The following is a 54,990-nucleotide window of genomic DNA, read 5'->3' as shown; positions in this document are numbered from 1 at the left end:
TTGATAGGCCAGGTATGGACGCGGGGAATGCCCGTGGAGTTGACTGGTACTAATAGTCCGAAGGCTTACACTTTTCTGAGTATGTTTGTTTTGTTTGTTTGCGTCCACTGTATGGTTTTGAGATAACAACCCTGTTGGGTTTGTTATTGCTACCCCCTTGTGTGTGGGGTGGTGCATCGTAGGTTTACGGTGGTTATAGCGAGAGGGAAACACCCGGTTCCATCCCGAACCCGGAAGTTAAGGCTCTTTGCGCCGATGGTACTGCACTGGTGACGGTGTGGGAGAGTAGGTCACCGCCGGTTTTTATATTGGGATACAGGAAGGCCCTGGACAGATTGTCCAGGGCCTTTTTGTTTTAAGCATCAAAAATCCAATACCCACTTTATATACCCTATCGGGTGCAAGAGCTAAGCGCCCTGCACCAGCCCTCACCTAAACTAATCGTTTCCTGGGAAAGTAGTTTGAGGTTCGGTAGAAGGGCAGATATCCCCGTCAAATCGCGGTAGGCTTGAACCTATCAAGAACGCACGTACGAAAGTGAGGCACACCTGTGTCTAAGGGAAACCCCTCCACTGACGCCCGCGAGCGTGCCCGCCAGCTGGCGGCACAGCAGGCCAAGAAAACCTCGAAATCATCCACCCGTTGGATTCAGTTCACCGTCCTTGGCGTCATCGCCCTCATCGTAGCTATCGTTGCTGTCGTCATCATCAACGGCAACCGCAACCAGATTGCTGACGCTGGCCCGGTGCCGTCCTCAGCTAACCAGTACGGCGGCATCGTCCTGACCGCTAACGGTATCGAGCGGAACACCAGCACCGAAGCCAGCCGTGACAGCAACGACCTGGGCACCTCAGAAGCAACCTACACCGCAGCCGACGGCTCCGAAGCTAAAATGCCCCTGGGCGTTGCTCTGCCCGAAGAGGCAGACAATAATGGTGAGCCTGTCCGTCTGACCATCTTCCAGGACTACAACTGCATACACTGCGCAGCCTTCGAAACTGAAAATGCAGACACCATCGCAGCTCTCGTTGCTAGTGGCGACATCACCCTGGAGATCCGTAACCTGACCTTCCTGGATGCCTCCAGCCCCACCTTCTACTCAGCCCGCACCAACAACGTGGCCTACTCCGTAGCTAACCAGGTATCCACCGAGGACTTCCTGAACTTCCAGAAGGAAATCTTCACCCACCAGGGCACCGGCGGTCTCTCTAACGAAGAGCTCGTCGCTATCGCTGAGAAGTACGGTGCAGACGTAAAGGAGGACGTCGCTAACAACACCTGGCGTCCGTTCGTCCAGACCGTCACCCTCGAGTCAGCCTCCAACGGTATTAGCGGCACTCCCACCGTCTTCGCTGACGGCGAGGTCTTTAACTCAACTGACTTCAACGCCTGGATCACCGAAAAGATTGAAGCTAAGAAGAACGCCTAAGTTCACCCAGTAAACAGGCTGTAGAAGGCCTGGCCGCTGTGTACTAAACTGGTACACAACGTGTAGGGGCAGCTACACGCCTTTACCTGTGCTCACAGCAGGGTAAAGGTGGGTAGCTGCCCCTTTTTCTGTGCCCTACGCTGGGCACTCCAGCCTGCCCCTTGCCAGTAACTGACTACCTAGCACCGTAAAGATTTCATGACCCTGCACTTCTTCATCGACTGCGACCCCGGCATTGACGACGCCCTTGCCCTGACCTACGCTTTTGCCCACCCGCAGGTTGCTGTAGAGGGGATCGTGGCAACCGGCGGGAACGTGAGTACCGAGCAGGTAGGACGCAACGTCCGCGGTCTGCTGGAACTGCTTGGCGGGCAGGGTACCCCCTGGGCTCTAGGGGCTGAGAACCCGCTGGCCCAGCCGCTCACCACCACCGAAGAGACCCACGGCCCGCTGGGCACGGGTTACGGCCTGTTACCCGGCCAGAATGAGCCGACCGGGCGGACCCACGGTGAAGGCGCCGACCTATGGGTACAGACCGCCCGCCGCTTCCCCGGAAAGCTGCACGGGCTCGTCCTGGGGCCTTCAACTAATCTGGCGCTGGCCCTACGGCAGGATCCAGAGCTGCCCCGTTACCTAGCCAGCTTGACTATCATGGGTGGGGCCCTGAACCACCGGGGGAACACCATGCCTACCACCGAGTGGAACGTGCACTCTGACCCTGAATCCCTGCACGAGGTCTTAGCTGCCTATAGCCGCCCTGACCTCAACCTGCCCTATACGCCGCTGCTCTGCCCGCTGGATACCACTGAGAACGCCGTCATGACTCCTCAGCTACGCGAGCGTCTGCTGGCCGGTGGGGGAGAGCTCTTTACCGCCCTGGATGGGGCCCTGCAGTTTTACATGGAATTCCACGAGTGGGACAAGCTGGGGTTTATCGCCCACGTGCACGACCCCTTCGTCACCGCCCTGGCTGTGAACCGTGCCCTGGCCGCCGACGGCCGGGCTCACACCCAGCTGGGGGAGACCACCCCGGTGACGCTCGACGTTGAGCTTGCCGGGACCCTTACCCGCGGCCAGGTGGTTGCTGACTGGCTAGGACGCTGGGGGAGAGACCCCAACGCCCAGGCCCTGACCAGCGCCCGGGCCCCTGAATTTTTTGAGCACCTGGTCCAGACCGTCCGGGCTGTCTACGCCCCAAAGGGGACTGGCTAGAACCGCCTCAAAAAATAAAAAGAACAATTATTCTACAGAAAGGGGTGGGCATGGCCCCCTCATTACACACCACCGCAGAGCCCTCAACGTCTGGGCAGAGGACCTCGGTAGCTACCGGGCTCCTCGGTAAAAACCCAGAACACAATACACCGCTCACCACCTCCCAGAAGGTGCTCAACCTGCTCGCCGCCCTGGTGATCGCAGGAACCTACACCTGGGCCGTCCTCACCGCAGGCGGTGCCACCAACTACGCGGGCTACCTGGAAGGCACCAGCGATGCCCAAGCCGCTATCTCCCTGCCGCTCATGCTGGGCTATACCGCGGGCGTCCTACTGCTTCTGGCAGCTAATCTGAGCCGCCTTCCCCTTGCCACCATTGCCCTGATTCCTTTTGCGGCAGCTTTCAACATCATCGTGGGCCAGCTCATTGGCTTCTCGGGTATTCCCCTCTACCTTGACTCCGTTGCTACCGTGCTCATTGGTGTGCTGGCCGGCCCCGCCGCCGGAGCCATGACCGGTATTATCACCAACCTTGCCTGGGGCCTCACCATTAACCCCACCACCATTCCCTTTGCCGCCGGGGCCGCCCTCATCGGCTTCCTGGCCGGTTACGCTGGCCGCCTGGGCCTCTTCCGCAAACTCTGGGGAGCCCTGCTCGCGGGCTTTATCACCGGCGTCCTGGCCGGGTTCGTCGGCGCCCCCATCGCTGCCTTCGTCTTTGGTGGCGGCCAGGGTGTGGGTACCGGTTCCGTGGTTGCGGCCCTGCAGGCTGCTGGCCAGTCTCTGCTGGGTGCTACAACCCTGCAGTCCCTGCTCTCTGACCCGCTCGATAAGACCATTGCCTTCGCCCTGGTCTGGCTCATCATCAAGGGTCTGCCCGCCCGCGCCCGTCGTCAGTTCGGCCGCTAACCGGTGAGCGCCCCCGTCCTGAACCCCCGCACCTGGGTCACCCTGGGCTGCGCCGGGCTTCTGCTGGCCTTCGCCCCGCTGCCTACCACCTGGCAGGCGGGGCTGCTGCTTGTGCTCCTTGCCCTGCACATCGCGGGGCGGACGCTGGTGCCCTGGCTGCGTCTAGTCCTGGCAGGGCTGGCGCCGGTGGCTGCCATGGCTTTTATCATCCAGCTGGTATCGCGCGGGGGAGAAACTGTATGGGCAACCTGGGCGCCCGTGCCCTGGATGGTGTTTGACGTGACCGCCGAGGGCGCCCGAGCTGGCATGGCCCTAGCCCTACAGATTCTGGCCTTCGGGTCGGCCTGCGCCCTGCTGATTCTACCCACCGGGGCTGCTGGCCTGCGCTATGCCCTGACCGTCTGGGGACTGCCGCCTAGACTTGTCTACCTGCTGGTCGCTTCGCTCAACGCCCCGGCCCAGCTGGCCCACTACTCCCGGCTTGTGCAGCGGGCCGCCCGAGCCCGAGGTATGGCCGACGGGTCGCGAGGTGCCCGCGCCTGGTTGGGGGTGCGGACGGCGTCCGCCCTCTTCAACCTGCTGTTGCTCGACCACGAGGTGCGCGGGGCAACCCTGGCTGCGCGCGGGATTGACCGGGCCGGGCCCAGAATTTTCTGGCAGGACTACGCCGACAGCCGCACCCAGCGCTACCTTCGCTGGGTGCTCCTGCCGCTGGCCTGCCTGCTCGTGCTTGCTGCCTATACGGGGGTGCTGCTGTGATCTATATGCGGACGCTGGTCTTTGGGGCCCGGGGGACGGGAAAGTCTGCCCGGCTACAGGCCTGGGCCCAGGAACGGAACGGGCTCTTTATGCCCTCTAACCCCCATGCCCTGATGACGGGGTTGGTGCCCACCGTGGCTGAAGAAATTGCCCTGGGGGTAGAACAGATTGTGGGTAGCCGGGATCAGCTCCACCGGGCTGTACGGGCTGTTGCAGCTGGCCTTGGAATTACCGACCTACTGGCAGCCCACCCCCTACAACTTTCGGGTGGACAAACCCAGCTGGTAGCCCTGGCCGCCTACCTGGTGCTGGGGTGGGTGGACGGAAACCTCGACGGGACAGCTGTGCCAGCCCTAGCCCTCGACGAACCCCTGCTCGGCCTCGATGACGCTATGCGGGCCCGGGTGCTGAACGCTTTTGCCCGCTACCCGGCAGATCTGGCCTGGGCCTCAGCCAGGCCCCAGACCGATGAAAAGAGCCTTGCCGCTAGTGTCGAAAACCTAGGGGAAGGTGTCTCACCGTCTGCAGGGGCGCCGTCTCTGCCGCCTTTGCCCGCCCGAGCCGCGGCAGACGTCCTGGCCCGTGACCTCGCTATATCTCCAGTTGCCCCGGCCCGCCGCCGGTGGAAGAAACCGGTAGCTACCCCCGCTGCTACCGGTATTAACCTGGACCTTACCCCCGGCGACTGCCTGATCCTCACCGGCCCCAACGGCACCGGAAAATCCACCCTGCTGCGCACCATCGCGGGGCTCCTACCCCCAGCCGCCGGGCAGCTCACCATCGGCGGTCTGCAACCCCACCAGCAGGACGCCCCCACCCGCGCTGCCCTTGCCCAGCTGGTGGCGCAAACCCCCGCCCACCACTTCTTGGCCTCCACTGTAGATGCCGACATGCAACTAGGAAGCGGCAACCGGGTAGAACCGGCTCTCCGCACAGCCCTGCGCGATGCCGTCCTACCCGAGGGCTCCGGGCAGACCCACCCCCTCGACCTGCTCCCCACCGAACAGCACCTCCTTGCGCTGGCAGAAGCGCTCGCCGCCGGGGCGTCCTGCCTACTCCTCGACGAACCTACCGCAGGGCTAGACACCCCCGGCCTCGAGCAGGTCGCAGCACTCATCGCAGCCCACTGCACCGCAGGCGGCAGCGCTATCGTCGCCACCCACGACCAACAACTCACCCAAGCCCTCACAGCTCGCCTGCCCCTGCGCCATTACCGATTAGATGCCCGCAGATAACATGCACCAGCCCGCAATATCGGGTACACTTGAAAAGTCTTGCCTCCTTAGCTCAGCTGGCCAGAGCACCTGTCTTGTAAACAGGGGGTCACCGGTTCGAATCCGGTAGGGGGCTCTCTTTGCGCCCAAAAAACAGGGCAATACCCACTATCTAGATACGGGGCATCCGGGCTCGCGCTCGCTGCCGACCCTCTCGCCTGGTTCGCTTCGCTCACGAGGCGATTCACGCCAGCCCCGAGCCAGCAGCTTCGCTGCGAGCCCGATACCCCCACCTCACCGTTCGCACCTAGCTACCCAGCGTTTGCACAAATACGCAAGCAAAAGATAGTGTTATTCCTGGCTTAGGCTCACCTAAGCAGTTCTATAGATAGTCCTATAGAACGGAACACCCTTCCCAGGAGAACACAAGACCATGGTCGCCATCACTCGTAGCGCCTTCCTCAAGGCCACCGCAGCTACCGCCCTCACCGGCCTGCTCGCCGCCTGCACCACCGGCTCCAACGACACCTCAAGCAGCAGCACCAGCTCAGCAGCCTCAGGTGAGAGCTACACCGTCAAGCACGCCTTCGGCGAGACCACCTTCAGCGCGGTACCCCAGAAAATTGCTGTCGTGAACTTCTGGAAGAACCCCGACGTCCTCCTGGCCCTCGGTGTTGTACCCGCCGGTACCCCCGTCGTCACCTATGGCGCCAACGCCAAAGGCTCCACCGACTGGTTCGACGCCAAGCTGGCCGAACTCGGCGGCACCGCCCCCGTGACCTACGACGAAACCGATGGCCCCGACTACGAAGCCCTCGCTACCCTGGCTCCCGACGCTATCTTCTCTGTCTACGGCGACATGACCCAGGAAGTTTACGATAAGCTCACCGCCATCGCCCCCGTCGTTGCTATGCCCGAGGGTGTGGGCGCCTACGCCGCCTCCTGGGAGGACGTGGTCAATCAGGCCGCCGCTATGCTTCAGAAGGACGACGAGGGCGCCGCCCTCATCGAGGCCACCAACAAGACCATCGATGACGCTGCAGCCAAGTACTCCAACCTGGCAGGTAAGACCTTCGTTGCCGGCATGTTCGACCTCGAAGCCCAGACCCTCTCAGCCTACGTAGCGAGCGACTCCCGCTCCCAGTTCCTCACCTCACTGGGTATGAACATCGCCCCCTACATCGAGCAGAACGCCACCGAAGCCGACGCCTTCTTCATGACCATCTCAGGTGAGGTGCTGCCCGAAGTGCAGTCAGACCTGGTCTGGGCTTGGGGCACCAGCGACTCCGACGAAGAAGCCATCAAGAGCAACACCCTCTTCTCCCAGATGCCCGCCGTAGCCAACGGCGGCCTGGTTGTTGAAACCGATGCCGCTATCTCTCTGGCCCTTTCGGCAGCGTCCCCGCTCTCCCTGGACTGGGCTATCAACCAGACCGAAACCCTGGCCAAGCTCTCGGCCGCTATCGATGCAAGCCAGGCGTCCTAACCGGTGACCTCCGTGCCCGCCTGGCGCCCCTCTAGCCGCCGTGCTACCCCCACCGGGGGAGCGCGGCGGCTACTGGCGTTATCCCTCCTACTGGGCCTGCTCCTTGCGGGGGCAGCCCTTGCCAGCTTTGCCCTGGGAGCCCGCCCCATCAGCCCAGGCACCCTGCTGGACTACCTGGCCGGCGGGCAGGTTGCAGAAGCGGATGCGGCGGTGCTCACCCAGCGGGCGGTGCGGACGCTGACCGCCGGAGTCGTGGGGGCAGGCCTGGGGCTTGCCGGGGCAGGGCTCCAGGGCATCACCCGCAACCCCCTGGGGGACCCCGGGATCCTCGGTATCAATGCGGGGGCAGCCTGTGCGGTGGTAGCCGGTATCACCTTCTTTGCCGCCGACTCTACAGCGGCTTTTGCCCTCTGGGCTTTTATCGGCGCGGTCGTTTCAGCCCTTGCCGTCTACGCCCTGGCCTCACTTGGCGCCGGGGGAGCGACCCCCATCAAACTAGCCCTGATGGGGGCAGCCCTCACTGCCGGCTTAGGTGCGGTAACGAGCGCCCTGATCCTGACCAACCAGGCCACCCTCGATAACCTGCGCCGCTGGCAGATTGGAACCGTAGCCGGAGCCAGCCTCTCTGACCTGGCAGTAGCCGCCCCGCTACTGGCCCTCGGGGCTATCATCGTTCTCACCGGAGCGAAAACCATCAACAGCTTTGCCCTGGGCGATGACATGGCAGCCTCCCTGGGCGAAAAGGTTGCCGCCCGCCGCCTCATCATCACCGGCGGCATCACCCTGCTGGTCGGCACCACCCTCGCGCTCACCGGTCCCATCGCCTTCCTAGGCCTGCTCGCCCCGCACGCCATGCGCGCGCTCGCCGGCGCCGACTACCGGACCCTACTGCCCCTCTCCGCCCTGTTCGGGGCAGCCCTGCTTATCCTGGCGGATACCGCCGGACGCGTCATCGCCCCACCCCAGGAAATTCAGGTGGGCGTCATGATGGTAGCCCTGGGGGTACCCGTCTTTATCTACCTGGTCCGACGCGGTAAGGCGGTTAACCTCTAATGCCGACCCTACCTAGCACCCAGCTTCGGGGCGCTGCCCAAAGTGCCACCCAAATAGTGGCCAGCGTCCGCGCCCGTGCCCGCCGCCGCCCAGCCCTCGCTATCATCGGCCTTACTTTGACCCTGATTGCGGTGTGTGCGGTGCGCGTACTGTTGGGCTCCTACACCGTGACTATCCCCGATTTCTTCACCATCCTTGGCGGCGGAACTATCGAGAGCGCCAAGGGGGCTCGCTACATCGTCATGGAAGAAAAACTACCCCGCGCCGTCCTCGGTGCCCTGGCCGGGGCAGCCTTCGGCCTGGGCGGGGCTATCTTCCAGCTGCTCCTGCGCAACCCGATTGCCAGCCCCGACATCATCGGCGTATCTAACGGGGCTGCCCTGGGGGCCGTCATCGGTATTGTCTTTCTGGGCCTGGGCGGGCTGCCACTCACCCTGCTCGCTATCGCCGTTGCCCTGGCCGTCGTCCTAGTCATTATGGCCCTCTCAGCAGGGGACGGAAGCGCGGGCAACCGCTTTATCCTGGTAGGCCTGGGTATCTCAGCCCTGGGGTCAGCCTTCATCCAGTACCTGCTCTCTCGCACCTCAACCACCAGCGCCCAGACGCTCACCCACTGGCTGGCAGGTTCCCTGTCTACAGCCAACTGGGATCGAATCAGCCTCCTGGCTCTGCTCCTGCTACCCCTGCTGCTGCCTCTTATCCTTTTCCACCGGCCCCTGCACGCCACCACCGTCGGCGAAGAACTAGCTTTTGGCCTGGGGGTGCCCACCCGCGCCGTCCGCCCCGGCTTTATCGCCCTGGGCGTGCTCCTAGTAGCTGTCGCCACCGCTGCCACAGGCCCCCTGGCCTTTGTGGCCTTCATGGCCGGGCCTATCGCCCGGGCCCTGACCGGCGGACGCCACAACCTCACCGCCGCTGCCCTGACCGGGGCCAGCCTGGTCGTGCTCGCCGACTTTATCGGCTCCAACCTCATTCCCGGCGGTATCAACCTGCCCGCCGGCGTCCTCACCGGTGCCTTTGGCGCCCCCGCCCTCATCTGGCTGCTGACCCGCTCACCCGAAAGAAGCTAAGCTCGTGAAAACCGTAACGCCTCGCGACCTCACCGTCACCCACGTGCGCCTGGGCTATGGCGACCGCACCATCGTGCCAGACCTCTCACTGAGCATCCCCGCAGGAAAAATTACCGCCATCATCGGCCCCAACGGCTGCGGTAAATCCACCCTGCTGCGCGGTATCTCCCGCCTGCTCAAACCCAGCAGCGGCGAGATTACCCTGGACGGCAAACCGGTCGCCTCCTATGGCGGCAAGGAATTTGCCCGCATGGTCGGCCTGCTACCGCAGAGCCCCATCGCCCCCGAAGGCATCACCGTGGCTGATCTGGTTTCCCGCGGCCGCTACCCCTACCAGGGGCTCTTTCGGGGCAACAGCAAGGAAGACGACGCCGCGGTCGCCTGGGCCCTAGAAGCTACCAACACCCTAGAACTGGCCGAGCGGCAGGTCACTGAGCTCTCTGGCGGCCAGCGCCAGCGCGTCTGGATCGCCATGGCCCTGGCCCAAGACACCGATATTTTGCTTCTGGATGAACCCACCACCTACCTGGACCTCGCCCACCAGGTAGAACTTCTTGACCTTCTGGCCGACATCAATGAGCGCCGCGGCACCACCATGATCATGGTCTTGCACGAGCTCAATCTAGCTGCCCGCGTCGCCCACCACCTGGTCGCTATGAAGGGCGGAGAAATCGCCGCAGCCGGTACCGCAGCAGAGGTCATGACAGGGGAGAACCTGCACCGGATCTTCGGCCTACGGGCCTCGGTAGCCGACCCCCTCGGGGACGGCTCCACCGTCGTAGTGCCCCACGCCCGTGCCGCAAGCCACCCGGCAGAAAACCTAGAAAGCCAGAGCCTTGTCTAAGCCCCGCCCGTCCGCACCTCGCTCTTCTGCCCGCCGCGAGGTCAAGCGCTCCATCAACCAGTACGGGGTCTTCCCCGTCACCGTCTCGCGGGTTGAGCAGCTGACGGACTCCTTTGTACGGGTCTCCCTGACTGGCCGGTCCCTACTGCACGCTGCCGCCCCTATCTCTGACGGCACCGGGCAGGTCTATGACGCCTACATTAAACTCTTGATTCCCCTGGCGGGAGCCAGTGGGCCCACCATGATTGAGCTCGATACCTCCTGGCGCACCCGCTGGCTGTCCGCCCCCGAAAGCGAGCGGGGGCACATGCGCACCTACACCGTCAGCAACTCCCGGTTAGTGCCTTCGGTGGGGCTGGACGAAACACCCCTGCTGGGTATGCTCCCGGCAGCTGAAGCGGACCTTGAACCCCTGGCTCGTGACCTACCCGCCGGCCTGCAACCTGAAATCGATGTGGACTTCGTCCTCCACACTGACGCCCAGGGAATCAGCGGGCCCGGCTCAGGCTGGGCCGAACAAGCCAGGGTGGGGCAGCAGGTATCTATCCTGGCGCCCCTGCGCGGCTCTACCCTTTGGTCCTCCTACAATCCCGGGGCGGCGTCCTCCCTGCTCCTGCTCGGCGACGAAACCGCTGCCCCGGCCCTGCTCTCCATTCTGCGTTCCCTACCTACTGAAGCTACCGGAGCGGTGTTCCTTGAGGTGCCCGGCGCCGAGGACGCTCTCGACCGCCTCCCCGAGGTGCGGCAGGCAACCCAGCGGGTGCCGGGCGTCCGCCTGCACCTACTACCTCGGAGCCCCGGCCAACCACGCGGGCAGCAACTCACCCGTGCCCTGCGTACGACCTGCTCTCTTGAACCTGCTCCAGCCGTTGCTCCCTCCGACGACAGGGAGACGGACGGCATCCTCTGGCACCTGGCAGAAAACCCCACCGGCACCTACGTGCTAATCGCCGGTGAATCAACGGTGGTCAAAACCCTGCGCCGTATCTGCGTGAACGAAGCCGGGCTGCCCAAAGAAAGCATCTCTTTTATGGGGTACTGGAAGGCGGGGCAGACCGAGGGGTAGAGTGGCCTGGTACCCACCTACTAGAGAAAGGCCTAGTCCACATGATGTCGATTCTCGGAAAAGACGAATCTATCCGTTACGTCGCCCTGGGAGATTCCTTCAGCGAAGGGGTGGGGGACGACGCCCCCGACCGCCCCAACGGGGTGCGCGGCTGGACCGACAGGGTGGCCGAGCAGTTCATGCTGGCAGACCCCAAAGCCCAGTACGCCAACCTGGCGATCCGCGGGCGCCTGCTCGTGCCCATCATTGAAGAGCAGCTAGAACCCGCCCTGGAACTTAAGCCCAACCTGGTCTCGCTGGTTGGCGGTGGCAACGACTCCCTGCGCCCGGGCTTTGACGTTGACGCCCTGATGGTGCGCTATGACGCGGCCTTTAAGACCCTGCGTGATGAGGGTATTGAAGTCTTTACCATGACCGGTTTTGACCCCGGCCCCAAGGGTTTCTTTAGCGGTAACCGTGCCCGGGTGGCCCTCTTCAACGAGCTTCTGCGTGAGGTTGCCGATGACCGCGGCGTGACCGTGGTGGACTACTGGCGCATGCACGAGCTGCTTGACCTTCGATTTTGGGCCCCTGACCGTTTGCACATGAACGCAGCCGGGCACACCCTGACTGCCCGCCGGGTACTGGAAACTCTGAGCGCCGAGAACATCCGTATCGGGGACCCTGTCATCCCCGCGCCCCTGCACAAAACCCGGGTGCAAGAGGCCCTGGATAATGCTAAATGGGCCCGGGAATTTGTGGTCCCCTGGATCGGCCGCCGCCTGCGCGGCACCAGCTCCGGAGACAATATCAGCCCCAAGTACCCCACCTGGACCCGCTTTGATGTGCTGCCGGAAGAAGCTGACTCTGCCCTTTAACAGGTGGGTGCCGGGATTAAAAGACTTAAGCTGTTAACATCACACTTAAGATTACACGCGTGTAATTTACCCGGTTGGCAGGGGCGGACGCCGGTGCCCAGGTTTGCGTGGCAGGGGCGGAAAACCGCGGATTAAAGCCTGAGATGACTTGCGAAAAGTTAAAAGCCCGGTAGAATTGATAGAGGTTCAAACGCACCAATGAGTCTATGAAAAGCAGCTTGCGCACACCGGAGCAGGTAGCACCAGCACCGGCTGACGCAAGCTTTTTATTGGCCTCATAGGTTGCGTGGTATCCCGTAATTACCTAGACTTTAAGGCTGTTCGTAGTGGTGGCAACACCTCTCGTACACCTAAGCTTCACCGTTTTTCCCGCGGCGGGGATTCCCATCGGTCTCTCACCCGATGCGGAGTCTCAAACACTCTAGCCTTGGAGAATAACCCGGTGCTCTACCTATAGGTGACGGGACGCCCATTGCTGATCGCCAGAAAACTGGCGAACGCCAACTGCGTACCGTCATTTCGTCAACATTTGGAGGAGAAAACTATGGCAGCTGTCTGCCAGGTGACCGGAGCTGTTCCCGGCTTTGGACACAGCATTTCGCACTCGCATCGCCGCAACAAGCGTCGTTTCGATCCGAACGTACAGAAGAAGAAGTACTACGTACCCTCACTTCGTCGCAACGTAACCCTGAACGTCTCTGCAAAGGGCATCAAGGTTATCGACGCACGTGGTATCGACGCAGTAGTTGCTGACATCCTTGCACGCGGAGAGAAGATCTAAACATGGCATCAAAGGCTAAGGACGTACGTCCTATCATCAAACTTAAGTCCACTGCGGGCACCGGCTTCACTTACGTTACCCGTAAGAACCGCCGCAACAACCCCGATCGTATGGTTCTCAAGAAGTACGATCCCGTTGTCCGCAAGCACGTTGACTTCCGAGAGGAGCGCTAAACAATGGCGAAGAAGTCCAAGATTGCTCGCAACGAGCAGCGCAAGGTCATCGTTGCACGCTACGCTGAAAAGCGCCTGGAACTGAAAAAGACCCTGGTTGACGAAAACGCAACCCCCGAAGAGCGCGAAGCAGCCCGCGTAGGCCTGCAGAAGCTGCCCCGCAACGCTTCACCCGTTCGCGTTCGCAACCGCGACCAGATCGACGGCCGCCCCCGCGGTACCTTCCAGAAGTTTGGTATCTCCCGCGTGCGCTTCCGCGAGATGGCACACCGTGGCGAGCTGCCCGGTGTTACCAAGTCAAGCTGGTAATCTGTAGCTGATACGGTTAGCCTTGTGAGCAGGGCTAACCCAGCCACTCACTTTTTGAAAGTCTCAGGAGGAGCATTCAATGGCTAAGAACCGTAGCGAACTCGTTGCAGAGGTTGCAGAGAAGGCCGGCACCAGCCAGGCAGCAGTGAACGGTGTGCTCGACGCACTGTTCCAGGTCTTCGAAGCATCTGTTGCACAGGGCGAGAAGATCACCATCCCCGGCTGGATGGCAATTGAGCGCACTGACCGTGCAGCTCGTACCGGTCGCAACCCGCAGACCGGCGAAACCATTCAGATTCCCGCAGGTCACGGTGTTAAGCTGACCGCAGGTTCAAAGCTGAAGGCAGCAGTCTCCACCAAGAAGTAAATTCTTGAACAGACTTTAAAAGGGTCACCCCGCTTACGGGGTGGCCCTTTTGCTATACCCGCAGAGCCAAAGCAGCCCGGCTGTGAGATAATAGGCAGGCAAGATACAACCAGCACACACCTGCAGGGGAGGAACCATGCGCCGAGGGCACCAGGTAGCCCGCTCCTGGCTTATCGCCAGCAGCGCCACCGGCCTAGGCGCCACCTCCCACCTGCTAGCCGGTGGGCACCTGCCGCACCCGCTCGTCCTGGCCCTTGCCACATCCCTAGCAGCCCTGCTGACCCTCGGTGTTACGAGACTCAAGCTACCTCGCACCAGCCTGGCCCTCGGCGTCCTGGCAGGTCAGGGTATCCTGCACGCCCTCTACAGCCACGGCCAGCCCCTAGCACCGGCTGCCGCCGGGCATCACCACCACGGCGTTGAGCTGCTCCCGGGAGCTGCGGGTCTTGAACCTCTGACCCACGCCGGGCCTGCGATGTGGGCCGGGCATACCCTGGCGGCAGCTATTACCTTTGCCCTGCTCGCCTACGGGGAGCATCTACTTCTAGCCCTCCACTCCCTGCTGGGTTATGTGCGGGCCCGTCTAGAACCTGTGCGGGTGCGTCCGCTCCTAGGAGCCCCCACCCTGCCGGTCGCTGCTACCGCAACCCACCTGGTCAGCCTGCTTGCCAGAACCTGCCGCGCCCCCCGCGGCCCGCCCGTCCTTGCCTAACCCCGAAACACCATTCACTTTTCGACAAGCAAGGACTATCCCTATGTTTAAGGCTCGTACAGCCTCACCCATAACCCGTACCCTGGTGGCCACAGTGGCCCTCGCCGCAGGTAGCCTGCTGGGCATGAACCCGGCTGCCGCCCACGACGAACTGGTCTCCACCAACCCCACTGACGGGGCAACCCTCACCGAAGCACCTGCCAGCCTAGAGCTCACCTACAGCGGCGACATCATGGACGTGGACGGGGCCAACCAGGTGCGCGTCACCAACGCCGCCGGTGAAAGCGTCACCGATGGAGACCCCGAGGTGGACGGCACCGTGGTCACCCAGGATCTGGCCACTGCCGCTGCCGATGACACCTACACCGTTACCTGGCGGGTTGTCTCATCAGACGGCCACCCCATCCAGGGAACCTTCACCTACACCGTGGGCCAGGGCGGCAACGCAGCGGACACTACTACCCAGGCTGCAACCACCGGTGCGGCTGAACCCTCAGCAGAAAACACCGGCACTAGCGCCCCGGCAGCTAGTGACCCTGTAAGCCAGGCATCAGAGGGGCTTTCAACCTCCCTCAAGGTCGTGCTGGCCCTTGTGGCAGTAGCGGCCCTGGGTTCAGCCCTTGTCGTCGTGCTGGCCAAGACCAAGCGCAAGTAAGCCGTCCGCTCTCCGCATTCGAAGAAGAAGCACCATGTCATCACAGAAATTTTTACCTGCCCTTACCCTGCCCGCTATCGCCCTGCTGGTGCTGACCGGCTGCAGCAGCGCCGACACCTCAGCAAGCAGCGCCGCAAGTGCGAGCGCCGGTGCTACCGCTAGCGCCTCTGTAAGGGAGGGCAGCGCCTCGCTGACCGTCGAGGAAGCCTGGATCAAGGCCAACAGCGGCGATATGACCGCAGCCTTTGCCACCCTCACCAACACCGGGGACACCCCCATCACCATCGAGGGTGCCAGCAACACCTCCGCCAGCATGGTCGAGCTGCACACCACCGTCATCGACCCGACGAGCGGAACCAGCACCATGAAGGCCGTAGAAGGTGGCTTCACCATCGAACCCGGCGCAACCCTTGAACTAGCGCCCGGCGGGGACCACATCATGCTCATGGGCATGAACTGTGCCCTCGCCGCAGGTACCAGTGACATCATCACCCTGCAGACCTCAGCGGGCGAGGTCAGCTTTGAAGCTACCGTGCGCGACTACGCCGGAGCCCAGGAAGAATACGCCCCCGGTGACGCCGCGAGTACCGCAGCTGATGCAGCAGCAAGTGAGTCCACAGACCACTCCATGCACTCAGCTCACGCTAGTACCAGCGAATCAGCCGCTGTTGTGCTACCGCAGTGCAACTAGGACTACCTCACCCAATCACCTAGCTACCGGTAGGTAGCAACCGGCGTGCTCCGTCGTCCGCCCCCTACAAGAGGCGGGCGGCGGAGCTAGCCACCCAAGGAAGACATGACCAGCTCATTTGACGAAGACCTCACCCGGGCCCTGAGCGGTGCAGAGGACGCCCCTCAGCAAGAAGAAAAAACGAACGGGAGCCAAAAGACGGCACACCCCCGCGGTACCGACCGGCGTGTAGCTCTTGCCGGGGCCTTGGGGGTAGGGACCGGCGTAGCTGTCACCCTGGCAAGCCAATATGCCGCATCAGCTATGAACGACGAGGGGGAACAAGAGCCCACCAGCCCGCCCCTACAGGACGCCGTCGTCCCCTTCTACGGCCCCCGCCAGGCGGGCATCGACACCCCCGCCCCCAGCTACGGCGTCTTTATAGCCCTGACCCTCAACACGGAACTCGACCGCGACGGCGTCCGCCGCCTGCTCATCGTGCTCACCGACGACGCCGCCCGCCTCACCGCAGGGCGGGCCCCCATCACCGACCAAGAACCTGAACTCGCGACCGTACCGGCTAACCTCACCATCACCTTTGGCTTTGGCGAGCGTATCTTCGATATCGTAGCCCCCGAGAAGAAACCCACCTGGCTGCGCCCCCTGCCCGCCTTCGAACAGATTGACCAGCTCCAAGAGCAGTGGAACGACGGCGATATGCTCCTCCAAATCTGCTGCTCTGACCGTTTCACCCTGGCCCACGCCCAACGCGTCCTGCTCAAAAACACCCGCAGCTTCGCCTCGGTGCGCTGGGTGCAAGAAGGCTTCCGCCGCGCCTACGGCAGCGAACCGGACGGCATGACCATGCGCAACCTCTTCGGCCAGGTCGATGGAACCATCAACCCTTCCACCGGGGATGGAACCATGGAATCCTACGTCTGGGGCAACCACGAGGAACTTACCCCCTGGGAAGAGGGCGGTACCTCCCTGGTCATCCGCCGCATCCACATGAACCTCGATACCTGGGACCAGGCTGACCGCCCTGCCCGCGAGGACGCCGTAGGGCGCAACCTCACCAACGGAGCCCCCCTGACCGGCACCGAAGAACGCGACCCCGCAGACCTCTCAGCAACGAACGACCTGGGCTTTACCGTCATCGCCCCCTACGCCCACATCCGCCGGGCCGCCGCCCAAAACCGGGTGGAGCAGATTCTGCGCCGGGGCTACAACTACGACCTGCCGGTGCAGAACGCCTCGGGCTTCTCAGAACACCAGCAGGTCAGCGGGGGAGTGAGCTCTACCGGCCTGATTTTCTGCTCCTATCAGGCAGACCCCGTCAAGCAGTTCCTCCCTATCCAGCAGCGCCTGGCCGAGCTCGATATGCTCAACACCTGGACGGTACCCATCGGCTCAGCGGTCTTCGCCCTACCCGCCGGCGCTCGCGAAGGCGGCTTCGTGGGCGAGGGCCTCTTCAACTAAATCACCATCGACAGGAATCAAGGTATAAACATGGCAGCACACGAGATGGAGCGCGGGCTCAAGCCCAGCTGGATATGGGCCTTCCCCGCAGCCTCCCTTGTCGCTCTGGTTTTGAGCCTGCTGGTGACCGGCTCAAACGCCGGTACCGACCTAGCGGACGCCGGTGCCCTGGTGCGCTGGGGCCTGCCGGTAGCTGAGAGCCTGCAAAACTTCTCGATGGCAGCGACCATGGGCTCCCTTGTCTTTGCCTTAGGGATAGTGCCCCGCTTCCTCGATTCGGCGCGGGGCAGGGTCAACGTCAATATGGCTCACGCAACCGATGCGGCCCAGCGGCAGAAGAACCTGCACCGCACCGAACACCCGGCCTTTACCCGCACCCTGACGCTGGCGTCCGCTGCCGCTATCACCTGGACTATCGCCGCCATCGCGGTGCTCATTTTCAGCTACGCCGATATCTCGGGCCGGTCGCCATCGGGCGGGGCCGACTACACCTCGGAACTCATCAGCTACATCACCACTATCGACTCGGGTAAGCAGGAGGCCACCAGCATCATCGTGGCTGCCACTGTAGCCACCCTGGTCTTTGCGGTGCGCTCACTCACCGGCCTGCTACTGACCCTGGGCCTGTCGCTGGTCGGCATCGTGGCTATGGCCCTGGGCGGCCACTCATCGGGCGGCGATGACCACATGGGCGCGGTCAACTCCCTGGGCCTGCACCTGCTCGGTGTGGTGCTCTGGTGCGGTGGGCTCATGGTGCTGGCTTTTATCTCCCGCGACATTACCGGCGAGGACGCGGGCACCGGCACTCTGGCTGAGGGGCAGCGGGGTGCGGCATCGGCGTCCGCCCGGCGTGTGCCCCTGGCTGTGGCTGTGCTGCGCCGCTATTCCGTGCTGGCCCTTTTCGGATTCGTGCTGGTGGTGCTCTCAGGCGTGGTCAATGCCCTGGTGCGAATGAACAGCCTGGGGGATCTTTTTACGACCACCTACGGGGCGCTGGTACTGGCCAAGCTTATGCTCACCCTGGTGCTGGGTGCCTTCGGCGTGGTGCACCGCCTGCGCCTGATACCCATGATGCAGTCGGGGCTTACCAGCGCCGCCCGGGGCCTCTGGTATGCCATCGCCTGCGAGCTGGTGCTGATGGGCGCAACCAGCGGCCTAGCTGTTTCCCTTTCTCGAACCCCGCCGCCCGCACCCGAAACCCTGGATGCCGGTGCCGAGCCCGTCCGCGTTATCACCCTCTACGACATGCCGCCAGAACCGCATGTTGCCGAGTGGTTTACCCAGTGGCGTTTTGACTGGTTCTGGGTGGCCTTCATCAGCTTCGCCGCCTTCGCCTACCTCTGGGCGCTGATTAAGGTACGGCGTGCAGGCGGCCACTGGCCCCTTGCCCGTGCTCTTTCCTGGTTCCTGGGCCTCTTCGTTCTGCTTTACATCACCTGCGGGGCTCTTGCCGTCTACTCCATGGTGCTTTTCTCGGTGCACATGGTGGAGCACATGCTCCTGACCATGGTCTGCCCCATCTTCCTGGTACTCGGTGCCCCCGTCACCCTGCTACTGCGAGCCCTCGAACCCCGCCAGGACGGCACCCGCGGGCCCCGCGAATGGATTCTGCGCCTGGTGCACTCGGGCTGGTCTAAGGTGATTACCCACCCCATCTTCGCAGCCGTCAACTTCGCCGGGTCGATTGTGATTGTCTACTTCACCCCCCTCTTTGGGGTCATGCTGCGTTATCACGTGGGCCACGAGTTCATGCTGATTCACTTTTTGATTACCGGCTACATCTTCAGCCTGGTACTCATCGGCATCGATCCTATTCCCCACCGCCCCACCTACCCCATGCGCCTGATCATGATTATCGCGACCCTGGGCTATCACGCCTTTGTGGGTATCTCGATTATGCAGATGGATACCCTGCTACAGGCCTCCTGGTTCGGTAACCTGGGCCGCCCCTGGGGCCTACCTGCCATTGATGACCAGAAGCTAGGTGGCTCGCTCATGTGGGCGATCGGCGAGATACCCACCATGATTATTGCCGTTGCGGTGGCGGTGCAGTGGTCCATGAACGATAAGAAAGTTCAAAAGCGTATTGACCGCCAGGCCGACCGCGACGGGGATGCCGAGCTTAACGCCTATAACGACATGTTCGCGCAGCTGGCAGAAAAGGACGCCCGCCGCTAGGGCAGACCAGGCTCAGAGGCCCATTAGGGCAGAGAAAAACCCGGGCAAGTAGCTCTTGCTCGGGTTTTTCTGTCTGTTTTCTCAGAGACGGTAAGTTAGGACGCCTGGCTCCAGGGCTGAACAGGAGTGGTGGCCTCCTGCGCCGGGGCTGCGAAACGGGTGCCGCCAGAGGACTGCTGACTTCCTGGCTGGGGTACAGCGGGAAATGAACCGCTGAGCGGGCTGACCTGCTCTAGGCGGGCAGAAATCTGAGAGATTTTCTCAAATAGGGGCGATGACGAGGGAGCTGCAGTGTGCTGGGTCATCAGAAGCCTCCAAACATCGTAAAGGTGGGGTTAGATTGGGTCGGGGTAGAGCGGGAAAACTCTGGTGCCGACCCGAAGGTCTCTTTAATCTAACCACCCTAAGACAGGCGTTCTCTTTCGTTTATCTGGGAGAACCCTTGAAAAAAGACCGCTTGGGGGACAGACTCCGGTATGGTTTTCCAATTTCTAGGCTATTCTCAGCGCGTAGTTAGCCCGTTCTGTCCCCTAAAAATCTTTAACGCTGCGATGAAACAATCGTGCTACGACGATGGGTGAAGGCACCCAGGGCGGCAAGCACCACAGCAACTGTGACCGATATGAGCACCTCTAGGCGATGGGCTTCGGTGATACCCATGTACACCAGCAGGGCTAACAGACCCACGATGAGGATATAGTTGATGACGCCGTTTCCCCCTTCTCCATCTAGCCTGCGGCTCCGCAGATGAGAGACAGCCACAATCAGCCAGACAAAAATACCTACCCCACCGGTGGAATTAACCAGCAACGAGAAAACCTGTTCGGGCATGAAGTAATTGAGAGCTACCGACACCACGCCGATGAGGGAAGAGAGCATAATAGCGTTGCGGGGAGCCCGAGACGTAGAAACCCGAGAGAAGGAGCGGGGGGCGTCCCCCTGCTCTGCTAGGGCAAAGACCATGCGCGAGGCAGCATAAAGACTAGCGTTTAGGCAGGACAGCAGCGCAGTGAGCACCACAATGTTCATAGCCAGCCCGGCATAGGGGATACCCAGAGCTTCGAACATAGTGACAAAGGGGGAAGAGCCAGCCGCCACCATGGTCCAGGGAATAACCAGCAGGGTCACAGCAATAGATCCCACATAGAAGAAGAGCACCCGGAAAATCACTGACCGTACCGCTTTGGCCACAGCCACCGCAGGGTTGCTGGATTCACCGGCTGCTACCGTGGCAATTTCAGCGCCAAACATCGAGAAAATCACCGCCAGCAGGGCAGTAAAAATAGCCCCCACACCGTTAGCAAAGAAGCCGCCTCCCGCCGTGTAGTTAGAAAAGGACGCCGTCGAGTTGGGAATCAGCCCCAGCACAGCAAGCAGACCCACCACAATAATGACGGCAATCGCCCCAATCTTGATGGAGGAGAACCAGAACTCAGCCTCCCCGTAAGAGCGCACCGACAGCAGATTCAGGCCCATGAAAGCCAGCACCAGGACCAAGGCAACTAGCCACTGGGGTGCCACCGGCCACCAGCCACTGATGATAGTGGCAGCCGCAGTAGCCTCAATCGCTACCGTCACCGACCAGAACCACCAGTACAGCCAGCCCACCGAGAACCCAGCCCAACGGCCAATATAGCGGCGGGCATAGACCGAAAAAGACCCTGTCTCAGGAGAGCGGGCGGCCATTTCCCCCAGCATGCGCATGACCAGCACCAGCACAGTACCAGCCAGCAGATAGGTCACAATAACGGCAGGGCCAGCCGTCACAATAGCCGTCGACGAAGCCACCAAAAGACCGGCACCAATCGCACCGCCCATAGCGATCATCGATAAATGCCTAGGCTGTAGAGTCCGGGCCAACTGAGAGTCAGCACTTGGCTGCTCCACCTCGCGTGTAAGCGTCACACACACCTTCTTGCCATACGGCGCACCCAAATATGCGCACCTACTTTAACCACCGGCGTCCGCAAAAACTTCCCGAACACATCCCGGCGGTAACTGCTGATAATCCTAACCGTTACGCAAGTGTTACGCACAGTTGAGTTCTATGACGCCACCCCCTACACAGAACGCAACAAATGCCCCCGCACACAGCAGCCCACTAGGCTGGTGAGTAACTAACCCTGCGCTCAAGTGCGCACCATAGAAGGAGAACCATGGCAGAAAATGCAGCCGCACGCCAGACCAAAGTCCGCGCCTCAGAACTCGTTGGCCGAGGTTGGCTTAACACCGGTGACAAGCAGCTTTCCCTCGAAAGCCTGCGCGGGAAAATCGTCATCCTGGATTTCTGGACCTTTTGCTGCATGAACTGCCTGCACGTACTGGACGAACTGCGACCCCTGGAAGAAGAGTTCTCCGATGTGCTGGTCACCGTGGGCGTGCACTCACCCAAGTTCGAGCACGAGGCTGACCCGGTGGCGCTCGCCGCCGCCGTCGACCGCTACGACATCACCCACCCCGTGCTCGACGACCCCAACCTAGACACCTGGAACGCCTACACCGCCCGCGCCTGGCCCACCCTGGTCGTCGTGGACCCCGAGGGCTACATCGTCGCCCACCTCTCCGGCGAAGGCCACGTTAAGGGCCTGACCTCCCTGGTACGCGAACTGGTCGAAGAGCACGAAGCCAAGGGCACCCTGCACCGCGGCGACGGCCCCTACGTGCCCCGGCCCAAGCCCCAGGGCACCTTCGCCTTCCCCGGTAAGGCCCTGGCCCTGCCCGAAGACCTGGCCGGCCGCACCGGCACCTACCTGGTCACCGATACCGCCCGCCACCGCCTGGTCCAGGTTGAGGGCGATCTGGAAACCCCGCTGGCAACCTTTGGCGGCACCGACAAGGGCTACGCGGACGGCGACGCCGCCACCGCCCGCTTCAACGAACCCCAGGGCCTGGCCCTGGTTCCTGCCGAGCTTCGTGAGAGCCTGGGTGCGGACGTCCTCATCGCCGATTCTGTGAATCACCGTATTCGCGGCCTGCGCCTGGCTGACGGAAGCGTGACCACCCTGGCCGGCTCCGGCGTCCAGCGCCTGATCGACGGCGATACCGCCCGAACCGACCCCAACTTTATTGCTGAGGGAGCCGACCCCCTCACCGTGGCCCTCTCATCCCCCTGGGACCTGGTCTACTCCCGTGAATCCGCCGCCTTCCTCATCGCCATGGCAGGCACCCACCAGATCTTCAGCTTTGACCCGGTCACCGGCCAGCTGGCTGTTTTCGCGGGTACCGGCGCCGAGGGGCTCAAGGACGGCGCGGCCGCCGACTCCTGGTTCGCCCAGTCCTCCGGCATTATCGAAGCCCGCGACGGCTCCATCTGGGTTGCCGACTCCGAAACCTCCGCCCTGCGCCACATCACCTTTGACAAGGGCGCAGCGACCGTTAGCTCCGCCGTGGGCATCGGCCTCTTCGACTTCGGCTTTGTCGATGGCCCCCGTGAGGACGCCCGCATGCAGCACTGCCTGGGACTCACCGAACTACCCGACGGCTCCATCGCCATCGCCGACACCTACAACGGCGCTATCCGCCGCTTCGACCCGGCCACCGGCGCCCTCGGCACCCTAGACCGCGGCTTTGCTGAGCCCTCTGACCTGCTGGTGGAAGAGACCGAGGACGGCGGCGCCCGCCTGATCGTGGTGGAAGCCAACGCCCACCAGCTGGTGCGTGTAGCTATTCCCGAGGCCATGCAGCACGTGGATGAGGGGGCCTCCCAGGTTACCCGCAAATCCACCCAGCTGACTGGCGGCACCTTGGACTTCACCGCCCGCTTTAGTGCCCCCACCGGTCAGAAGCTCGATACCCGCTGGGGCGACCCCACCCAGCTCAAGATTTCATCCACCCCCGAGAACTTCATCCTCGAAGGTGCCGGCACTTCCCAGGGGCTAACCCGCCACCTGGTACTCAACCCCGACATCACCGAGGCCGTCCTGCACATCACCGCCCGTGCCGCTGCCTGCGACGGTGAGCCCGGCGGGGAAATCCCCGACCACGCTGCCTGCCACCTCTACCAGCAGGACTGGGGCCTGCCCGTCATCGTCACCGGTGACGATGCAGACGAGGCCCACCTGGTGCTTGACCTGCGCGGGGTGAACTAGACACAGAAGGGACGATTAGCCAGCGGGGGTAAAGGTGAGAGTTTCCCCGCTGGCAGAGAGCGAACCAGCCAGGGTAAAAGGAACTGTCTCTGTGACCTGCTGGGTCTTGCCCGTATAGAGGTCAAGCTCGGTAAAGGAAATCTCTGCCTCACCACTGCTCTTACCCAGGGCCCACTTGCCCCCGGCCAAAGTCACCTCTGGCTGGGGGTACTTTGTGATAAGCCAGGTCACATCGCCGTCCACTCGACCTGAAAAGTCGTACTCAAAGGGGCAGCCGGTGGGGTAGAGGGAACTCTGCGCGGCACAGGTATCAAGATAGGTCTTAATCTGCTGCTGAACCGAGGTCACCGCAGTTTCAGAAGGGGTGAGTTCTATAGCGAGGGTGGACGGCTCACTACTGGGAGCCGTCACATCGACCGTCTGCGACCCAGCGGTATACAGCGCTGACTCATAGGTGACCGTATAAGAGCCGGGGTAGAGCACCGCAAACTTACGGGTTCCTCCCTCAACCGCCACCTTAGTGTTATTGAGGGTAGCGGCCTCCACCGAATTTGAGGTAATTTCCACGGTCGGCAGTTCACCGGCGTCAATCTGCCACTGGTCAAAGACTCCCCAGTGGGAGCCCACCTTATGCAGATAGAAGTCCGTGCGACCAGCCTGCCCATCGAGGGTATAGGTGACGGTCACGGTGGCCCGCTCCCCGCCGTCCGTCACGGTGACAGTTTCGGTCGAAAGATCTTTGAGACCGGCAAAGGAGGCCTGCAGCGCATCCCCATCGAGCATAGCGGCGCTGGCATCGGGAACCTGGGCACCCAAGATGCCCAGTGCTTTAGAGCCGTCGCCCTCCCGCACCGCAGCGAAGTAGGCGCGCACCTGCCCCTGCGGCCCGTAGACCAGACGGTTAATGAGGGCTAAAGAAGCAAGAGCGATAAAAAGCGCGGCAAGGACGCCCAACAACCACCAGGCTAAAACACGGTCTACTGAAGATCTAAAATGCACCCTTTAAATGTAGCTCACACGCGCTTACGCCCCGTTTGGGCGGTACTGCCGATAGAGTAGAGCCATGGCAGAACACGCTCACCAGGTACCCGATAAGTACGGGGCCGTCACGAAGATCTTTCACCCCCGTATCAACTCCTACCACCGCCGCCTCATCGCGGGCGTGCCCGCGGGTGTGCTGGCTTTAGCCTGCATCTGGTTCATGGTGGCCAAGCGCCCCACCCCGGTCTTTATGGTGCTTCTGGGCCTGATTACCCTCGGTGCCCTCTTTGCTATCTACTCCACCCTGCGCCCTCAGATTGTGGTTAAGACCGAAACCCACGTGCTGAGCGGACGCCTGTTCGGCTGGCAGGCTGCCGAGCTCAGCTCGATTTCTCAGACCGTCTTCGCTGAGCGTCTCACCCCCCGCCAGGCAGCCGGCAAGGAGCTAACCGGCATGGCAGCTTTGCGCTACAAGGGGGTGCCCGCCCTCTGGGCCGTGAACGCTAAGGGTAAGCGTGTTTTCCGCCTCGACGGGCGTATCTGGGACGCCAAAACCCTGCGGGCCATCGCCACCGCAATTGCCCCCCAGACCACCGTCTACCAGATCATCAACGTTACCCAGATGAACAAGCAACACCCCGGCCTGGTGACCTTCAACGAGCTGCACCCCGGCTGGAAGTCCACCACCGTGGGCGTCATTTCCCTGCTCTTCCTGCTGGCCCTAGCCGTTGCCGCCGTACTCCCGGAAGAGACCCTGCAGCAGTTCAATATCCTGTAGAAGCGCTCACTGATATAACAGAGCCCGGGCTCCCCTTACTCAGGGAAGCCCGGGCTTTAGCGTACCTGCTCGAAATATACCCTAGAGCTATTGGCGGTCGTTAGCGATAATCTCGTACTCTGAGTCAGACTCATCATCTGTGCTCTCTATGTCTGCCTCTACGAGAGAGCCGTAGTCGGCATTAATTTCAGCAATGATGTCTTCCACAAAATTCATTACTTTCTTGCCGCCAAAGACCGGGCCGCCGGCCAGAAGACCGTCTGCCCCCAGGGCAACAGCGCCAGGAGTGCCCTTGCCAAAGAGGCTCTGAGTCTTAAAGCCGGGGTCAACAAAGACCTGGATATCGCTGGTGAAACTGAAACGGTCGATATCGGAGTCGTTAGAGACTACCGGGTGGATACCCAACATGGGCAGCTGCTGCTGCCACTCATCGATTTTGTCGATAACTTCGTGGCAGTGCCCGCAACCGGGGGAGACAAAGAGAAGAACTCTAGCCTGTTGCAGTGCTAGCTCGCGGAGGCTGGTTTGTTCTCCCGAGCCCGAAGGGAGGGAACGATTCTCATGGGGGTAGTAAAGGGCAGCAAAAGGCACAGGGGTGCGGACGTACTCGCCCTCCTCATCTACGGGGGACTCGAGGGCAGGGGCGGTCGTCTCTTCCTCGGCAACGGGGACCAGCTCGGAGCGGTAGATAGCCCAGAGGGTCAGCGACGCTATACCAGCACCAATCACCCAGAGCCAACCATTAGCATCTAGAGCCAGGAGCATAGTGAGGGCTGACCCACCAGTATTCAACGCACCGATGAGAGCGCCACAGGCTGCTACTAAGAGAGCTGTATTGCGCACCAGGGTATACGCCGAGACCGGGGCCGTAGACGCTGACCCGAAACAGTTACAGCTAGCGGTATTACCCTGCACCACAGCCCGAGCAATTACTGCCCAATAGCCGATAAAAAGTACCAGCGCCGCGATAGCAGCTAGGACCTGAAGAATACCGGGGGCAAAGAAAAGGACGGCTGCCAGGGCTAGTTCGGCCCAGGGCAGGATTCGGGCAAACGGCTTGATGGGTAGCCACTGATCCAGCTTGAGGTTGACGATAGCTGTCACCGTGCTGGTGGGCTCTTTAGCCTTGGCGTAACCGCTCACAGCCAGTGTCACAATAACGGTGAGCGTGCACAGCACTAGGGGAGTCATAGTCTGCTTTCGTGCGAGTGAAGTATAAGATGCTTTGCTCTTAAGGGTACGCTTCTTCTCCGCAATGACAGGGGTGCACTACGCCACGCTGTATGTAGAGCGTCAGTCCGGTGCTGTTGAAGTGCGGTATTTTTGAAGTGTGCTATTTTCTGATCAGGATATCCGCAAAGAAATTGATGCCGGGCGAATTGCCCTAGAGCCCTACGACCCGTCGATGATTCAGCCCGCCTCGGTGGACGTGCGCATTGACCGCTTTTTCAGGCTCTTCGACAACCACAAGTACCCCTATATCGACCCTTCACAGGAGCAGGAAGACCTCACCCGCCTGGTAGAGGTTGCACCCGATGAGCCCTTCATTCTGCACCCGGGTGAATTCGTGTTGGGTGCAACCTACGAGAAGGTCACCCTGCCAGATAATATTGCTGCCCGACTGGAGGGCAAGTCTTCACTAGGACGTCTGGGGCTGCTGACCCATTCCACCGCGGGTTTTATTGACCCCGGGTTCTCAGGCCATGTGACCCTGGAACTGTCGAATATGGCGACCCTACCGATTATGCTCTGGCCCGGTTCTAAGGTCGGCCAGCTCTGCTTCTTCCAGCTGACGAGCGCAACCGAGCACCCCTACGGTTCAGGAGCCTACGGTAACCGCTACCAGGGTCAGCGCGGCCCCACCGCTTCGCGCAGCTACCTGAACTTCCATAAGACCCTTATTCCTACCGACACCCCGACCAACTAAAGGAGCTCCCCATGCGCGGCTTGCTGCTTCACCCCGCCGATGTTCCGGTACTGGTGGTTTTTGAGGACGCTTCAGACCGATTATGGGAGGGATCGCTGCGAGCCTGGGGATCTCTTGCCCCGCAGATTATTGACCCAGTTACCGATGCTGATGCTGAGGACGTCCGCCTGGTCGTGCTGACCCAGCGGTCAGCTGCCGAGGTCGTGACCGCCTACCCCAAGGGGATTGAAACCACCACCATAGATAGTGCCGATGAGGCACTTGCGGCAGAGCGCCTAACGGTTCACGTGACCATGCACCTGCTCAAGGCCCATGCTGGTAGTAAGCACCTCTTGCACGCCGCTGTGCTGGGGGACCCCGAGAGTGGGCAGGCCGTAGGCTTGGTCGCAGCTTCCGGTACTGGTAAGACCACAGCAGCCAGTGTTCTAGGGGCCTCTTTCGCTTATCTCAGTGATGAGACAGCCGTGGTCAGCACCGATGACCTGAGTATTCTGCCCTATCCCAAGCCTCTTTCAGTGATTGAAGATGAGCAGGCACCGAAGGTCCAGTACGACCCGGCTCATCGGGGTCTCAAGGTGGCTGCCCCCGAGCAGAGCTACACTCTTTCGCACTTGGTGATCCTTGACCGGGATAAGACCGGCCAAGCGTCGGTAAGCTGGGAACGTCTGCCCCTGGACGAAGCCCTGTTTACGATTGTTTTGCAGTCGTCGGGGGTACAGCAGATGCCGCAGGGGCTGGCAGAACTGGCGGGCCTCTTGAACCGCGTGGGCGGAGCTATCAAGCTCACCTACAGTGAGATTACTGAGACTCTGCCCTTCTTCCGTGATCTGCTGGCAGGGCGGCTGGACATTCCGCAGCTCGCACCAGATTTTGAGTACCTGCGTGCCCCTGAACCTGTCACCGGTGGTAGCAGCGGCGAAAAGCTCTACCAGCGGGCTGCCGGTACCGAGGGCTTGGCTATCGGCGATAGTTTCTTGCTGACGACCTCAGGGCGGCTTTCGCGAGTTTCTATTATCGGCTGGGATATCTGGTCTTTCTTGGAGACACCCCGGCGGGCAGACACTATCTACGCGGCCATGGTTGAGCTCTACGGAGAGATTGCCCGCCTTGATTTCGACACAGTTCTGCGGGCCATGGTTGATGGGCAAATGCTGAAGGTAACCCGTCAGCCAGATAGCCCTGCGGAGACACCGAGCCCCGATAACCGAACCTAGAGCGGCAGTAGCCTACCTGGCTGTGCTGACCTGAGGGTCCTTAATTGGAATCATCAGAAGCAGACCGGCAAGGAGCACGATAACAATACCCACAATGCCCCAGATTTGGCTGCCCATGAGGGTAACGAAGAGGCCGAAGAGAGCCGGGGCTAAGAAGCTGGCCGCGCGGCCGGTGGTGGAGTAGAGCCCGTAGATTTCACCTTCCTGGCCTGCTTCTACCAGGCGTCCTAGATAGGAGCGGGCCGCTGACTGGGCAGGGCCAACGAAGGCACACAGGGTGAGGCCGCAGACCCAAAACATGGTGGTGGAGGGCCAGACCAGTAGGGGGACTGCTGCTGCAATGAGGGCTACCAGGGAGAAGATAATGACCCGCTTAGGGCCAAAGCGGTCATCGAAGAACCCGCCCAGCATGGCCCCGGCCCCCGCCACGATATTGCCGAAAATAGCGAAGATAATGACCTGGTTGGTGCTAAAACCAAAAGACCCTGCCGCGAGCATGCCGCCGAAGGTAAAGATACCGTTGAGCCCGTCCCGGAAGACGGCGGACGAGACCAGGAAGTAGAGGGTGGTGGGGGCCTGCCGGTAGAGCCTGACGACGGTGGCGATAAGCTGCTTGTAGGAGGCAAGGATTCCCACACGGGGAGCGTCCGGACGCACCACCTGCGGCAGAGAACGCACCTTAAGAATCAGGGGCAGAGAGAAAGCAAGAGCCCAGGCCGCCGAGAAGAGGGCCACGGCACGGATGTTGAGGGCGCCGTCCTCCGTAATACCTAGCAGACCGGGGGAGATGAACCCCACGAGCACAAGGAGCAGGGCTACAATGCCGCCGAAATAGCCAGCTGCCCAGCCGGTTCCGCTCATTTTGCCGATGGTATCTCGGGTAGAGATAGTGGGCAGGATAGCGTTGTAGTTGACCACGGCGAACTCATTGACCAGGTTGCCCAGGGCCAGCAGGGCCACACCCCAGATAAGGTAGTCGGGGGAGGGGGCTACGAAGAAGCACAGGACCATCAGAAGCACCAGGAGCAGGCTGTTGACGGTCAGCCAGAGGCCGCGGCGGCCGGTCACATCTGCCCGCTGACCCGAGATCGGGGCGAGGAAGGCGATACAGATACCGGCGATGGTCAGACCGGCAGAGAGGACGGCCGAGGTGTGCTCGGTGCTGCCAAAGCTGGAGCTGGTGAGGTAGACCGTGAAGACGAAGGTTGTCATGATCGCGTTGAAGCTGGCGTTGCCCACATCCCACAGGGTCCAGGCGAAGAAGGTGGAGCGGGAGGCAGGGGCGGTAGCGGTGGCGCTGCCGGGTGCTGGTGTGGTCATGGCTATATGCTATCGGCCCGACCCCTGCTTTGGGCCCGTGAAACGGTTAAGTCAGGGTAAAAGTAAAGGCTGGTCCCCTTCAGCGAAGAAGGGAACCAGCCTTGGGCGAAGGTCTGCCAGCTAGGTTTAGACCTCAGCCTGGGAGCCGGAGCCAGCCTTTGCCTCAATCTTGTGCTGGGCGCGGGTGATGCTGACCTTGATGATGGTGCCGACCAGGCCGGTAATCAAAGACCAGAGGATGATATCGCGCCAGCGCTCATCGTCATCGGGGTTATTGGCGGGGGGCTCGTTGCCGGTGATCTTGGTCCAGGTTGCACCCAGGACCTTGTTGGCCAGGGCAACGCCGCCGAGTGAGGCAGCGGTTCCTGCGATCTTGATGAGGGGGTTCATGAGGTTCCCTTTCGGTAGCTGATGGAGGCTCTACAGAGAGCTACTGGCACTAACACTATCAGTACTGTGTAAATGTGGGCAGCTGGCAGCGGCTTCTGTCATAAAAGTTTGTATCTTTTCTTTGCCGGGCCGACCTGCCTATACTACAAAGGCGTTCAGAAGGAACGTCCGCCCACGGCGGAAACGACAGGGGAGCGCCCACACGGGGCGCTGAGAGTGCACATGCAGACCCTCGAACCTGATCCGGTTAGTACCGGCGCTAGGGAGTCGAAAAGAACGGCAGGCTGTCGCCTGCCTGTGCATGCCCCCTTTGCTGTACCACACCAAAGGAAGGCTTATGTCTAAGAAAACTGCGCTGACATGGCGCGTTAACGATATCGTAGTAGCCTCTGTGCTGGCTGTTGCCTGCGCTGTGCTCTTCTGGGCCTGGAATAACGGCGGCTACAACATGGCCCAAACCGCCTTGGCCCTGGCCCCCGAGTACGCCTCGCTGGTGGGCGGTACCTGGCTGATCGCGGGCGTCCTTGGCGGTTATATCATCCGTAAGCCCGGCGCTGCCCTCTACACCGAGCTGCTGGCTGCGGTGATTTCTATGCTGCTGGGCAGTAGCTACTCTGTTGCGATCATTATCTCCGGCATTATCCAGGGTCTGGGCACTGAGCTGGTCTTCCTGCTCTTTGCCTACCGCGTCTGGAACCTGGGCACCGCCCTGCTAGCGGGTGCTTCTGCCGGTGCCTTTATGAGTATTTCTGAGCTCTTTATTTACTACGCGGGCGTCTTTGAAGGCTCCAAGGCTGTCACCTACGCGGTGTGCGGCATTATTTCCGGCACCCTGCTGGCTGGTCTGGTGTCGTGGCTTCTCACCCGCGCCCTGGTGACGACCGGTGTGCTCGATTCTTTGGCCGCTGGCCGTGCCCGCCGCCGGGCTAGCACCTCACCCCGTTCCCAGGCCTAGACCAGGGGCAAGCGCGTGCAGATAGAGCAGGGGGCCCGCTTTGTGGCCCGTAATTTCGGCTGGCACCACCCCGGGCGGGCTACCCCTGCCTTTTCGGGGCTGAACTTTGAGATTGCCCCGGGACAGAAGGTACTCCTGGTGGGCCCTTCTGGCGCGGGCAAATCGACTCTGCTGCACGCCATGGCGGGTCTGCTTGTTGATGAGGACGACCAAACCCAGCTGGGGCAGCTGACCGTCAACGGGCAGCCCCCCACCGAGGCCCGCGGGGTCTGCGGGCTCATGCAGCAGGACCCCGAAAGCTCGGTGGTACTGGCGCGGGTAGGCGATGACGTGGCCTTCGGGCCTGAGAACCTGGGGGTACCCCGCGAGGATATCTGGGACCGGGTGACCTGGGCCCTGGACGCCGTCGGTTTGGGCTCCCTGCCCCTTGACCGTTCCACATCGGCTCTCTCTGGCGGGCAGAAGCAGAGGCTGGGCTTAGCCGGTATCTTGGCTATGCACCCCGGTGCCCTGCTCCTGGACGAACCCACCGCCAACCTCGACCCGGCGGGTGTGCTTGAGGTGCGCGACGCCGTCCTGGCCGCCGCTGCCGCATCGGGCGCTACCCTGGTGGTTATTGAACACCGGGTTGGTATTTGGGCAGAGCACGTTGACCGGGTGCTGGTGCTCGATGCTCAGGGCGGTATCAGCTTCGACGGCCCGCCTGCGCAGGTGCTGGAACAGGCCCGCGACCAGCTCATTGCCGGTGGGGTGTGGGTGCCCGGCTATGTGCCCCACCCGCCCCGGGCAGGGCAGGTGGGGGCGGACGTCCGCCCCGGGCAGGGTACGGACGAGCCCTCCCCGCTGCTTGAGGCCCGCGAGGTAAGCCTGACCCGGCAGCTACCTACCCGTCGCCAGCGCAAGGAGCGCTCCCGCGCTATCGCTGCGGGGCAGGTGCCTACCCTCGATTTGCCCACCTTAGCTAGTGGAATCAACCTGACCCTTTCGTCTGGGGAGCACCTGGCTCTTTTGGGGCCCAACGGGGCCGGGAAGTCGACCCTGGCGCTGACCCTTGCCGGGCTGATCTACCCGGCTGCGGGGCAGGTCTATGCCCACGAGGCACTCACCGCGGGTCTACCCGCCCGGCACCGTAGCTCCGACCCGGCTAGCTGGCCCGCTGCCGAGCTAGCCGACCGTATCGGTCTGGTCTTCCAGGAGCCGGAACAACAGTTCCTTGCCCCCACCGTGCGCGCAGAACTAGAGTTTGGCCCCCGGCACCTGGCCCGTGTGCGCAAGGAGAAGATTGATGAAGACCGGTTGGCTGCCCGCACCGATGAGCTCCTTGCCCGCCTGCGCCTTACCGACCTGGCCGATGCCAACCCCTTCACCCTCTCAGGCGGTGAAAAACGGCGGCTGTCGGTAGCCACAGCCCTGGCCACCGAACCGGCTGTGCTGGTGCTTGATGAACCTACCTTTGGGCAGGACGCCACCACCTGGGCCGAGCTCGTCACCCTCATCAAAGAACTTCTCGACCGGGGGCTTGCCGTTATATCGGTAACCCACGATACAGACTATGTAGCTGCCCTCGGCGGTACGCGCCTGACCCTGCAGAAAGCGGAACCTACCTATGGCTCTTGACCTTTTCGCGCTAGGCCCTGCCCACCGTAGCCGCGCCGGAAAGCTCAACGCGGGCACCAAACTGCTGGCTACCTTCCTGCTATCGATAGGGCTGCTACTCATCAAAGACTGGGGCACCGCCCTGGTGGTCTTTGCTCTTGAACTGGCCCTGCTCAAAGCCTGGGGCGTACAGCCGTTCGCCCTGCTGGCCCGTTTCTGGCCCCTGCTGATTGGCACCCTGCTCACCGGCTGGTCCACCTCACTGATCGCCGATAAAACGGGGGAGACGGTGCTCCAGGTGGGGTTCATCTGGATTACCACCGACTCCCTTGCCATGGGTATCTCCCTGATGGTTCGTGGCCTGGCTCTGATTCTTCCCAGCCTCTTGCTCATCACCACCACCGACCCCACCCACCTGGGTGACTCCCTGGCGCAGACGGCTAAACTGCCAGCCCGCTTTGTCCTGGCAGCCCTGGCCGCTCTGCGCCTGCTAGGGCTCATGTTCAGCGAATGGCATACCCTGGGGCAGGCACGGCGGGCCCGCGGGCTGGGGGCAAGCGACTCCCTGCTCCGCCGCGTCCGCACCCTGGTCGGGCAGACCTTTGCCCTGCTGGTGCAGGCTATCCGGCGTGGCACCCGCCTGGCTGTCACCATGGAAGCCCGCGGCTTCGGTGCCGGGCCCCGCACCTGGGCCCGCGTCCCCGTCTATAGCAGGGACGATTCGACCTTCCTGCTGTGCTGTCTGGGAACGCTCATCATCGGCTACGTGACATCGGGTCTTGCTGGCACCCTCACCTGGGTGTGGCAGTAAAAATATGACCTAAAAAGTCCAAAAATCTTTGAGAAAGCCCCACCGCCCGCGTTAGAGTGAAAGTGTGTACCCTGTCACCTAGCCCCACGTCTGGTAGACCTGGGTCGATATCTTCGAGCCCCCGACCAGAGGGCTCGAAGTACGCTCGCATCGTATGCGGTGCTCGCATCAGGTGCTCCCGCCCCGCAACCCCTAACGCCAGGTTGCCGCGGGAGCATCAGCGTTAAGGGTTAGGCTTGGAAGTATGACTACAACCGTTGTGATGCTAACCCAAGAAAACCCCGCCGGTGAGCTGGCTGACGCCACCGCCCCCCTCATCAACATCGAAGACCAGGGGCTGACCCGTGGCGACGGCGTCTTTGAAACCATGCTGGCCGCTAACCGCCGCGTCCGTAAATTTGAAGCCCACCTGACCCGTCTGGCCGGTTCCGCCCGCCTACTCGACCTGCCCCTGCCCGCTGAAGATAATCTGCGGGCTGCCGTGCAGCTAGCCGTCGACGCCGCTGCCCAGGGGCCCCAGACCGTGCTGGGTGAAGAGCACACCGTCAAAATCATCATCTCTCGCGGTACCGTTGAAGCCGGCCCCCACGCCTGGGTGACCGTGGCCCCGTCCTCACCCACGATTCTGCGTCAGCGCGAGCAGGGGGTGCGAGCTATGCTCCTGCCGCGCGGCCACGACCCGGCCGAAGACTCTGCCTATCCCTGGCTCCTGGCCGGAGCCAAGACCCTCTCCTACGCCATCAACATGTCGGTACTGCGCTATGTGGGCAAACACGGTGCGGACGACGCCATCTGGGTGACCGACGACCGCCGCATTCTTGAGGGGGCAACCTCCTCGGTGATCGTTGCCAAGACCGAGGGGCAGAAGAAGGTGCTCTACACTCCCGAACCGGCCCACGGTATTCTGCCCGGCACAACCCAGGGCGCTATCTTTGCGGGTGCTCGCGCCGCCGGGTGGGAGCTCGGCTACGGGCCCCTCTACCCCCAGGACCTGCTGGAGGCGGACGCCGTGTGGCTGGCGTCCTCGGTGCGTCTACTGGCGCCGGTTACCCACCTCAACGGAACCCCCGTGGCCACCGATAAGGAACTAACCGAAGAACTGCTGGGCTACCTGGCGCGCGGTTAACGGTGGGGTAGATACTCGCTAGGGTTTGGGTCGGTCAATCGCGTAATCGCTCTCGGCCCGCGGCGTAGTGGCCAGGCTCAGAGCGCTGAGGGCTGCAAACCCCACCATCGCGCAGGCCATGGGCAGATAGGCGCTGCTGCCGCCCAGGGCAACCAGGGGTGAGGCTAGGCCACCCATCAGAGCCTGTACGGTGCCGAGCAGGGCGCTCGCGGAGCCCGCAATATGGCGGGCTTCGCCCAGGGCCAGGGCTGAGGCGTTACCAAAGACCATGCCGACCGAGGCTGTGAAGGCAAATAGCAGAACCATGGTGGGAACAAGCGAGGGGGTGCCCAGTAGGAAGTAGCCCAGCAGGAGCAGGCTGACGGTCAGCAGGGAGCTGGTGCCAACGACGAGGAGCTTGCGCAGGGCAATCTTGCCTACCAGGGAGGTCATCACGGTGGAGGCAAGGACGATGGCCAGGGAGTTCAGGCCAAAGACGTAGGTGAAGTGGGTTTCGCTCAGACCCATGACGTTTTGCAGCAGGTAGGGCGAGCCGGAGATATAGCTAAAGAGGGCACCGAAGGCCAGAACCATGGTCAGCATGAACCCCCGGTAGCGGCGGATTCGGGCCACCTCGATAATGCCGGCATAGGCTGAGAGCAGGGAGCCGGTACGACGCCTGTCTGCCGGTAGGGACTCCTTGATGAAGAATAGAACCAGCACCAGGGAAATAGCGATAATGACGCTAATGACCTTGAAAATATCGCGCCAGGTACCGTGAGCCAGCACGAAGCCGCCGATGAGCGGGGCAGCGACCGGGGCGATGCCGTTAATCATCATCATGATGCCCATCAGGCGGGCGGTCTGCAGGCCGCTGGTGGAATCGGCCACGATAGCTCGGGCTAGCACCATGCCGATGGAGCCGGTAAAGCCCATCACGAAACGGGCCGCAATAAACAGCTCAATGGTAGGCGCAAAGACGCAGACCAGGGCCGAGAGGGCGCAGAGGGTTACACCGATGAGCAGGGGCAGACGGCGCCCGGTCTTGTCTGAAAGCGGCCCCACGATGAACTGCCCGGTACCCATACCCACCATGAAGGCGGTCAGAGTCAGCTGGGCGTAAGCGGTAGTGGTACCTAGATCAACCGCGATAGCCGGGAGTGCTGCCAGGTACATATCAATGGCCAGCGGGCCCACAGCGGTGAGTGACGCCAGGGTAATAATTGCAATCGGCGGCAGGCCCCGATTAGGTGCGGCGGCTGAGGTCATCGGTGGTGGGCCTTCCTCTGAGGGGCGGTTTTCAACCCGTCCATTCTACGCTCGCTGGTTTCTTATTTGATAGGGAAACTAATGTGATGTTGCAGAAATGAAAAAATATGATCTACCGCTGAAAATATCAGTGCGTGCTCTAGGATTAATTTCAGAGACTTTTTACTGCAAGAAAGATTGAGGGTTGATGGGGGAAAACGCGGGCCGGTACCTGCTTTCTTTTAGTGCCGGGGCTTTGATGCTTAATGAGTCCTTGGCGGTAGCTAGGGTTTATGGTGAGGTTCGGGATTGGGAAGCTACTCGACAGTACGTGGTGGAGAACAATTCGATTCAGGCAGCGGCTGAGTCGAGTTTGAAAAGGTACACGGCTGAGGTCGTGGGGCGCCTGAAAGTGCTGACTGATGACCAGTTAGGGTTCCTGGCAGATGCTTCAGCTGCTGACCAAAAGCTCGCTGTCTGGGTTGCTATTTGCCGCCGCTATACCTTTATCGGGGAGTTTGCTGAGGACGTGGTCCGGCAGAAGTTCCTGCTTCACGACTATGTGCTGACTCACGAAGACTACGACCGGTTCGTAGCCCAGAAAATGTTTTGGCATGAGGAACTAGAAGAGCTGACGGAGCTAACCCAGAAGAAATTGCGGTCGGTCATTTTTAAGATGCTGGGGGGAGCTGATTTGGTCAATGATGCTGGACTGATCTCGATGGTTTTTCCGTCTGCTGAACTGCTCAGGCTGTTTGACGGGGCAGAGCCAGGGTCTACGGCCCGTTTTTTACCTACTTTTGAAGGCGGTGCATAGCATGGCAACTGATCAGGAGCTGATAACTCTTTTGGGGAGCGAAAGTTTTCTTACGATGAGGGGGCTGAGCAATGAGGTTCCTTTCTTCATTTATCCCTTTGACCCCACAGATGCGCTGAACGCGGAAAAGTCCTTGCGTCTCGTGAGCGGGCACCTGCGGCAAGACGGTATTGATGTCGTGACGATTAATCTCTTTGACCTATGTCTTGAGCTCTTGGAAGAAAGAGGTCTGCTGAATCCTGTGCTTAAAGCAGAACCTCGGCAGAAGACTAAGTCAAAGTTTACTGCTGGCTTGCAGAGCATGCTTGATGTGGAGACGATGATTGCTCCGCGGATAGCTGCGCGGTCGATTGACCATAGGCTTGTGATTGTGCACGGTATCGGGGCTGTCTTCCCCTTTATCCGTACTCATGCTCTTCTGGAGGCCCTACAGATTCATATGCCGCCGGTACCTTTGGTGCTGTGGTTCCCAGGTCAGTACACCAAGAATGAGGCTCGTGGGTACGAGCTGAAGGTGTTGAATATAGCCGCTAGTGATAGCTACTACCGGGCTAAGAATATCGAGGAAATGATAAGGGCAGGTTTGTAATGCAGATTAATAATCTTTTTGCGAAGGATATTCAGCGTTCTATTGAGGGTGTTATCAAAGCTGATGATACGAAGCAGCTGGGCGTTGAGGTTGAAGAGTACGTTTTAACGGCGGAAGCCGCACATGCTGTTGAGAATCTACTGGATAGCTATAACAACAACGACGGTAGCAACGGTGTGTGGATTTCTGGCTTCTTTGGGTCTGGTAAGTCCCACCTGCTGAAGATGCTAGCGCACCTGTTGGGCACTGTTCCGCAGCATGAGTTTGATCGGGCTGTGGCTGTTGATGCTTTTTGTCAGAAAGCTCGTGAAGCTGATGAATTGACCTTGGAGGGGGCTATCAGCCGCTCGGCTGGGATTCCGGCAACGAGTATTCTCTTCAATATTGACCAGAAGGCCAGCAACTCGGTGGAGAAGGGCGATGATGCTCTGCTAGCTGTTTTTGTGAGGGTTTTTGATGAGGCCTGTGGTTACTTTGGTCGGATGCCCCATGTGGCCCAGTTTGAGAGGGACTTGGACGCGCGGGGGGAACTTGGCCGGTTCAAGGATATTTATGCCGAAGTTGCAGGGTTGCCTTGGGAGGAGGGGCGTAGCCATAGTTTCTTGGAGGAACATAATGCGGCTGTTGCGTATGCCCGCTTGCAGGGGGCATCAGAAACTGATCCTGTTCAGATTCTGACCCAGTACAGCGATAACTACAGCGTTACCGTTGAAGATTTTGCCCAGAACGTCAAGGACTGGCTAGACCGCCGTGAGGATTCCCGGTACCGGATTAACTTCTTTGCTGATGAAGTGGGGCAGTTTATTGCCAATAATGTGAAGCTGATGCTGAAGCTCCAGACGGTTGCTGAGACTCTGATGACTGTCTGTGAGGGGCGTTCTTGGGTTTTTGTGACGTCGCAGGAGAGCATGGACGCGGTTCTGGGTGACCAGACGAAGCAGCAAACGAATGATTTCTCTAAGATTCAGGCCCGTTTTAAGGCCCGTTTGAAGCTTTCTAGCCAGGACGTTGAAGAGGTTATTAGTAAGCGTCTGTTGCGTAAGAACGATGAGGGTGTAGCTGAGGTGAAGGCCCTTTACTCACAGCAGCATCAGAATCTTAAGACCTTGTTTGATTTCCATGATGGTTCACGGGCTTTTGGTAATTACAAGGATGAAAGCCATTTTGTAGCTATCTATCCCTTTGTGGGTTACCAGTTCCGTTTGTTCCAGAACGCTATTGAGGGTCTTTCCCAGCAGAACGCTTTTGAAGGCCGGTATTCGTCGGTGGGCGAGCGGTCAATGTTGGGGGTCGTTCAGGACGTTGCCGGGCAGATTGCTGAGAAAGAGGTTGGCTCGACGGTTAGTTTTGACCGCATGTTTGAAGGGATTAAGAATTCTCTTCGGTCATCGATTGTGCGTCAGATTGCTGCTGCTGAGGTGGAGCTTGATGCTTTTGCGGCCCAGTTGCTCAAGGCCCTGTTCTTGGTCAAGTACGTTGATGAGTTTAAGGCTTCTGAACATAATCTGGTGGTTCTCATGTATGAGGGCTTCAATTCTGATCTTTCGGTTGTGCAGGCCCGGGTAAAACATGCTTTGCAGGATTTGGAGCAGCGTAGTTTTATCCAGCGTAAGGGGGAGCTCTATGAGTATCTGACCGATGCTGAGAAGGATATTGAACAGAAGATTAAGAATGTTGAGCTGGATCCGGGCGAGGAGCTGAAGGAGTATCATCAGAACATCGCGTCGATTCTGGCCGGTACAAAAATTCGTGATGCTGCCACGGGGCGGGATTTTCCCTATACACTCAAGATTGATAATACGTCTGTAGGCCGGACACAGGATCTCAGCATTAACTTTTTGACCCCCCTCTATGAGTTCTACGATAATTTTGAGGCCTTGCGCGGGCACAGCGTAGGAAAACAAGAGCTTGTGGTGATGCTGAGGCCTGATGAGCGGCTGGTTCACGATATTCGTCTGTATGTTCAGACCAATAAATATGTGAAACGTACCCAGGGTAGTTCTGTTACTGAAGATGCCACCCGGGCCTTGAATATGAAGGTTCAGATTAACCAGATCCGAGGGCGGGAGCTGAAGGGGCGGATTGAGAAAGCTATTCTTGATTCTGCTCTGTTCGATAATGGTTCTGAGCTGATGGATATTTCTGCTCCAACAGCTAAGGGCCGAGTAGAGCTTGCCTTTTCTCGTTTGGTAGGGCGGGTGTATTCGCAGTTGGGCCAGTTGGGGAGCACCCGGGCGACTGAGGCAACGATTCGGTCCATCTTGAGTTCTGAAGAGACCCTTGAGGGCATTGAAACTCAGCGTTCGATGGCGGTGGCCGCCGAGACAATGCTGGGGGCGATTACCCGTAAACAGAACGAGAGCCTCAATGTTGCTAGGCTGATTAGCCACTTTGAGGGGAGCCCCTACGGTTGGGATTCCCTCTCGTCCCGTGCTGTTCTTGCCCTATTGGTATCTGAGGGCAAGGTGACGGTGAGTAAAGATAGCCGCCCTTTGAAGCGAACCCAGGTTGCTGAAGTCCTGACGAAGGCTACAGGGTTTGATGTGTTGTGGCTGAAGGTGACCCGCCAGATTCCAGAGGAGCAGATTCGTTCTCTGCGGGATTTTTTGCACGAACTTGAGCCGCATGAGAATCTTCCCGCTTTTGAGAGCGGTGAAGATTTGGCTGTCTACGCCTTGACACGACTTGAGGCTGTATCGGCTGAAGTGGCCCAGCTGGAGAACGAGCCCTACCCCTTTACTCCGTTGCTTCGCCCTCTGCAGGTGACCCTGGGGGAGTTTAAGCAGTATGGGGCTACCCCGGTGGTTCTTTTTAGCCAGCGGGAGGGCTTGGAAAGCCTGCTGGATGAGGTTGAGAGCGTGCTAGCTCCTGTGAGGAGCTTTATGAGGGGGCAGCAACGGAAGGACTATGACCGGGCTACCCAGCTGTTGGAACGTGAGAGGGTGAATCTTGCGTCTGTTCCTGCTTCGGCGATTACCCCGCTGAAATCCGCCTTGGCAAGGGAAAACTGCTTTGACACCAAGCTGATTCAGCAGTTGACAGGTGACTTGAACGAGAAGATTGATCTGGCGAAGCAGGGGGCGAGGAGCCAGGCTTTGGAGGATCTGGGGCTGGGACGGCAGGAACTTGAAACCCTGCCGGAGTGGTCGCAGGCTACCGAGGACCTGCGGGAACGAGTTGATCAGGAGTTCCAAGGAATCCAACGGCGCATCATGGAAGAAGCTTTTATTCCCCTGATTCAGTCGGTGGCCCAAGAATTTAGGCAGACCAGGATTCCTGCTCTGGTGCGGGAGCTGTTGGCTGCCTCAGCGGAGGCTCCTATTGTTGAACCTGTAGAGCGTCAGCCGGCTCAGGGGGAGGTTGAACCCAGTGAGCCTTCCCAGAACCTTCCTGAGCAGGCAGCCCAACAGGTAGCGGCTCCGGTGCAGATTGGTCAGCTGATGAAGCCTGAGGGTGCCCCCCAGGTCTTGCGTTCTTCGGCTGATATCGATTCCTACGTGAGCCTCTTGAGGCAGGATCTTGAACGGGCTGTGGCTGAGGGCCGCTACGTTATGCTCTTCTAGCCCTACCTGAGAGGCAGCGGGCGCTGGACGCTGACCGCGTGTTCAACGCCCGCTTTTGTTTTAATGAGAAGTAAGTTTTGATTCAGAGTAAAGGTGTATGTGTGGATACTTCAGTGTTGAAGAATTTTGCGGCTGAGACCCGTCGGGAGCTAGCTCAGGGGGTGGCAGCTCGGCTTGATGCTGTGCTTATTCAGGGGTCTAATGAACGTCTGGATTTCCCTGTTCTGGTGGGGAAGCTGGAGCGGGCAATTGCTGAGTCGTCACGGGCGGCTGTGATTGAGCGGGTGACCTACCTGTGGTTTAACCGCCTGGTAGCGATGAGGTTTATGGACGCTAGGGGTTACTCCCCGGTGGGGGTGGTGTCGCCGGCTGAGGGGGTTGATCCTATGCAGGCCCCTCCCCAGGTGGTTTCGGATGCTTTTGCTGGCATGATTGATGAGAGCATTGTGAAGTCTCGGGGGGTGGCTGGAAAGATCCGGGATATTGTGAGCGGGGCGGCCCGGTCTCAGGATCCTTATTCTGATGTTTTTGCTTTGCTGGTGGATGAGTATGCCCGGTATTTTCAGACCTGGGTTCCGGCGATGTTCCCGGATGCTGATGATGTGAGCAGTTTGCTTCTTCCGGCTAACCTCTTGGCCGCTCATTCTGTAGTGCGTAAGATTGCCCAGACCATGACGGTGGAGATGTGCCAGGACGTTGAGGTGATTGGCTGGCTGTACCAGTTCTATATTGCTGAGCGTAAGGACGAGGTCTTCGACGGTTTTAAGAAGGGGAAGAAGGCGGGGGCCGCTGAGATTCCTGCGGCGACCCAGCTGTTTACGCCGAACTGGATTGTGCGTTATCTGGTGCAGAATACGGTGGGGCGTACCTGGCTGTTGAATAACCCGGGTTCTGCCCTGCGGGAGCAGATGGAATATTTTGTGGAGCCGGTGGGCGGTTTGGAGGCTGTTCAGGACTTTGTGCGCATTAGTTCGCCGGAGGAGCTGACGGTTCTGGACCCGGCGGTGGGTTCTGGCCATATGCTGACCTATGCTTTTGACCTGCTCTATGAGATGTATTGTGAGGCTGGGTATGCTGAGGCTGATATTCCGGGTTTGATTCTGGCTAAGAACCTGGTGGGTTTGGAGTTGGACGAGCGGGCCGGTGCTTTGGCTGCTTTTGCTTTGACGATGAAGGCCCGCGAGCGTTACCGCCGTTTCTTGCGTCCGACCCGTGTGGTGGCCCCACAGATTTGTGTGCTGCAGAAGGTGTCTTTTACGGGTGAGGAGTTGAGGAGCCTGGGGGAGGGCTTTGATTTCGCTGCTGATCATGCGGTGGATGGCGGGCTGATCCAGGTGGATGCCGATGTTTTTGCTGGGTTCTGGAACCAGTTTGAGAGCGCTGATGTGTTTGGTTCTCTGATTCGCCCGGATGCTGCTGTCTTGCAGGTGGTGCGTGAGCATGTTGGGGCCTTTGTGGGGGAGGTGGACGCTGATTCTGGGCTTTTGCTGGATGAGTTGGCTGAGCTGAGGGAGAAGGCGCGTCTGGTGCTGCGCCAGGCTGAACTGCTTTCGGCGACTTACGTAGCTGTGGTGGCTAATCCGCCCTATATGGGTTCCAAGAATATGTCGCCTATGATGACAGCTTGGCTGAAGGAAAACTATCCTGATACGGCGGCCGATTTGATGACTGCTTTTATGGAGCGGGCAGAAACTCTTGGCAAAAAATCTGCCTATTGGGGCATGATTGATCTACCTTCGTGGATGTTCCTGTCATCTTTCAAAAATTACCGTGCCCACTTGCTGAAGGACCTACAGGTAACGACTCTTGCCCATCTGGGGCGTGGTATCTTCGGGTCTGATTTTGGTTCTGTTGCTTTTATCATTCAGAATAGTGAACCTTCTGCGAGCGCAGGTGGTATTTATCGGAAGCTTTATGACCAGCATGTTGAGGTGCGCTCGGTTGAGGTGATTCGCCAGAGGTTCTTTGCCGAGGCTGAGAAGCAGTTTGAGGTCAAGCAAACAGACTTGCTGAAGGTTCCAGACCAGGCCCTGGTCTACTGGCTAACCGATGAGATGCTAGCAGCTTTTAGGGTTTTAAAACCTCTTTCAGAATCTGCGAACGTCAAAAAAGGTATAAGCACGGGGGATAACGGACGATTTGTGCGTTATTGGCATGAAATCAGTAATTTTAATTTTGGTCGTGCGTGTGAATCCCGCGAGGCTTCGCAAGAGTCGGGCAAACGTTGGTTCCCTTATAATAAGGGGGGAACTTTCCGTAAGTGGTATGGCAATCAGTCCCATCTGGTGAATTGGGAAGACGACGGTAAAGAGCTACTGGACAACAGGCCTAAAACTGTTATACGTAACCCCAAATTCTACTTTCTACCATCAGTTTCGTGGTCTGCGGTTGGTAGCGGTGAATCCTCCTTTCGATATTACCCACAAGGATTTTTAGTTGATGGCGCTGGCCCGTCTATATTTGCTTCTGAAGTAAAACAAAAAAATCTTGTAGGGGTTCTAAACTCATCTCTCTTAAGGCACTTATGCTCTTCAATCGCTCCAACTCTGAACCTTGAAGTTGGAACCATCGCAAATATGCCTTTCAAAGAGACTCCCGGAATTAACGAGCCGGTTGATAAACTCATCGACATTCACCGCCACGATTGGGATTCCTCTGAGAACTCCTGGAACTTCACCGTCAATGCCCTCTGCCAGCTGGCTACCAGCACTGGCACCGGTACCCTTGCCGACCTCATCACCCAGGACTTCGAGCAGGCCCTGGCAACCGTTGCCAGCGTGCAAGAGCTGGAACACGAGGTCAACCTCAAGGTCGCTGAGGCCTACGGCATCACCCACGGAGTAGACCACACCACCCCGGCTGACCGCGTCACCCTGCTCAAAAACCCCTACGCCCGCTACGGCACGGGCCTTGAGCGAGATGAACTCCTAACCAAGTACAGCCAGGACTCCGTCAAGGACCTCATCTCCTACTTCGTTGGCGTCCTCTTCGGCCGCTACTCCCTCGACGCCCCCGGCCTCATCCTAGCCAACCATGGCGAAACCCTGGCCGACTACCTGGCCAAGGTTGGCACCGACACGCCCACCTTCATCCCCGACGAAGACAACGTCATCCCCGTCCTAGCCGACGACCGCTTCGAGGACGACATCGTCGCCAAATTCCGGGCCTTCCTCAAAAAAGCCTTCGGCGAAGAAAACCTCGAGGCCAACCTCACCTACATCGAAGCAACCCTCGGCAAGAGCGTGCGCAAATACTTCACCGACGACTTCTACAAGGACCACCTCAAACGCTACTCCAAGCGGCCCATCTACTGGATGTTCTCATCCACCGGCAACAGCAAGGGCAGCTTCAAAGCCCTGGTCTACATGCACCGCTATACCCCGGCCACCGTCAGCACCGTCCTTAACGACTACCTCCGCCCCTACATGGACAAACTCACCGCCAACCGGGAGCACCTCCAATACGCCATCGCCCACGGCCAAGGCCGCGAAGCAACCCGGGCCCAAAAAGAGGACGACGCGCTCGCCAAGACCCTCAAAGAGCTCACCGACTACCAAGACCGTGTGCTCTACCCCCTAGCCGTTGAGAATATCCACATCGACCTGGATAACGGCGTCGCCCACAACTACCCCCTCTTTGGAGGAGCCCTCCACTCCATCTAGAAAGGCAACCACCCGTGTTCGATGAGCTGACCACCGACAACACCGGCAAACTCACACGCCCCGAGGGTAAAACGCTGGAATACAAGCGGGACCTCACCCACCCCGCCGGGCCCCTGCGTACCCTCGTGGCCTTCGCCAACTCCGCCGGTGGCCAGCTCATCGTAGGAATCAACGACGACCGCACCGTCAACGGCCTCGAAGACCCCCTCGCCGAAGAAGAACGGCTCACCTCCCTCATCAACGACACCATCACCCCTCAACTCTTACCCAACATCATGGCAGCCACTGTAGCCGGGAAAACCGTGCTCATCGTTGACGTACCTGCCACCCGAAAACCCCACTACATACGCGCAGAAGGCCTCGACCACGGCGTCTACGTCCGCTTAGGAAGCTCAACCCGCCGGGCAGACACCGCCATGGTCGCAGAACTAGAGCGGCTAGCCCGGGGGAGCTTCTTCGAAGACGAGCCCTGCCCTGCTGCCTCCATCGACGAACTAGACCTAGAGACCCTCTCCCAGCTACGGAACACGCCAACCAGCCGGGAACACCTCACCCACCTAGGACTGGCCGTGGCCTATCTCGGCACCCTGGTTCCCACTAACGCCGGAATCCTGGCAGCCCATCCCCACCCGGACTCCTACCTCCCCACCGCCTACGTGCAACTAGCCCGCTTTCGCGGTACCGACCGGCTCCACATCAGCGACCACACCGATGTTCACACCAACATCCCAGCCGCTGTGGAACCCATCATGGACTTTATCCTTAAGCACGCCTACCGCAGGGCTATCTTCGGGGGAGTGAAACGTCAGGACGTCTACTCCGTGCCGGTCACAGCCCTCCGGGAGCTCGTCGTCAACGCCCTAGCCCACGCCAACTACGGCGAAAGAGGCACCCCGATTCGCCTCGCCTTCTACGACGACCGGATCGAAATTGAGAACCCCGGCACCCTCATGCCGGGCATGACCATAGAGACCATGCGCTACGTTTCCAAGCTTCGCAACCCCTCCCTGGCCAAAATATTCAGAGAAGCCAACCTCATGGAACAGTGGGGCACAGGTTTAAAGCGAGCTTTCGCAGATATCGCAGAGGCCGGTCTACCCGAACCCCGTATCGAAGAGATTGTGGACAGGGTACGGGTCACCGTATACATCGAAGACCACTCCTCAACGCCCAGCACCTCAACCACCTATGATGAGCCGGATACCGCATATGAAGGTTCAAAAACCGCATATGATGAGTTGGATGCCGCATATGATGAGCATGAAACCGCATATGATGAGTTGGATACCGCATATGAGGGGATCAGGCTTTCGGCAAACCACCTGACGCTTCTGAGATACCTGGCAGGGGGTAACAAGACAAGACAAGAAATTCAGATGAGGCTCGGTATCAAATCAACTAGCCACCTGAGCAGCAGCTATCTTACCCCCCTGCTGAATGCCCACTTGATCGAGCGCACCCTCCCCGACAAACCCCAGAGTAAGAACCAGCAATACAGGCTTAGTTTTAGCGGCCGGCAACTACTAAAAACAGGAAAATAAAAATGTCAGAAATTACTCAGGCCATTAGCCGTAAACTCGACCAGCAGGGCATTGTAATCTGGCACGACCCTGACCAGGACTTCCTCGAAGACTTCAACCAGCTAGAACTACCGGAAAACACCCAAAAACTACACGTTGAAAACAACGAATTCGGTATCAAACACACAGTGTTCACAGCCCCCGAAGGTCAGAAATTTCTCATCTACCGACCCGGGCCCGCCACCCAAGATACCGACAACTGGCTTCTCGACCTTGAGCTAGCCTACGGCACCTTCACCGCAGACCGGGCCTCCCTCGCCCTCAATGCAGCCGATATCAGATCCCCGCTCGCAGCCAGCCTCGCTGCCCACTACCCCGCTTTCTTCAGCGACAGCGCCCTGCTGGATCAACTCAAGAACCGCCTCACCAATCAAGAAGACGAAGCAACCTTTAAAGCAAAAATGACAGCCTGCATTCTGGGTTTGCCCGAAGACCAGCACTCCATGCAGGCAGTCCTCTTCGCCCTCCTGGTGAGCTACGCTGATGGCAACCCGGCACCAGAAGATGTGCTCGACCCCTACGACCTCAAAGAATTCTTCTGGCAGGGAGTACGGGCAATCTACGCTTACCCAGAGGAAGCAACCGAAAATTTCGGCGCCTTCCTCATCTGGGCCTACCGCGATGAAGTGCTCAACAGCACCGCCCCCGAATACCGCAATATCCGAATCGACTACAAGGCCTTCCGCGACAGCTACCCCACCCGCCAAGACGCCTTCGCCATCGCCCGCATCGTTGCAGAGAACACCAACTATCGCCAGGCCCATCAGGACGATACCCTGGATAACCTACTAGCCAGCATCCTCTTCGAGGAAACTGAACAGCTCATCCTCCTACACCTAGCTCAAGCTGTTTCCAACTCCCGCTACTCAGCGCAAGAAATCAGCGACATGGTGACCCAGCGCGAGCAAAACTCAGTGCTCTGGTACCCGAAATACGAAAACTCCTACCGGGCCCTCCGCGCCGGTGCACAATTCCTCGAAACAATCAAGCAGTTCGAGCTGGGAAGCGGTAACCTCAACGAAACCTTTCAAACCTACATCACTACCTGGTACACCATCGACCAGCTCTACCGTACCTACCACCTGGCCCAGAAACGGAGCAACCAGGACCACGGAAACTCAATGTTCAAGGCCCTGACCCAGCAGATTAACCAGGCCTACACCAACAACTACCTCCTGCCCCTGGGAAACCGGTGGTCTGAACTCATCGACACAACCCCCGGGTGGAGGCAAACCTTCCCCACCAGCAACCTGCAAGAAAACTTCTATACCGAGCACGTCCAACGCGAAACCGAAAAAGCCCGCACCTGCGTCATCATCTCAGACGGGCTTCGATACGAAGTAGCCCAAGAACTAGAACGAAAACTAGCCCACAACAAAAAATATGACACAACAATCAGCGCCATGCTCGGCGTTCTACCCAGCTACACCCAGTTAGGAATGGCCTCCCTGCTCCCACCTGCCCCGCTGACAATCCACCCATCCAGCTGCACCGTTTCGGCGGGCGGTAACTTGACCAGCGGCACAGAAAACCGGGACAAAATCCTGCGGCACAATGAAGGTCTTGCTGTGCAGTATCAGGACATCGTCTCCCTGAGCCAAACTGAAATCCAGGAAAAATTCAAAGACCACAAATTTATCTACATCTACCACAACACCATCGACAATATCGGAGATAAACGAGCAACCGAGAACGAAACCTTCACCGCAGCAGAACAAGCAAAGAAGGAGATCAAGGTCCTCATCAAAAAGCTCCACCGGTCCGTCACCCGCATCCTCATCACAGCCGACCACGGCTTTATCTACCAAGACGAAGAAGGTAACCAGGTAAGCTACCTCAGTGAAAAAGCCCACGGCGACTCACTGGGCTTTACCGACCGCCGCTTTGTGCTGGGAACGGGTCTGAGCCCTAGCGACGCCTTCCACCACTTCACCTCAGAAGAGCTAGGCCTGACCGGTGATACCGAGATTCTCATCCCCCGATCCATTCAAAGACTAAAAAAGAAGGGATCAGGCTTCAAATACGTTCACGGCGGAGCCTCCCTCCAAGAACTGACAGTACCCGTGATCAATGTTCGCGTCACCAAGAAGAAGAACACCGCCCAGACCGTCAGGGTAGGCTTCGCAGAGGTGCCCCAACGAATGACCACCAACCTGCTCACCATCAAACTCCTCCAACAGGAACCTGTAGGAGAGCTGAAACCCCTCAAACTCAGAGCAGGAATCTACCACGCTGACAAGCTCATCTCAGACCAACCTGAAGCAACCTTTCACTTCACCTCTGAAATGCCCAGTGATAGACAAATCAAACTCACCCTGGAACTAACCCGCGCAGCTGACGGCCTCCCTGCAGGACCCGCAGACATCAGGCTAGAGAACTACAACACCACTACCGATACCTGGCAGCATTACGACAAAACAAGTATCGAAATAAAACGCGGCAACACCCAAATCGACGACTTCTTCAACTAGGCCACAGCAAGGAAAGAACACACACCATGGCTTACACACCGCTCGATGAAAAAATTATTGCTGAATTCACCGGCAATGTAGTTCGTAAAGACCTCTCAGCCCACATCAAAAGCAACGCCCCCGTACCTACCTACGTCCTTGAATACCTTCTGGGCCAATACGCCACCTCCCACGACGAAACCCAAATCGCTGAGGGCATTGAACGAGTCAAGCTCATCATGCAGAACAACTTTGTTCAACGGAACCAGGCAGAACTCATCAAATCAACCATCCGAGAAAAAGGTCCCAAACTTCTCATCGACCGTATCCACGTCATCTTCAACGACAAGGACGACCGCTACGAAGCAAGTTTCAACAATTTAGGAATATCAGAGGTCATCATCGACCCCGCCACCGTTCGCGCAAACCCAAAACTCCTGACCACCGGCGTCTGGTGCCTGCCCCGGGTGAGCTACAACGGGACCACCGAAAAGGGCGTCAGCCCCTGGAGCATTGACAGCCTCAAACCCGTACAGCACTCAGGCTTCAACTTTGAAGAGTTCACCAAACACCGGGCAGAGTTCACGACCGAAGAATGGATTGACGTGCTGATGCAGTCCATTGGCCTCAACCCAGAATTCTTTGGAACCCGCCAGAAACTCTTCCAGCTCACCCGGCTCATCCCCTTCGTAGAGCGCAACTACAACCTGATAGAACTTGGCCCTAAAGGAACCGGCAAGACCCACGTCTACTCAGAGTTCTCCCCCCACGGAATCGTGATCTCCGGTGGAGACGTTACCGTGCCAAAGCTCTTCATCAACAACACAACCGGCCGCATAGGCCTCGTGGGCTACTGGGACGTCGTAGCCTTTGACGAGTTCGCCGGGCGCACCAAACGCCCCCAGCGGGAACTCGTTGACATTATGAAGAACTACATGGCCAACAAGAGCTTCTCCCGAGGCAGCGACGTACAAAGCGCCGAAGCCTCCTTCGCTTTTGTAGGGAACACTGCCCATAACGTTCCCCATATGCTCAAGCACTCAGACCTCTTCTCAGAACTCCCCGCCAACTACCACGACCCAGCCTTTATCGACCGTTTCCACACCTACATTCCTGGCTGGGAAGTTGAAACCGTGCGCAACGAAATGTTCACCCAGGGGTTCGGCTTCGTTGTGGACTATCTGGCAGAAGGCCTGCGCCATATGCGAAACCTCGACTACTCCCAGCACGCCACAACCTACTTTGAACTCGACAACAGCCTCTCCAAACGAGACCGGGACGGAATCAACAAGACCTTTTCAGGTCTGCTCAAGCTCATATACCCCCACGAGATTTTTACGTCAGAACAGGCCGAAGAACTTTTCACCTTCGCCATCGAGGGCCGAAAGCGAGTCAAGGACCAGCTGTGCCGGATTGACTCCACCATGACCCAGCCCCGCTTTGCCTACCGTGAAAAAGCAAGCGGAGAAGAACGCACCGTCCAGACCCTCGAAGAGGTTGAATACCCTCACCTCTACTGGCGGGAAAGCGTACAGGACCAAGAAGACCAAATGTTACCTAGCCTTGATGAGGCAGCGGGTGATCACCTCCAGGTAGCCTCTGCACCGTCACCTGAGATCCCCGCATCTACTCATTCAGATGGCAAGAGCGGACCTCAAGAAAAGCGTCTTGAAATCCGTGAAAATCAGACAGGAATTACCTACCAGGCGCTTTTTGCTGACTACCTGCGGGGTGCCACCCTCATTCAACTAGAAGACGCCTACATCCGCCGTTACTACCAAGGACGCAACCTACTGGATCTCCTAGCAGTTGTCCACTCTGTAAAAGCCCCTGAAAGTGAAATTGTTTTTACGTTACGCTCTGGGTCTGATGAATACGGGGCTTTTACTCAAGAACAAGAAGAAATGTTCGAAGAAATAAAAAACCAGGTTCAACCCCACGGCATCACCTTCATCTATACCTATGACCCCGATGCTCATGATCGATCCATCAAATGTAACAATGGATGGATTATCGATTTAGGTATCGGACTAGATATGTTCCAAAGACCTGCAATGGGATCGTTTTCCCTGGAATTCAACTACCAACAGTTTCGAAAAACCAAACGGCTAGTTCTGAACTACACGTTTGAAGCTGAAGGAAATACAGTTCCTCATGCCTAAAGCAACCGCAATTTTTATCTGCGACGTTCGTGTCCACCCAGAACTCATTTCCTCTTCAGGATCAGCCTGGGAAACAGGAACCTACCCTATACCCAGCGGAACCCGTCGAGATGGAAGCCAACTCTACTCAGATGGCAGGTGGCGGGCAAACTACTTCCCCGCCACCATGTCGTCCTTCCTCTATGGAGACCTTGAGGGGTCTCAAAGCCTTACCGATATGCCCGTCAGATTCCACAGCGTACAGCAGATTGATCTGATGCCCTACGTTGAGAGGAAAACCCGCCGAGTAGACGGGGAACTAGTGCCTAACTTCCCTCAGGTAACAGAATTCTCCATCCGACGGCTAGAGATTTTGCTGGCTGACAGAGTAACGGATGACCTAGCACTTGCCCAGGTAGCGCTTGTATGCGATGTGGCAGCTGAGACTGAGAAACAAGTTAAGGATGTGATACGTAGTTTTGCCTCAGCTTACGGACGGGGCACACACCGAGGCGTTCGAGGGCGGTATCTTCACGAAGTCATCGAGCAAGAGGCACCGGAACTTAACATCAAGTTTCCGACAGCGCAAACCTTACGAGATGATACTGAGGCGAATACCTACACAGCTATTCTGCTCCAAAAAACTCCTGAAGAAATTGAAGAGCTTAGCAAAGCCTACCCAGAAGAATTCAAAGAGTACGAACCTGTTCTGCCTTTGCTTGTTGAGTATTCAACCAACCTATCTCCTGAGCATGCAGCCGAAGATATGGACCGCTTTGACCAGGAACAAGAAAGCCGGTTTATTACCTTCAATAGGATAGGCTACGGATACTTCGCCCGGTACTACGCCACGTTCATCGCGATCAAGGAGCAACAGAATAAGCGCTTCAACAACTTTATTGTGAGCTTCGAAGCTGAGTACCTCGATGCCCTCCTCCTGGGCAGATTACAGGATCAGATGCTTCGCCGTTCTGAGCTGCGCCTCGTTGAGGCTATGGCAGGGGCTGCCCATTCAAATAATCTCGGTAAAACCTCAGATCAGGTTTTGGCTCTCTACCGAGAAATTGAAGTTGATTCTGTACGCTACTGGATGGACGATGCATCGGCCAATACAGGTAAGACAATGGAGGTCCTTCGGGAATACAAGGAGGCTATTGAGTTTTACAAGCGGTACGGTGTGATGAAAGAACACGCGGCAACCATCATGAACATCGCAACTCGCGATCAGCAGGAAGCTGCCCTCGAAAGCCAAGACCGTATCGCGTTGATTCTTGCTATCGTCGGTGCCCTCGTGATTCCCCTGCCCCTCCTTAACGATGGGTTCGATTTCGTGGATAAGGTTGCTCAGCAGCAGATTTTTGTTTCCTGGCATGTCTTCGTTTTCTGGTTCCTGCTGTCAGGTATCTTGCTGGGAGCTATTGTAGGCCTAGCAAACTGGCTCCTAGCACGACGAAAAGGCCGCCTTCGAGGAATCTTCTCTATCCTGCGCTTGGGGAGGACTCGCCGATAAATTTAAACACCTCAGTGTTCTCGTACGCCCCGACATAGTCCTGTAAGAGAGTTACCTCCTGGGCTGCCCACATGTCCCAGTAGGGGCGGTAGGTTTCTCCGTCCCGGGCTAGGGCCCGCTGCCTGCGGCGCGCGGTATCAAGCTCCACGAAAACACCCACATCGTGGGTGCCGGTCAGGGCTCCTACCCCCTCAGCGATGAGCGCGCCGCCCGCCGCCTGCTGGGCAGCGGTAAAGGGGTGCGGGCCGGTTGTTTGAGACCTACCCCAATCCCAGCCAAACCAGTGCGGGGCAGTCTCGGGGGAGCTGGCGCGTCCGTCCGCCACGGCCTCGGCAAGCTGCTGCCACACCAGGGCAGCCTGGGCCAGTCCGCTCCAGCCCTGGTAGAGGCCTTCTAAATGAAAGACCTCAGCCGCGATACCCCGCTTGCTCAACCAGGTAGCCAGCTCAGCAGCCAGGGTAGTTTTACCCGACCCGCTGCGTCCGTCAATCGCCACTAGCAGCGGCCGCCTACCTGGCACCTGCTGGTGGGCCTGCACCACCACCTCACCGAGCGAATCTAGCCCCGTTAGCTCAAGCACCCCGGCCTCCTTCACCTTTGCCATAACTACTGCCCTCAGGCTACCGCACCGGGGCGATCCGCTAGGCCATAATGAGAAACAAGCCAACCGGCTCCACCGACAACCAGGGGAACACATGAGCACCGAAGAAGCCCAGGGCACAGCCCTGCTCCACGCCAGCCAGCGCAGCCAAGCCACCCTCGCGGCCCTAGCCGCCCCCACCGCCCTGCGCTTCAACCTGCCCGAGGGCTACGCAGGCTCCCTCTACCGCTTCGCCCCGTTGGCGCCCGCTTCTATCGAGAACCTTTCCACCTGGCTCACCCAGCAGTTCTGGCGCAACCAAAACCCCGCCCTGCACGATGACCTGCGCACCCTTGCCGCAGCGGGCGACAACCTTCCCGCCCTTCTGGCAGACATCCAGGCCGGGAGCGGCGGCCTGCTGGGCCGACTCTTTGGCGGCCAAAAGCGCCGCGCCGCAGAAGCTGCCAGTGCAGCCCTTGCTGAGCGGCTGGCGTCCGCCTCCGGTGCCCTCACCCGCCTCACCCCGCTCTTTGCCCAAGCAGACCAGCTCACCACCCTTACCCCCGATGCGGCCTTCGCCGCCAACACCTTAGGTATTAAGGACGCCGCCGCCCCGGCCCTTGCCCGCTATGCCGGGGAAAACTGGGCCGCCCCGCACTGGGAAGAAGTCAGCACCGCAGACCACGCCGCCTTCCTGTCGGTATGGGGAGCCCTCAACACCCCCGAACGTGCCCAGCTGCTCACCGGTATGAGCGGTGACATGCAGGCCCTCAAAGCAGAACGGGCCACCCTCACCCTCAAGAACGTTCCCGTCGAAAAACTGCGTGATCTGACCAGCGGCACCGTCCGCACCGCGCCCCTGGTAGACGCTGGCTTAGCTACCGTCGCCGACGTCCTCGCCCAGGGCAGCGCCGCCGCCCTCACCCGCATACCCGGTATTGGTGAAACCACCGCCAACCAGATTTACGCCGCTGCCACCCGCCTACTCGACGAAGCAGCAGGCCAAGAAAAAGAGAACCTGGGCGAAACCCGCACCCCCGCCGCCGAACGAATCCTCATCGGCCTTGACCGCCTGCGCACCATCGACGCCGCCCTCGGCGACTCCGACCTCCTCGACCGCCTGGCCTCCTACACGCCCCTGCTCACCCAGCCGACCCCGGCGTCCGGCCCCCTCTTTGTGGCCGTCGGCGACGACCTGACCGACCTCAACCAGCTCCGCACCGACCTTGCCCGCTGCCGGGACCTCGCTCCGCTCACCGTACCCCCAGCCACCTGGCTCACCGCCGACGCTGCCTGGGCCGGCTACCTGGCCGACCCAGCCACCCACCAGGCCCTGCTCGCCCACTACCTGGGCAAAGAAACCCTCGGCGACGCCTACCTGCCGGCTGAAATCTTCGAGCGGATCCGCAAATACCCCCTCAACCTCACCGGCCTCTCAGCCACCCTGCGCGGCTACCAAACCTACGGCGCCAAATTCATGCTCACCCAGAAAAAAGTAATCCTCGGCGACGAAATGGGCCTGGGCAAAACCATGCAAACCCTCGCCGCCCTCACCCACCTCACCAACACCGGCAAAACCCACTTCATCGTCGTCTGCCCGGCCTCCCTGGTCATCAACTGGCAGCGCGAAACCGAAAAATTCACCACAATCCCCACCCACCTAGCCCACGGGGACGCCCGCGACACCGCCCTCACCACCTGGAAAGCCGACGGCGGCCTACTCATCACCACCTACGACGGGGCCCGCCTCTACTCCGACGCCACCTGGCGCGCCGACGCCGTCATCGCCGACGAAGCCCACCTCATCAAAAACAAGAGCGCCCAACGCTCCCAAAAAGTCGCCGACCTCGTGAGAGCCGCCGACTACGCCGTCCTACTCTCCGGCACCCCCATGGAAAACCGCGTCTCAGAATTCGTCACCCTCGTCGACTACCTACAACCCGACCTCGTCGCCGGCGGCGGGGCCGAAAACCTACTCGCCAGCGAATTCCGCGCCCGCATAGCCCCCGCCTACCTACGCCGCAACCAAAAAGACGTACTCTCCGAACTACCCGACATGACCGAACACCGCGACTGGCTCGAACTCACCCCAGCAGACGCAGACGCCTACCGGTCCGCCGTCGCCGAAGGCAACTTCGCCCTCATGCGCCGCGCCGCCTGGGCAGCCGAGGACTCCGCCAAACTCACCCGCCTGCTCGAAATCGTCGAAGAAGCCACCAACGCAGGCCGCCAAGTCCTCGTCTTCTCCTTCTTCCTCTCCGTCCTCACCCGCCTCGAAACCGCCCTCGGCACTAAAACCATCGGAACCATCACCGGCGCCATGCCCCCGGCCGAACGCCAAGCCGCCGTCGATAGGCTCAAGGACGCCGCCCCCGGCTCCGTCCTACTCGCCCAAATCACCGCAGCAGGCGCCGGACTCAACATCCAATCAGCCTCCATCGTCATCCTCGCCGAACCCCAGTT

The 54,990-nt window shown here is 59.7% G+C and carries 45 protein-coding genes, 1 tRNA gene, 1 rRNA gene and 1 riboswitch (1 of these 48 running past the window's edge); of the genes, 39 read left to right on the top strand and 8 right to left on the bottom strand.

Annotated features, from left to right (window positions below; genetic code table 11):
- The first annotated feature begins 185 nt into the window (after nucleotides 1-185).
- From rrf to ACED88_RS03540, 22 genes are all read left to right on the top strand, one after another.
- Nucleotides 186-302, top strand: a 5S ribosomal RNA gene (gene rrf / locus ACED88_RS03645).
- 248 nt (nucleotides 303-550) lie between these two features.
- A complete protein-coding gene (locus tag ACED88_RS03640; RefSeq protein WP_449108743.1) occupies nucleotides 551-1,429 on the top strand; it encodes a DsbA family protein in 879 nt (292 codons plus the stop codon).
- Between the two features lie 198 nt (nucleotides 1,430-1,627).
- Nucleotides 1,628-2,641 carry a nucleoside hydrolase gene (locus ACED88_RS03635; RefSeq protein ID WP_449108742.1) on the top strand — a complete coding sequence of 338 codons (1,014 nt, stop codon included), beginning with the start codon at nucleotides 1,628-1,630 and terminating at the stop codon, nucleotides 2,639-2,641.
- Between the two features lie 50 nt (nucleotides 2,642-2,691).
- Nucleotides 2,692-3,549, top strand: a complete 858-nt coding sequence (locus ACED88_RS03630; protein WP_449108741.1) for a hypothetical protein — start codon at nucleotides 2,692-2,694, stop codon at nucleotides 3,547-3,549.
- A gap of 3 nt (nucleotides 3,550-3,552) precedes the next feature.
- Nucleotides 3,553-4,308, top strand: coding sequence for an energy-coupling factor transporter transmembrane component T family protein (locus ACED88_RS03625; RefSeq protein WP_449108740.1), 756 nt, complete (start codon nucleotides 3,553-3,555; stop codon nucleotides 4,306-4,308).
- Between the two features lie 89 nt (nucleotides 4,309-4,397).
- Nucleotides 4,398-5,543 carry an ATP-binding cassette domain-containing protein gene (locus tag ACED88_RS03620; RefSeq protein WP_449108739.1) on the top strand — a complete coding sequence of 382 codons (1,146 nt, stop codon included), beginning with the start codon at nucleotides 4,398-4,400 and terminating at the stop codon, nucleotides 5,541-5,543.
- Between the two features lie 41 nt (nucleotides 5,544-5,584).
- A tRNA-Thr gene (locus ACED88_RS03615) sits at nucleotides 5,585-5,658 on the top strand.
- Nucleotides 5,659-5,955: 297 nt separating this feature from the next.
- Nucleotides 5,956-7,008: an ABC transporter substrate-binding protein gene (locus ACED88_RS03610; protein ID WP_449108738.1), complete on the top strand. Its 1,053-nt coding sequence runs from the start codon at nucleotides 5,956-5,958 to the stop codon at nucleotides 7,006-7,008.
- Nucleotides 7,009-7,011: 3 nt separating this feature from the next.
- A complete protein-coding gene (locus ACED88_RS03605) occupies nucleotides 7,012-8,061 on the top strand; it encodes a FecCD family ABC transporter permease (RefSeq protein ID WP_449108737.1) in 1,050 nt (349 codons plus the stop codon).
- The gene (locus ACED88_RS03600; RefSeq protein ID WP_449108736.1) at nucleotides 8,061-9,131 is read left to right on the top strand and encodes a FecCD family ABC transporter permease; all 1,071 of its coding nucleotides are present in this window, start codon (nucleotides 8,061-8,063) and stop codon (nucleotides 9,129-9,131) included. Before ACED88_RS03605 ends, ACED88_RS03600 begins: the two co-directional genes overlap by 1 nt.
- Nucleotides 9,132-9,135: 4 nt before the next feature.
- A complete protein-coding gene (locus ACED88_RS03595) occupies nucleotides 9,136-9,975 on the top strand; it encodes an ABC transporter ATP-binding protein (RefSeq protein ID WP_449108735.1) in 840 nt (279 codons plus the stop codon).
- Nucleotides 9,968-11,041: a siderophore-interacting protein gene (locus tag ACED88_RS03590; protein WP_449108734.1), complete on the top strand. Its 1,074-nt coding sequence runs from the start codon at nucleotides 9,968-9,970 to the stop codon at nucleotides 11,039-11,041. The genes ACED88_RS03595 and ACED88_RS03590 overlap by 8 nt, the downstream gene beginning before the upstream one ends.
- 41 nt (nucleotides 11,042-11,082) lie before the next feature.
- Nucleotides 11,083-11,898, top strand: a complete 816-nt coding sequence (locus ACED88_RS03585) for an SGNH/GDSL hydrolase family protein (protein WP_449108733.1) — start codon at nucleotides 11,083-11,085, stop codon at nucleotides 11,896-11,898.
- Between the two features lie 544 nt (nucleotides 11,899-12,442).
- Nucleotides 12,443-12,679, top strand: coding sequence for a 50S ribosomal protein L28 (rpmB, locus tag ACED88_RS03580; protein WP_083090534.1), 237 nt, complete (start codon nucleotides 12,443-12,445; stop codon nucleotides 12,677-12,679).
- 2 nt (nucleotides 12,680-12,681) lie between these two features.
- A complete protein-coding gene (gene rpmG, locus ACED88_RS03575) occupies nucleotides 12,682-12,852 on the top strand; it encodes a 50S ribosomal protein L33 (protein WP_185173514.1) in 171 nt (56 codons plus the stop codon).
- A 3-nt stretch (nucleotides 12,853-12,855) separates the two neighbouring features.
- A complete protein-coding gene (rpsN, locus tag ACED88_RS03570) occupies nucleotides 12,856-13,161 on the top strand; it encodes a 30S ribosomal protein S14 (RefSeq protein WP_237187198.1) in 306 nt (101 codons plus the stop codon).
- Nucleotides 13,162-13,240: 79 nt separating this feature from the next.
- Nucleotides 13,241-13,528 (top strand): HU family DNA-binding protein, encoded by a 288-nt coding sequence (locus ACED88_RS03565; protein WP_237197087.1) that lies wholly within the window; start codon nucleotides 13,241-13,243, stop codon nucleotides 13,526-13,528.
- 136 nt (nucleotides 13,529-13,664) lie between these two features.
- Nucleotides 13,665-14,240 (top strand): hypothetical protein, encoded by a 576-nt coding sequence (locus tag ACED88_RS03560; RefSeq protein ID WP_449108732.1) that lies wholly within the window; start codon nucleotides 13,665-13,667, stop codon nucleotides 14,238-14,240.
- A 43-nt stretch (nucleotides 14,241-14,283) separates the two neighbouring features.
- A complete protein-coding gene (locus ACED88_RS03555; RefSeq protein ID WP_449108731.1) occupies nucleotides 14,284-14,895 on the top strand; it encodes a copper resistance CopC family protein in 612 nt (203 codons plus the stop codon).
- A gap of 34 nt (nucleotides 14,896-14,929) precedes the next feature.
- Nucleotides 14,930-15,586, top strand: a complete 657-nt coding sequence (locus tag ACED88_RS03550) for a copper chaperone PCu(A)C (RefSeq protein WP_449108730.1) — start codon at nucleotides 14,930-14,932, stop codon at nucleotides 15,584-15,586.
- A gap of 105 nt (nucleotides 15,587-15,691) precedes the next feature.
- Entirely contained in the window at nucleotides 15,692-17,044 is a 1,353-nt protein-coding gene (locus ACED88_RS03545) for a Dyp-type peroxidase (RefSeq protein WP_449108729.1), read from the top strand.
- A gap of 30 nt (nucleotides 17,045-17,074) precedes the next feature.
- A complete protein-coding gene (locus ACED88_RS03540) occupies nucleotides 17,075-19,222 on the top strand; it encodes a cytochrome c oxidase assembly protein (protein ID WP_449108728.1) in 2,148 nt (715 codons plus the stop codon).
- 95 nt (nucleotides 19,223-19,317) lie between these two features.
- Here the strand turns inward: ACED88_RS03540 and ACED88_RS03535 are convergent, their stop codons facing one another.
- Together ACED88_RS03535 and ACED88_RS03530 are read right to left on the bottom strand one after the other, a co-directional pair.
- Nucleotides 19,318-19,527 carry a hypothetical protein gene (locus ACED88_RS03535; RefSeq protein ID WP_449108727.1) on the bottom strand — a complete coding sequence of 70 codons (210 nt, stop codon included), beginning with the start codon at nucleotides 19,525-19,527 and terminating at the stop codon, nucleotides 19,318-19,320.
- A 235-nt stretch (nucleotides 19,528-19,762) separates the two neighbouring features.
- On the bottom strand, nucleotides 19,763-21,127 hold the full coding sequence (locus tag ACED88_RS03530; RefSeq protein ID WP_449108726.1) for an amino acid permease: 1,365 nt from the start codon (nucleotides 21,125-21,127) through the stop codon (nucleotides 19,763-19,765).
- A gap of 251 nt (nucleotides 21,128-21,378) precedes the next feature.
- Between ACED88_RS03530 and ACED88_RS03525 the strand changes: the two genes are divergently transcribed.
- The gene (locus tag ACED88_RS03525; protein ID WP_449108725.1) at nucleotides 21,379-23,310 is read left to right on the top strand and encodes an NHL domain-containing thioredoxin family protein; all 1,932 of its coding nucleotides are present in this window, start codon (nucleotides 21,379-21,381) and stop codon (nucleotides 23,308-23,310) included.
- A 15-nt stretch (nucleotides 23,311-23,325) separates the two neighbouring features.
- Here ACED88_RS03525 and ACED88_RS03520 read toward each other — a convergent pair whose 3' ends face one another.
- Nucleotides 23,326-24,264: a hypothetical protein gene (locus tag ACED88_RS03520; protein ID WP_449108724.1), complete on the bottom strand. Its 939-nt coding sequence runs from the start codon at nucleotides 24,262-24,264 to the stop codon at nucleotides 23,326-23,328.
- Nucleotides 24,265-24,373: 109 nt separating this feature from the next.
- On the opposite strand from ACED88_RS03520, the gene ACED88_RS03515 reads away from it, so the two are divergent.
- The gene (locus tag ACED88_RS03515) at nucleotides 24,374-25,069 is read left to right on the top strand and encodes a hypothetical protein (protein WP_449108723.1); all 696 of its coding nucleotides are present in this window, start codon (nucleotides 24,374-24,376) and stop codon (nucleotides 25,067-25,069) included.
- 87 nt (nucleotides 25,070-25,156) lie between these two features.
- On the opposite strand, the gene ACED88_RS03510 is transcribed toward ACED88_RS03515, so the two are convergent.
- The gene (locus tag ACED88_RS03510; RefSeq protein ID WP_449108722.1) at nucleotides 25,157-26,260 is read right to left on the bottom strand and encodes a MauE/DoxX family redox-associated membrane protein; all 1,104 of its coding nucleotides are present in this window, start codon (nucleotides 26,258-26,260) and stop codon (nucleotides 25,157-25,159) included.
- 139 nt (nucleotides 26,261-26,399) lie between these two features.
- On the opposite strand from ACED88_RS03510, the gene dcd reads away from it, so the two are divergent.
- The gene (gene dcd, locus ACED88_RS03505; RefSeq protein WP_449108721.1) at nucleotides 26,400-26,996 is read left to right on the top strand and encodes a dCTP deaminase; all 597 of its coding nucleotides are present in this window, start codon (nucleotides 26,400-26,402) and stop codon (nucleotides 26,994-26,996) included.
- Between the two features lie 11 nt (nucleotides 26,997-27,007).
- Nucleotides 27,008-28,210, top strand: coding sequence for a hypothetical protein (locus ACED88_RS03500; RefSeq protein ID WP_449108720.1), 1,203 nt, complete (start codon nucleotides 27,008-27,010; stop codon nucleotides 28,208-28,210).
- A gap of 12 nt (nucleotides 28,211-28,222) precedes the next feature.
- On the opposite strand, the gene ACED88_RS03495 is transcribed toward ACED88_RS03500, so the two are convergent.
- Both ACED88_RS03495 and ACED88_RS03490 read right to left on the bottom strand, forming a co-directional pair.
- Nucleotides 28,223-29,530: an MFS transporter gene (locus ACED88_RS03495; RefSeq protein ID WP_449108719.1), complete on the bottom strand. Its 1,308-nt coding sequence runs from the start codon at nucleotides 29,528-29,530 to the stop codon at nucleotides 28,223-28,225.
- A gap of 126 nt (nucleotides 29,531-29,656) precedes the next feature.
- Nucleotides 29,657-29,920: a DUF4235 domain-containing protein gene (locus ACED88_RS03490; protein WP_449108032.1), complete on the bottom strand. Its 264-nt coding sequence runs from the start codon at nucleotides 29,918-29,920 to the stop codon at nucleotides 29,657-29,659.
- A gap of 178 nt (nucleotides 29,921-30,098) precedes the next feature.
- Nucleotides 30,099-30,203: riboswitch (TPP riboswitch) on the top strand.
- Between the two features lie 54 nt (nucleotides 30,204-30,257).
- Here ACED88_RS03490 and ACED88_RS03485 point away from each other — a divergent pair.
- From ACED88_RS03485 to ACED88_RS03470, 4 genes are all read left to right on the top strand, one after another.
- Nucleotides 30,258-30,875, top strand: a complete 618-nt coding sequence (locus ACED88_RS03485) for an ECF transporter S component (protein ID WP_449108033.1) — start codon at nucleotides 30,258-30,260, stop codon at nucleotides 30,873-30,875.
- 15 nt (nucleotides 30,876-30,890) lie between these two features.
- Nucleotides 30,891-32,492, top strand: coding sequence for an ABC transporter ATP-binding protein (locus ACED88_RS03480; protein ID WP_449108718.1), 1,602 nt, complete (start codon nucleotides 30,891-30,893; stop codon nucleotides 32,490-32,492).
- Nucleotides 32,482-33,282, top strand: coding sequence for an energy-coupling factor transporter transmembrane component T family protein (locus ACED88_RS03475; RefSeq protein ID WP_449108717.1), 801 nt, complete (start codon nucleotides 32,482-32,484; stop codon nucleotides 33,280-33,282). Before ACED88_RS03480 ends, ACED88_RS03475 begins: the two co-directional genes overlap by 11 nt.
- 244 nt (nucleotides 33,283-33,526) lie before the next feature.
- On the top strand, nucleotides 33,527-34,408 hold the full coding sequence (locus tag ACED88_RS03470) for an aminotransferase class IV (protein ID WP_449108035.1): 882 nt from the start codon (nucleotides 33,527-33,529) through the stop codon (nucleotides 34,406-34,408).
- An 18-nt stretch (nucleotides 34,409-34,426) separates the two neighbouring features.
- Here the strand turns inward: ACED88_RS03470 and ACED88_RS03465 are convergent, their stop codons facing one another.
- On the bottom strand, nucleotides 34,427-35,656 hold the full coding sequence (locus tag ACED88_RS03465; RefSeq protein WP_449108716.1) for a multidrug effflux MFS transporter: 1,230 nt from the start codon (nucleotides 35,654-35,656) through the stop codon (nucleotides 34,427-34,429).
- Nucleotides 35,657-35,843: 187 nt separating this feature from the next.
- On the opposite strand from ACED88_RS03465, the gene ACED88_RS03460 reads away from it, so the two are divergent.
- From ACED88_RS03460 to ACED88_RS03425, 8 genes are all read left to right on the top strand, one after another.
- On the top strand, nucleotides 35,844-36,452 hold the full coding sequence (locus ACED88_RS03460; RefSeq protein WP_449108715.1) for a DUF1819 family protein: 609 nt from the start codon (nucleotides 35,844-35,846) through the stop codon (nucleotides 36,450-36,452).
- A 1-nt stretch (nucleotide 36,453) separates the two neighbouring features.
- Nucleotides 36,454-37,041, top strand: a complete 588-nt coding sequence (locus ACED88_RS03455) for a BREX protein BrxB domain-containing protein (protein WP_449108714.1) — start codon at nucleotides 36,454-36,456, stop codon at nucleotides 37,039-37,041.
- Nucleotides 37,041-40,604 (top strand): BREX system P-loop protein BrxC, encoded by a 3,564-nt coding sequence (gene brxC / locus ACED88_RS03450; RefSeq protein WP_449108713.1) that lies wholly within the window; start codon nucleotides 37,041-37,043, stop codon nucleotides 40,602-40,604. The genes ACED88_RS03455 and brxC overlap by 1 nt, the downstream gene beginning before the upstream one ends.
- 101 nt (nucleotides 40,605-40,705) lie before the next feature.
- Complete coding sequence (gene pglX, locus ACED88_RS03445; protein WP_449108712.1) at nucleotides 40,706-44,266, top strand: BREX-1 system adenine-specific DNA-methyltransferase PglX; 3,561 nt, start codon at nucleotides 40,706-40,708, stop codon at nucleotides 44,264-44,266.
- A gap of 14 nt (nucleotides 44,267-44,280) precedes the next feature.
- Nucleotides 44,281-45,807: an ATP-binding protein gene (locus ACED88_RS03440; protein WP_449108711.1), complete on the top strand. Its 1,527-nt coding sequence runs from the start codon at nucleotides 44,281-44,283 to the stop codon at nucleotides 45,805-45,807.
- Between the two features lie 2 nt (nucleotides 45,808-45,809).
- Nucleotides 45,810-48,317 carry a BREX-1 system phosphatase PglZ type A gene (gene pglZ, locus ACED88_RS03435; protein ID WP_449108710.1) on the top strand — a complete coding sequence of 836 codons (2,508 nt, stop codon included), beginning with the start codon at nucleotides 45,810-45,812 and terminating at the stop codon, nucleotides 48,315-48,317.
- A gap of 26 nt (nucleotides 48,318-48,343) precedes the next feature.
- Nucleotides 48,344-50,458 carry a BREX system Lon protease-like protein BrxL gene (gene brxL, locus ACED88_RS03430; RefSeq protein ID WP_449108709.1) on the top strand — a complete coding sequence of 705 codons (2,115 nt, stop codon included), beginning with the start codon at nucleotides 48,344-48,346 and terminating at the stop codon, nucleotides 50,456-50,458.
- Nucleotides 50,451-51,947 (top strand): hypothetical protein, encoded by a 1,497-nt coding sequence (locus ACED88_RS03425; RefSeq protein WP_431464440.1) that lies wholly within the window; start codon nucleotides 50,451-50,453, stop codon nucleotides 51,945-51,947. Before brxL ends, ACED88_RS03425 begins: the two co-directional genes overlap by 8 nt.
- On the opposite strand, the gene ACED88_RS03420 is transcribed toward ACED88_RS03425, so the two are convergent.
- A complete protein-coding gene (locus ACED88_RS03420) occupies nucleotides 51,916-52,551 on the bottom strand; it encodes a hypothetical protein (RefSeq protein WP_449108708.1) in 636 nt (211 codons plus the stop codon). The genes ACED88_RS03425 and ACED88_RS03420 overlap by 32 nt on opposite strands.
- 91 nt (nucleotides 52,552-52,642) lie before the next feature.
- On the opposite strand from ACED88_RS03420, the gene ACED88_RS03415 reads away from it, so the two are divergent.
- Nucleotides 52,643-54,990 carry the 5' portion of a DEAD/DEAH box helicase gene (locus tag ACED88_RS03415; RefSeq protein WP_449108707.1) on the top strand. Its footprint extends 304 nt past the window's final position, so 2,348 of the gene's 2,652 nt are visible here — the first part of the coding sequence; the start codon lies at nucleotides 52,643-52,645; its stop codon lies off the right edge, out of view.

The organism is Rothia sp. 11273D007AR (genome assembly GCF_053547255.1).
Note: the sequence above shows the minus strand (reverse complement) of the source record. Positions and strands in the feature narration are given on the sequence as shown.

What these genes read in the sequence shown, in the direction of transcription:
- ACED88_RS03635 (WP_449108742.1), top strand. Translation starts at nt 1,628, where the DNA reads ATGACCCTGCACTTCTTCATCGACTGCGACCCCGGCATTGACGACGCC.
- ACED88_RS03630 (WP_449108741.1), top strand. Translation starts at nt 2,692, where the DNA reads ATGGCCCCCTCATTACACACCACCGCAGAGCCCTCAACGTCTGGGCAG.
- ACED88_RS03620 (WP_449108739.1), top strand. Translation starts at nt 4,398, where the DNA reads ATGCCCTCTAACCCCCATGCCCTGATGACGGGGTTGGTGCCCACCGTG.
- ACED88_RS03610 (WP_449108738.1), top strand. Translation starts at nt 5,956, where the DNA reads ATGGTCGCCATCACTCGTAGCGCCTTCCTCAAGGCCACCGCAGCTACC.
- ACED88_RS03600 (WP_449108736.1), top strand. Translation starts at nt 8,061, where the DNA reads ATGCCGACCCTACCTAGCACCCAGCTTCGGGGCGCTGCCCAAAGTGCC.
- ACED88_RS03585 (WP_449108733.1), top strand. Translation starts at nt 11,083, where the DNA reads ATGATGTCGATTCTCGGAAAAGACGAATCTATCCGTTACGTCGCCCTG.
- rpmB (WP_083090534.1), top strand. Translation starts at nt 12,443, where the DNA reads ATGGCAGCTGTCTGCCAGGTGACCGGAGCTGTTCCCGGCTTTGGACAC.
- rpmG (WP_185173514.1), top strand. Translation starts at nt 12,682, where the DNA reads ATGGCATCAAAGGCTAAGGACGTACGTCCTATCATCAAACTTAAGTCC.
- rpsN (WP_237187198.1), top strand. Translation starts at nt 12,856, where the DNA reads ATGGCGAAGAAGTCCAAGATTGCTCGCAACGAGCAGCGCAAGGTCATC.
- ACED88_RS03565 (WP_237197087.1), top strand. Translation starts at nt 13,241, where the DNA reads ATGGCTAAGAACCGTAGCGAACTCGTTGCAGAGGTTGCAGAGAAGGCC.
- ACED88_RS03560 (WP_449108732.1), top strand. Translation starts at nt 13,665, where the DNA reads ATGCGCCGAGGGCACCAGGTAGCCCGCTCCTGGCTTATCGCCAGCAGC.
- ACED88_RS03555 (WP_449108731.1), top strand. Translation starts at nt 14,284, where the DNA reads ATGTTTAAGGCTCGTACAGCCTCACCCATAACCCGTACCCTGGTGGCC.
- ACED88_RS03550 (WP_449108730.1), top strand. Translation starts at nt 14,930, where the DNA reads ATGTCATCACAGAAATTTTTACCTGCCCTTACCCTGCCCGCTATCGCC.
- ACED88_RS03545 (WP_449108729.1), top strand. Translation starts at nt 15,692, where the DNA reads ATGACCAGCTCATTTGACGAAGACCTCACCCGGGCCCTGAGCGGTGCA.
- ACED88_RS03540 (WP_449108728.1), top strand. Translation starts at nt 17,075, where the DNA reads ATGGCAGCACACGAGATGGAGCGCGGGCTCAAGCCCAGCTGGATATGG.
- ACED88_RS03535 (WP_449108727.1), bottom strand. Translation starts at nt 19,527, where the DNA reads ATGACCCAGCACACTGCAGCTCCCTCGTCATCGCCCCTATTTGAGAAA.
- ACED88_RS03525 (WP_449108725.1), top strand. Translation starts at nt 21,379, where the DNA reads ATGGCAGAAAATGCAGCCGCACGCCAGACCAAAGTCCGCGCCTCAGAA.
- ACED88_RS03515 (WP_449108723.1), top strand. Translation starts at nt 24,374, where the DNA reads ATGGCAGAACACGCTCACCAGGTACCCGATAAGTACGGGGCCGTCACG.
- ACED88_RS03510 (WP_449108722.1), bottom strand. Translation starts at nt 26,260, where the DNA reads ATGACTCCCCTAGTGCTGTGCACGCTCACCGTTATTGTGACACTGGCT.
- ACED88_RS03500 (WP_449108720.1), top strand. Translation starts at nt 27,008, where the DNA reads ATGCGCGGCTTGCTGCTTCACCCCGCCGATGTTCCGGTACTGGTGGTT.
- ACED88_RS03495 (WP_449108719.1), bottom strand. Translation starts at nt 29,530, where the DNA reads ATGACCACACCAGCACCCGGCAGCGCCACCGCTACCGCCCCTGCCTCC.
- ACED88_RS03490 (WP_449108032.1), bottom strand. Translation starts at nt 29,920, where the DNA reads ATGAACCCCCTCATCAAGATCGCAGGAACCGCTGCCTCACTCGGCGGC.
- ACED88_RS03485 (WP_449108033.1), top strand. Translation starts at nt 30,258, where the DNA reads ATGTCTAAGAAAACTGCGCTGACATGGCGCGTTAACGATATCGTAGTA.
- ACED88_RS03475 (WP_449108717.1), top strand. Translation starts at nt 32,482, where the DNA reads ATGGCTCTTGACCTTTTCGCGCTAGGCCCTGCCCACCGTAGCCGCGCC.
- ACED88_RS03470 (WP_449108035.1), top strand. Translation starts at nt 33,527, where the DNA reads ATGACTACAACCGTTGTGATGCTAACCCAAGAAAACCCCGCCGGTGAG.
- ACED88_RS03465 (WP_449108716.1), bottom strand. Translation starts at nt 35,656, where the DNA reads ATGACCTCAGCCGCCGCACCTAATCGGGGCCTGCCGCCGATTGCAATT.
- ACED88_RS03460 (WP_449108715.1), top strand. Translation starts at nt 35,844, where the DNA reads ATGGGGGAAAACGCGGGCCGGTACCTGCTTTCTTTTAGTGCCGGGGCT.
- ACED88_RS03455 (WP_449108714.1), top strand. Translation starts at nt 36,454, where the DNA reads ATGGCAACTGATCAGGAGCTGATAACTCTTTTGGGGAGCGAAAGTTTT.
- brxC (WP_449108713.1), top strand. Translation starts at nt 37,041, where the DNA reads ATGCAGATTAATAATCTTTTTGCGAAGGATATTCAGCGTTCTATTGAG.
- pglZ (WP_449108710.1), top strand. Translation starts at nt 45,810, where the DNA reads ATGTCAGAAATTACTCAGGCCATTAGCCGTAAACTCGACCAGCAGGGC.
- brxL (WP_449108709.1), top strand. Translation starts at nt 48,344, where the DNA reads ATGGCTTACACACCGCTCGATGAAAAAATTATTGCTGAATTCACCGGC.
- ACED88_RS03425 (WP_431464440.1), top strand. Translation starts at nt 50,451, where the DNA reads ATGCCTAAAGCAACCGCAATTTTTATCTGCGACGTTCGTGTCCACCCA.
- ACED88_RS03420 (WP_449108708.1), bottom strand. Translation starts at nt 52,551, where the DNA reads ATGGCAAAGGTGAAGGAGGCCGGGGTGCTTGAGCTAACGGGGCTAGAT.